This window comes from Methylobacterium sp. D48H, assembly GCF_053345715.1.
Window position 1 is genome coordinate 1 of record NZ_JBKFAP010000025.1, and the last position, 54,929, is coordinate 54,929.

General features: G+C 73.2%; 48 protein-coding genes, 1 tRNA gene, 2 rRNA genes and 2 riboswitches (1 of these 53 running past the window's edge). Of the genes, 28 read left to right on the forward strand and 23 right to left on the reverse strand.

Features of this window, described 5'->3' with window-relative positions:
- The 6 genes from ACLBX8_RS26110 to ACLBX8_RS26135 form a co-directional block, all read left to right on the forward strand.
- A 23S ribosomal RNA gene (locus tag ACLBX8_RS26110) occupies positions 1–174 on the forward strand; the annotation flags it as partial.
- 165 nt (positions 175–339) lie between these two features.
- A 5S ribosomal RNA gene (rrf, locus tag ACLBX8_RS26115) occupies positions 340–455 on the forward strand.
- A 112-nt stretch (positions 456–567) separates the two neighbouring features.
- A tRNA-Met gene (locus ACLBX8_RS26120) sits at positions 568–644 on the forward strand.
- Between the two features lie 552 nt (positions 645–1,196).
- Positions 1,197–1,676, forward strand: a complete 480-nt coding sequence (locus ACLBX8_RS26125; RefSeq protein ID WP_020095549.1) for a MucR family transcriptional regulator — start codon at positions 1,197–1,199, stop codon at positions 1,674–1,676.
- Between the two features lie 131 nt (positions 1,677–1,807).
- Positions 1,808–3,265, forward strand: a complete 1,458-nt coding sequence (locus tag ACLBX8_RS26130) for a Do family serine endopeptidase (protein WP_042674063.1) — start codon at positions 1,808–1,810, stop codon at positions 3,263–3,265.
- A gap of 87 nt (positions 3,266–3,352) precedes the next feature.
- A complete protein-coding gene (locus ACLBX8_RS26135) occupies positions 3,353–4,696 on the forward strand; it encodes a replication-associated recombination protein A (RefSeq protein ID WP_447716018.1) in 1,344 nt (447 codons plus the stop codon).
- A 155-nt stretch (positions 4,697–4,851) separates the two neighbouring features.
- Here the strand turns inward: ACLBX8_RS26135 and ACLBX8_RS26140 are convergent, their stop codons facing one another.
- Complete coding sequence (locus ACLBX8_RS26140) at positions 4,852–5,316, reverse strand: Lrp/AsnC family transcriptional regulator (protein ID WP_020095546.1); 465 nt, start codon at positions 5,314–5,316, stop codon at positions 4,852–4,854.
- A gap of 250 nt (positions 5,317–5,566) precedes the next feature.
- Here ACLBX8_RS26140 and ACLBX8_RS26145 point away from each other — a divergent pair, with 250 nt between their 5' ends.
- Positions 5,567–6,577, forward strand: coding sequence for a 1-aminocyclopropane-1-carboxylate deaminase (locus ACLBX8_RS26145; RefSeq protein ID WP_020095545.1), 1,011 nt, complete (start codon positions 5,567–5,569; stop codon positions 6,575–6,577).
- Between the two features lie 389 nt (positions 6,578–6,966).
- Positions 6,967–8,736: a gamma-glutamyltransferase gene (gene ggt, locus ACLBX8_RS26150; RefSeq protein ID WP_447716019.1), complete on the forward strand. Its 1,770-nt coding sequence runs from the start codon at positions 6,967–6,969 to the stop codon at positions 8,734–8,736.
- A gap of 107 nt (positions 8,737–8,843) precedes the next feature.
- Here the strand turns inward: ggt and purD are convergent, their stop codons facing one another.
- The 3 genes from purD to ACLBX8_RS26165 all read right to left on the reverse strand — a co-directional run bounded on the left by purD (position 8,844) and on the right by ACLBX8_RS26165 (position 11,866).
- On the reverse strand, positions 8,844–10,118 hold the full coding sequence (gene purD / locus ACLBX8_RS26155) for a phosphoribosylamine--glycine ligase (protein WP_103985063.1): 1,275 nt from the start codon (positions 10,116–10,118) through the stop codon (positions 8,844–8,846).
- Positions 10,119–10,227: 109 nt separating this feature from the next.
- Positions 10,228–10,554: a hypothetical protein gene (locus ACLBX8_RS26160; RefSeq protein WP_447683462.1), complete on the reverse strand. Its 327-nt coding sequence runs from the start codon at positions 10,552–10,554 to the stop codon at positions 10,228–10,230.
- Between the two features lie 85 nt (positions 10,555–10,639).
- Positions 10,640–11,866: an oxalate decarboxylase family bicupin gene (locus ACLBX8_RS26165; RefSeq protein ID WP_447716020.1), complete on the reverse strand. Its 1,227-nt coding sequence runs from the start codon at positions 11,864–11,866 to the stop codon at positions 10,640–10,642.
- A gap of 205 nt (positions 11,867–12,071) precedes the next feature.
- On the opposite strand from ACLBX8_RS26165, the gene ACLBX8_RS26170 reads away from it, so the two are divergent.
- Positions 12,072–13,340 carry an efflux RND transporter periplasmic adaptor subunit gene (locus ACLBX8_RS26170; protein ID WP_447700765.1) on the forward strand — a complete coding sequence of 423 codons (1,269 nt, stop codon included), beginning with the start codon at positions 12,072–12,074 and terminating at the stop codon, positions 13,338–13,340.
- Positions 13,341–13,477: 137 nt separating this feature from the next.
- A complete protein-coding gene (locus ACLBX8_RS26175) occupies positions 13,478–15,907 on the forward strand; it encodes a membrane-bound PQQ-dependent dehydrogenase, glucose/quinate/shikimate family (RefSeq protein ID WP_447700764.1) in 2,430 nt (809 codons plus the stop codon).
- A 76-nt stretch (positions 15,908–15,983) separates the two neighbouring features.
- On the opposite strand, the gene ACLBX8_RS26180 is transcribed toward ACLBX8_RS26175, so the two are convergent.
- The 6 genes from ACLBX8_RS26180 to ACLBX8_RS26205 form a co-directional block, all read right to left on the reverse strand.
- Positions 15,984–16,919: a dihydrodipicolinate synthase family protein gene (locus tag ACLBX8_RS26180; protein ID WP_100253330.1), complete on the reverse strand. Its 936-nt coding sequence runs from the start codon at positions 16,917–16,919 to the stop codon at positions 15,984–15,986.
- Positions 16,920–17,034: 115 nt separating this feature from the next.
- Complete coding sequence (locus ACLBX8_RS26185; protein ID WP_447700763.1) at positions 17,035–19,299, reverse strand: xanthine dehydrogenase family protein molybdopterin-binding subunit; 2,265 nt, start codon at positions 19,297–19,299, stop codon at positions 17,035–17,037.
- A gap of 172 nt (positions 19,300–19,471) precedes the next feature.
- A complete protein-coding gene (locus ACLBX8_RS26190) occupies positions 19,472–20,515 on the reverse strand; it encodes an FAD binding domain-containing protein (RefSeq protein WP_091677259.1) in 1,044 nt (347 codons plus the stop codon).
- The gene (locus ACLBX8_RS26195; RefSeq protein ID WP_447700762.1) at positions 20,512–21,006 is read right to left on the reverse strand and encodes a (2Fe-2S)-binding protein; all 495 of its coding nucleotides are present in this window, start codon (positions 21,004–21,006) and stop codon (positions 20,512–20,514) included. Before ACLBX8_RS26195 ends, ACLBX8_RS26190 begins: the two co-directional genes overlap by 4 nt.
- Positions 21,007–21,122: 116 nt before the next feature.
- Positions 21,123–21,353 carry a hypervirulence associated TUDOR domain-containing protein gene (locus ACLBX8_RS26200; RefSeq protein WP_042673358.1) on the reverse strand — a complete coding sequence of 77 codons (231 nt, stop codon included), beginning with the start codon at positions 21,351–21,353 and terminating at the stop codon, positions 21,123–21,125.
- Between the two features lie 103 nt (positions 21,354–21,456).
- The gene (locus ACLBX8_RS26205) at positions 21,457–21,720 is read right to left on the reverse strand and encodes a hypothetical protein (RefSeq protein WP_020095533.1); all 264 of its coding nucleotides are present in this window, start codon (positions 21,718–21,720) and stop codon (positions 21,457–21,459) included.
- A gap of 219 nt (positions 21,721–21,939) precedes the next feature.
- Between ACLBX8_RS26205 and ACLBX8_RS26210 the strand changes: the two genes are divergently transcribed.
- The 3 genes from ACLBX8_RS26210 to ACLBX8_RS26220 all read left to right on the forward strand — a co-directional run bounded on the left by ACLBX8_RS26210 (position 21,940) and on the right by ACLBX8_RS26220 (position 25,461).
- Positions 21,940–23,196, forward strand: coding sequence for a sensor histidine kinase (locus ACLBX8_RS26210; protein ID WP_447700761.1), 1,257 nt, complete (start codon positions 21,940–21,942; stop codon positions 23,194–23,196).
- 97 nt (positions 23,197–23,293) lie between these two features.
- Positions 23,294–24,427 carry a hypothetical protein gene (locus tag ACLBX8_RS26215; RefSeq protein ID WP_447700760.1) on the forward strand — a complete coding sequence of 378 codons (1,134 nt, stop codon included), beginning with the start codon at positions 23,294–23,296 and terminating at the stop codon, positions 24,425–24,427.
- An 89-nt stretch (positions 24,428–24,516) separates the two neighbouring features.
- Positions 24,517–25,461: an alpha/beta hydrolase gene (locus ACLBX8_RS26220; RefSeq protein ID WP_447683469.1), complete on the forward strand. Its 945-nt coding sequence runs from the start codon at positions 24,517–24,519 to the stop codon at positions 25,459–25,461.
- A gap of 802 nt (positions 25,462–26,263) precedes the next feature.
- Here the strand turns inward: ACLBX8_RS26220 and ACLBX8_RS26225 are convergent.
- The 6 genes from ACLBX8_RS26225 to ACLBX8_RS26250 all read right to left on the reverse strand — a co-directional run bounded on the left by ACLBX8_RS26225 (position 26,264) and on the right by ACLBX8_RS26250 (position 33,620).
- Positions 26,264–27,988 carry a DEAD/DEAH box helicase gene (locus tag ACLBX8_RS26225; RefSeq protein WP_447700759.1) on the reverse strand — a complete coding sequence of 575 codons (1,725 nt, stop codon included), beginning with the start codon at positions 27,986–27,988 and terminating at the stop codon, positions 26,264–26,266.
- A gap of 9 nt (positions 27,989–27,997) precedes the next feature.
- Positions 27,998–28,786 (reverse strand): precorrin-6A synthase (deacetylating), encoded by a 789-nt coding sequence (gene cobF, locus ACLBX8_RS26230; protein ID WP_447700758.1) that lies wholly within the window; start codon positions 28,784–28,786, stop codon positions 27,998–28,000.
- Between the two features lie 43 nt (positions 28,787–28,829).
- Positions 28,830–29,768 carry an ornithine cyclodeaminase family protein gene (locus ACLBX8_RS26235; RefSeq protein ID WP_447700757.1) on the reverse strand — a complete coding sequence of 313 codons (939 nt, stop codon included), beginning with the start codon at positions 29,766–29,768 and terminating at the stop codon, positions 28,830–28,832.
- 125 nt (positions 29,769–29,893) lie between these two features.
- Positions 29,894–31,015, reverse strand: coding sequence for a DSD1 family PLP-dependent enzyme (locus ACLBX8_RS26240; protein WP_447700756.1), 1,122 nt, complete (start codon positions 31,013–31,015; stop codon positions 29,894–29,896).
- Between the two features lie 48 nt (positions 31,016–31,063).
- Positions 31,064–32,203 carry a pyridoxal-phosphate dependent enzyme gene (locus ACLBX8_RS26245; protein ID WP_447700755.1) on the reverse strand — a complete coding sequence of 380 codons (1,140 nt, stop codon included), beginning with the start codon at positions 32,201–32,203 and terminating at the stop codon, positions 31,064–31,066.
- A gap of 154 nt (positions 32,204–32,357) precedes the next feature.
- Positions 32,358–33,620, reverse strand: a complete 1,263-nt coding sequence (locus ACLBX8_RS26250) for a D-amino acid dehydrogenase (RefSeq protein WP_447700754.1) — start codon at positions 33,618–33,620, stop codon at positions 32,358–32,360.
- 65 nt (positions 33,621–33,685) lie between these two features.
- A riboswitch (glycine riboswitch) is annotated at positions 33,686–33,795 on the reverse strand.
- Between the two features lie 3 nt (positions 33,796–33,798).
- A riboswitch (glycine riboswitch) is annotated at positions 33,799–33,901 on the reverse strand.
- A gap of 273 nt (positions 33,902–34,174) precedes the next feature.
- Between ACLBX8_RS26250 and ACLBX8_RS26255 the strand changes: the two genes are divergently transcribed.
- From ACLBX8_RS26255 to ACLBX8_RS26265, 3 genes are all read left to right on the forward strand, one after another.
- Positions 34,175–34,510: a hypothetical protein gene (locus ACLBX8_RS26255; RefSeq protein WP_447700753.1), complete on the forward strand. Its 336-nt coding sequence runs from the start codon at positions 34,175–34,177 to the stop codon at positions 34,508–34,510.
- Between the two features lie 188 nt (positions 34,511–34,698).
- A complete protein-coding gene (locus tag ACLBX8_RS26260; protein ID WP_026605306.1) occupies positions 34,699–34,956 on the forward strand; it encodes a hypothetical protein in 258 nt (85 codons plus the stop codon).
- A gap of 97 nt (positions 34,957–35,053) precedes the next feature.
- A complete protein-coding gene (locus tag ACLBX8_RS26265; protein ID WP_447700752.1) occupies positions 35,054–35,659 on the forward strand; it encodes a glutathione S-transferase in 606 nt (201 codons plus the stop codon).
- 37 nt (positions 35,660–35,696) lie between these two features.
- Here the strand turns inward: ACLBX8_RS26265 and ACLBX8_RS26270 are convergent, their stop codons facing one another.
- Positions 35,697–36,170: a DoxX family membrane protein gene (locus ACLBX8_RS26270; protein WP_447683475.1), complete on the reverse strand. Its 474-nt coding sequence runs from the start codon at positions 36,168–36,170 to the stop codon at positions 35,697–35,699.
- Positions 36,171–36,641: 471 nt separating this feature from the next.
- Between ACLBX8_RS26270 and ACLBX8_RS26275 the strand changes: the two genes are divergently transcribed.
- Positions 36,642–37,439, forward strand: coding sequence for a glycosyltransferase family 2 protein (locus ACLBX8_RS26275; RefSeq protein WP_132367795.1), 798 nt, complete (start codon positions 36,642–36,644; stop codon positions 37,437–37,439).
- 91 nt (positions 37,440–37,530) lie between these two features.
- Here ACLBX8_RS26275 and argE read toward each other — a convergent pair whose 3' ends face one another.
- Positions 37,531–38,763, reverse strand: coding sequence for an acetylornithine deacetylase (gene argE / locus ACLBX8_RS26280; protein ID WP_103985050.1), 1,233 nt, complete (start codon positions 38,761–38,763; stop codon positions 37,531–37,533).
- A 250-nt stretch (positions 38,764–39,013) separates the two neighbouring features.
- Between argE and ACLBX8_RS26285 the strand changes: the two genes are divergently transcribed.
- The 7 genes from ACLBX8_RS26285 (at position 39,014) to ACLBX8_RS26315 (ending at position 46,302) form a co-directional block, all read left to right on the forward strand.
- Positions 39,014–39,349: a hypothetical protein gene (locus ACLBX8_RS26285; RefSeq protein ID WP_447700751.1), complete on the forward strand. Its 336-nt coding sequence runs from the start codon at positions 39,014–39,016 to the stop codon at positions 39,347–39,349.
- Positions 39,350–39,416: 67 nt separating this feature from the next.
- On the forward strand, positions 39,417–40,283 hold the full coding sequence (locus ACLBX8_RS26290) for an alpha/beta hydrolase (protein ID WP_082558081.1): 867 nt from the start codon (positions 39,417–39,419) through the stop codon (positions 40,281–40,283).
- A gap of 190 nt (positions 40,284–40,473) precedes the next feature.
- Positions 40,474–42,399, forward strand: coding sequence for a sensor histidine kinase (locus ACLBX8_RS26295; protein ID WP_447700750.1), 1,926 nt, complete (start codon positions 40,474–40,476; stop codon positions 42,397–42,399).
- 335 nt (positions 42,400–42,734) lie between these two features.
- Entirely contained in the window at positions 42,735–43,088 is a 354-nt protein-coding gene (locus ACLBX8_RS26300) for a hypothetical protein (protein ID WP_244435330.1), read from the forward strand.
- 212 nt (positions 43,089–43,300) lie between these two features.
- Entirely contained in the window at positions 43,301–43,978 is a 678-nt protein-coding gene (locus ACLBX8_RS26305; RefSeq protein WP_020095513.1) for a carbonic anhydrase, read from the forward strand.
- A 2-nt stretch (positions 43,979–43,980) separates the two neighbouring features.
- Positions 43,981–45,561: a SulP family inorganic anion transporter gene (locus ACLBX8_RS26310; protein WP_244540042.1), complete on the forward strand. Its 1,581-nt coding sequence runs from the start codon at positions 43,981–43,983 to the stop codon at positions 45,559–45,561.
- Positions 45,562–45,927: 366 nt separating this feature from the next.
- Positions 45,928–46,302: a hypothetical protein gene (locus ACLBX8_RS26315; RefSeq protein ID WP_091926290.1), complete on the forward strand. Its 375-nt coding sequence runs from the start codon at positions 45,928–45,930 to the stop codon at positions 46,300–46,302.
- Between the two features lie 41 nt (positions 46,303–46,343).
- Here the strand turns inward: ACLBX8_RS26315 and ACLBX8_RS26320 are convergent, their stop codons facing one another.
- The 3 genes from ACLBX8_RS26320 to ACLBX8_RS26330 form a co-directional block, all read right to left on the reverse strand.
- Positions 46,344–46,559 (reverse strand): hypothetical protein, encoded by a 216-nt coding sequence (locus ACLBX8_RS26320; protein ID WP_103985046.1) that lies wholly within the window; start codon positions 46,557–46,559, stop codon positions 46,344–46,346.
- A gap of 165 nt (positions 46,560–46,724) precedes the next feature.
- A complete protein-coding gene (locus tag ACLBX8_RS26325) occupies positions 46,725–47,384 on the reverse strand; it encodes a hypothetical protein (RefSeq protein WP_447716021.1) in 660 nt (219 codons plus the stop codon).
- 122 nt (positions 47,385–47,506) lie between these two features.
- The gene (locus ACLBX8_RS26330; protein WP_091677303.1) at positions 47,507–48,601 is read right to left on the reverse strand and encodes a replication protein RepA; all 1,095 of its coding nucleotides are present in this window, start codon (positions 48,599–48,601) and stop codon (positions 47,507–47,509) included.
- An 890-nt stretch (positions 48,602–49,491) separates the two neighbouring features.
- Here ACLBX8_RS26330 and ACLBX8_RS26335 point away from each other — a divergent pair.
- Together ACLBX8_RS26335 and ACLBX8_RS26340 are read left to right on the forward strand one after the other, a co-directional pair.
- Entirely contained in the window at positions 49,492–50,337 is an 846-nt protein-coding gene (locus ACLBX8_RS26335) for a TrmH family RNA methyltransferase (RefSeq protein WP_447716022.1), read from the forward strand.
- A 209-nt stretch (positions 50,338–50,546) separates the two neighbouring features.
- Complete coding sequence (locus ACLBX8_RS26340) at positions 50,547–50,801, forward strand: hypothetical protein (protein ID WP_056531298.1); 255 nt, start codon at positions 50,547–50,549, stop codon at positions 50,799–50,801.
- A 275-nt stretch (positions 50,802–51,076) separates the two neighbouring features.
- Here the strand turns inward: ACLBX8_RS26340 and ACLBX8_RS26345 are convergent, their stop codons facing one another.
- Together ACLBX8_RS26345 and ACLBX8_RS26350 are read right to left on the reverse strand one after the other, a co-directional pair.
- Positions 51,077–53,125, reverse strand: a complete 2,049-nt coding sequence (locus ACLBX8_RS26345) for a methyl-accepting chemotaxis protein (RefSeq protein WP_447716023.1) — start codon at positions 53,123–53,125, stop codon at positions 51,077–51,079.
- Between the two features lie 102 nt (positions 53,126–53,227).
- The gene (locus tag ACLBX8_RS26350) at positions 53,228–53,587 is read right to left on the reverse strand and encodes a winged helix-turn-helix transcriptional regulator (protein WP_020095505.1); all 360 of its coding nucleotides are present in this window, start codon (positions 53,585–53,587) and stop codon (positions 53,228–53,230) included.
- A gap of 109 nt (positions 53,588–53,696) precedes the next feature.
- Here ACLBX8_RS26350 and ACLBX8_RS26355 point away from each other — a divergent pair, with 109 nt between their 5' ends.
- Complete coding sequence (locus ACLBX8_RS26355) at positions 53,697–54,716, forward strand: zinc-binding alcohol dehydrogenase family protein (protein ID WP_447716024.1); 1,020 nt, start codon at positions 53,697–53,699, stop codon at positions 54,714–54,716.
- A 10-nt stretch (positions 54,717–54,726) separates the two neighbouring features.
- Positions 54,727–54,929: the start of a cupin domain-containing protein gene (locus ACLBX8_RS26360; protein ID WP_447716025.1), read on the forward strand. It continues 223 nt past the right edge of the window; only the first 203 of its 426 coding nucleotides appear in the window; it begins with the start codon at positions 54,727–54,729; its stop codon lies beyond the right edge, outside the window.

Genomic DNA, 54,929 nt, shown 5'->3' on the forward strand with positions numbered 1-54,929 from the left:
GCAGCATAGCTATGTACGGACGGGATAACCGCTGAAGGCATCTAAGCGGGAAACCCCCCTTAAAACGAGACCTCCCTTGAGGGCCGTGGAAGACGACCACGTCGATAGGCCGGGGGTGCAAGCGCGGCGACGCGTTGAGCCGACCGGTACTAATCGCCCGATTGGCTTGATCGCTCTCGTGATCCGTGTCCGGACTGGTTCGGCAGCCGAAAAGGCTGGCGAAGCCAGAGACACACGAAACAAGAAGACCCGCAGCGACACCGCTGCCTGCTTGCCGAACCGGACACACGCGCCTCGCAACCCGCGACGGCCAGTCCGAAAAGAATTGCGATGCGCCGGTCTGGTGGCCTGAGCGGCGTGCCCAGAACCCGATCCCATCTCGAACTCGGCCGTTAAACACGCCAGCGCCTATGGTACTGTGTCTCAAGACACGGGAGAGTCGGTCGCCGCCAGACCTGCCCATCGCAAGACACACACCTTCCCTCGACACGAACACCGATCCGGCCCCCGGACACGGCGCACGCTCGCCAGAGCCGCGACGCACCCGGACCAGCCGCACAGACTTGGCGCGGGGTGGAGCAGCCCGGTAGCTCGTCAGGCTCATAACCTGAAGGTCACAGGTTCAAATCCTGTCCCCGCAACCAAATCCGATACACAGAACCCGCCGCGCTCAACAGCACGGCGGGTTCTGCGTTTGTCCGGCCACGGACGGAGCCCGAACGCCCCGAGCGAGTTCGCGATCAGGTTGCGCCACTGGCGCACCGTCGGTCCGCTTCCAGACCCTCCGTCGCTCACCGCCGAGGTGCGGCCGCCACAAAGCGTCGCTGAGGTTGTCTTATCGGCTTTGAGGTATCGGCCAGCGACGCTCTGCGAATGCACAATCGATGGGCAGAAACGGCCTCGTAAGCTCTATAGCCGCCACCGCATCGCACCTTCGGCTGTAGAGTGCAGGCCGCGCCAGGTCGCAGGGATAAATCGGCAATATCGATTGCGCACAAGCGAGACCCTGACAGGCATTACTCCTTGAGGTTGAGCGATCAAGATCGCTCTTATTACGCTATTTGGGACCGTATACCCCAGTTCCGAATTTAAGACTTGACGCTTCTTGCGAATGCGATTGTATCAGGCGTCCGAATCGCGACGCAGTGCTTGCGTTCTGGCGAGTTTCGTCATCACGAGAAGGCAACGCACGAGACATGGCTCAGTCGAACGGCGGCTCTCTCCGCCTCGTCACGCTCGCCTCCGAGATCGTCTCGGCCTATGTGAGCCACAATCACGTGCAGAGCGCGGATCTGCCCGGCCTCCTCAACGAGGTGCATGCGGCGATTCGGGGGGTCTGCGACGCCGGCCAGAGCCCGCCGATCGCCAAGGCGACCGCGCAGGAGATCCGGCGCTCGATCAATCCGGACTTCCTGATCTCGTTCGAGGACGGGAAGCCCTACAAGACGCTGCGCCGGCACCTCACCCTGCGCGGCCTGACGCCGGAGGCCTACCGCGCCAAGTGGGGCCTCGCCTCGGACTACCCGATGACGGCCCAGAGCTATTCCGAGCAGCGCTCGCAGCTCGCCCGCTCCCTGGGTCTCGGGCAGCCGCGCGCCGCGGCGCCGGAACCCGAAGCCGAGCCCGCGCCGCAGCCCGCCGGGAAGCGGCGGGCGCGCAGCAAGGAAGCCGTCTGACGGCGACACGCCCCGCCTGCGGCGAAGGTGTCGTCGACCTGCCGCAATCGACCTCGATAGCGTGGGGCCGCACGGTGCGCCTGCCTTGTCTCGGCCTGGACGGCGCGCCCGCCCAGACGCCGGAGCCCTGCATGCTGACCCGCCTCACCCTGCCCGCCCTCGTCGCAGCCCTGCTGGCCGCCAGCCCGGCCGCGGCGCAGATGGCGCGGACGGAGACCCGGGAGCCCGCGAAGGACGGCACCGCGAAGGTCGTGCCGCTCAGCAAGGCCGACGTGCAGCTCTCCTTCGCCCCCGTGGTGAAGCGGGCCGCGCCCTCGGTGGTGAACGTCTACGCCTCCCACGTGGATAAGCGCTCCAGCGCGCGCACCAGCGCCATGGAGGAGTTCATGCGCCGCTTCTTCGGCGAGCCGGAGGGCGGCCGCGGCCCCCGGGGCGACCGGGCGCAGCGCTCCCTGGGCTCGGGCGTGCTGGTCGATGCCGACGGGCTCGTGATCACCAACAACCACGTCATCGACAACATGAATGAGGTGCGGATCGCCCTGGCGGATCGCCGCGAGTTCGAGGCCACGATCGTGATGCGCGACACCCGCACCGACCTCGCGGTGCTCAAGATCAAGGAACCGCCGAAGGGCCTCGTGCCGATGCCGTTCGGCGATGCCGACGCCCTGGAGGTCGGCGACTTCGTGATGGCGATCGGCAACCCGTTCGGCGTCGGCCAGACGGTGACGCAGGGCATCGTCTCGGCGCTGGCGCGCACGCAGGTCGGCTCCGCGGACTACCAGTACTTCATCCAGACCGACGCGGCGATCAACCCGGGCAATTCCGGCGGCGCGCTGGTCGATCTGCGCGGCCAACTCGTCGGCATCAACACCGCGATCTACTCGCAGTCGGGCGGGAGCCACGGCATCGGCTTCGCGATCCCGGTGGGCATGGTCAAGGCGGTGGTCGACGCCGCCCGGGACGGGGCGAACGTCGTGCGCCGGCCCTGGCTCGGGGCGCGCATCCAGAGCGTGACGCCCGACATCGCCGACAGCATGGGCCTCGACCACCCGACCGGCGTGCTGGTGGCGAGCCTCCAGCCCAAGAGCCCGGCCGAGGAGGCGGGCCTGAAGCGCGGCGACCTGATCCTCACGGTCGACGGCCAGGAGGTCGCCGATCCGGAGGCCTTCGGCTACCGCTTCGCCCTGAAGGGCGTGCAGGGCCACGCCCGGTTCGGGATCCTGCGCGGCACGACCCGACAGACGGTCCCGGTCAAGCTCGCCCCGGCTCCCGAGACGCGTCCCCGGGACGCGCTCAAGGTGAAGACCCGCTCGCCCTTCCTCGGCGCGACCCTCGTCAACACCTCGCCGGCGGTGGCCGAGGAGATGCAGGTGGACTTCCCGGCCGAGGGCGTGGCCGTGCAGGCGGTGGACGAGAACTCCATCGCGGCCCGGGTCGGGTTGCAGAAGGGCGACGTGATCGTGGCGGTCAACGGCGTGCCGATGGCGACCACCAAGGACCTCGACCGGGTCACCCGCAACAGCCTCAATTCCTGGGAGGTCGCGATCAACCGCAACGGCGAGATCCTGACCTCGGTGTTCGGCGGCTGATCCCGTCGCGGGGCGCCGAGCCCGTGGCCGTGGGCAAGCCCCGGCTCCCGGCTTGCGCCCCCGGCCGCGCCCGGTGTTGATGCGCGGATGTCCGACCTGTTCGCCTCCGCGGAGACACCCGCCGCGCCGGATCCCGGCCGCGCCCCCGGCGCCGAGGCCGCCCGCCCGCTGGCGGACCGGCTGCGCCCGCAGACCCTGGCCGAGGTCGTCGGCCAGGAACACCTGACCGGGGAGGGCGGGGCGCTCACGCGCCTGCTGCGGGGACGGACGCTCGGCTCGCTGATCTTCTGGGGGCCGCCCGGCACCGGCAAGACCACGGTGGCGCGGCTGCTCGCGCAGGGCACCGACCTGCATTTCGAGCAGATCTCGGCGATCTTCTCCGGCGTGCCCGACCTGCGGAAGGTGTTCGAGGCGGCGCGCAAGCGGCGGGCGACCGGGCAGGGGACCCTGCTGTTCGTCGACGAGATCCACCGGTTCAACCGGGCCCAGCTCGACGCCTTCCTGCCGGTGATGGAGGACGGGACCGTCACGCTGGTGGGCGCGACGACGGAGAACCCGTCCTTCGAGCTGAACGCCGCGCTCCTGTCCCGCGCCCGGGTGCTGCTGTTCCGGGCCCTCGATCCGGGCGCCGTCGCGCGGCTGCTGGTCCGGGCCGAGGCGCTGACGGGCCAGGCCCTGCCGCTCACCGAGGAGGCGCGCGGCGTTCTGGTCCGCATGGCCGACGGTGACGGCCGCGCGGCCCTGACCCTGGCGGAAGAGGTCTGGCGCTCGGCCCGCCCCGGCGAGACCCTCGACGCCGAGGCGCTGCAAGCGATCGTACAGCGGCGCGCGCCCATCTACGACAAGGCGCAGGAGGGCCACTACAACCTGATCTCGGCGCTCCACAAGACCGTGCGCGGCTCGGATCCGGACGCGGCGCTCTACTATCTCTGCCGGATGCTCGATGCCGGGGAGGACCGGCTGTTCATCGCCCGCCGGCTCGTGCGCATGGCGGTGGAGGATATCGGGCTCGCCGACCCGCAGGCGCTGGTGGTGGCCAACGCCGCCAAGGACGCGTTCGACTTCCTCGGCAGCCCCGAGGGCGAGCTGGCCCTCGCCCAGGCGGCGATCTACCTCGCCTGCGCGCCGAAATCGAACGCCGTCTACGAGGCCTACAAGGCCGCGACGCGGCTGGCCAAGGAGGCGGGCTCCCTGCCGCCGCCGCGGACCATCCTCAACGCGCCGACCAAGCTGATGAAGCGGATCGGCTACGGCGAGGGCTACCGCTACGACCACGACGAGCCCGACGCCTTCTCGGGCCAGGATTACTGGCCCGACGCGCTCGGGCGCCAGCACCTCTACAAGCCGACCGAGCGGGGCTACGAGACCCGGCTCGCCGAGCGGCTCGAGCGCTGGGAGGCCTTGCGGAAGGCGCGGCGCGGGGAGGGGTAGGCGGGCTTATCCCGTTTCCGGCTGATGGCTGCGGCCGCCGTCCTTGCGAGCGGAGCGAAGCAATCCAGCAGCGCCACGCTTCCGGACGTAGCGCGGCCCTGGGTCACTTCGCTGCGCTCGCGATGACGGCGTGGGCTGCATCGCGCGAAGCCCGATCACAGATCCAGCGGCGCGTTGTCGATCACCTCCTTCATCACGAAGAAGGTCCGGGTCTGGCGCACCCCCGGCAGGCCGATCAGCGTGGCGCTGTGGAGGCGGTTGAAGTCGGCCATGTCGGAGACCCGGATCTTCAGCATGTAGTCGAAGTCTCCGGCCACGAGGTGGCAGTCGAGGAGCGCGGGGATCGCGCGCACGGCGGCCTCGAACTCCGAGAAACTCTCGGGCGTCGAGCGGTCGAGCACGACGCCGACGAAGACCAGGGTGCCGCGCCCGACCCGCATCGGATCGATCAGCGCCCGGACCGCCCGCACGAACCCGTCCGCGAACAGGCGCTGGATCCGGCGATGGCAGGTGGCCGCACTGGTGCCGACCCGCTCGGCGATCTCGGCATTCGCCATGCGCCCGTCCGTCTGGAGGAGGCGGAGGATCTTCTGGTCGATCCGGTCGAGCCCTGCGGACATGGATGATTCTTCCGGATGCGACGCGAAATCCGGAATACTCCGTAGCCAGCCTAGTCAGCAGCGCAAGTCAAGATCTGTTCGCGCTCGAAGATCGAGAGCACCTTTCATTCCGGATCGGGTAGTTTCTCCCCGCGCCTCGAAGACGGAGCCGGGCCTCGCGCCGGGCCGTCGCCGAGGCCTCGCTTCGACGCGCCCGGGCGGACCGAGACCGCTGCTGCCCCGGGGGCGCCCCGAGACCCGGAGAGACCTCATGCTGGACAAGTTCGAGCGCTATCCCCTGACCTTCGGCCCGACGCCGATCGAGCCGCTCAAGCGCCTGACCGCCCATCTCGGCGGCGAGGTCGAGTTGTACGCCAAGCGCGAGGATTGCAATTCCGGGCTCGCCTACGGCGGCAACAAGCTGCGCAAGCTCGAGTACATCGTGCCGGACGCGATCAAGAGCGGCGCCGACACGCTTGTGTCGATCGGCGGCGTGCAGTCGAACCACACCCGCATGGTCGCGGCGGTGGCCGCCAAGATCGGGATGAAGTGCCGGCTGATCCAGGAGGCCTGGGTGCCCCACGAGGACGCCGTCTACGACCGGGTCGGCAACATCCTCCTGTCGCGGATCATGGGCGCGCAGACGCAGCTCGTGGATGACGGGTTCGACATCGGCATCCGCGATTCGTGGAAGCGCGCGCTCGCCGAGGTCGAGGCCGAGGGCGGCAAGCCCTACGCGATCCCGGCCGGTGCCTCGGTGCACAAGTACGGCGGGCTCGGCTACGTCGGCTTCGCCGAGGAGGTGCGCAAGCAGGAGGCCGAGATGGGCCTGCGCTTCGACTACGTGGTGGTCTGCACGGTGACGGGCTCGACCCATGCCGGCATGCTGGTGGGCTTCTCGGCCGACGGGCGCGCCCGCAACGTCATCGGCATCGACGCCTCCTGCACCCCGGCCCAGACCAAGGCCCAGGTCCTCGACATCGCCCAGAACACCGCCGCCCTGGTCGGCGCGGGCGACATCGTGGCCGACGACGTGGTTCTCAACGAGGATTACGCCTACCCGGTCTACGGCGTGCCCTCCAAGGAGACCGTGGAGGCGATCCGCCTCTCGGCCCGGCTCGAGGGGATGATCACCGACCCGGTCTACGAGGGGAAGTCGATGCAGGGCATGATCGACCTCGTGAAGAAGGGCTTCTTCCCGAAGGGCTCGAAGGTGCTCTACGCCCATCTCGGCGGCGCGCCGGCGCTGAACGGCTACAGCTACACGTTCCGCAACGGCTGAGGCCTTCGGCGGCGCCGTCCTTGCGAGCGGAGCGAAGCAATCCAGCAGCGCCACGCTTCATGATGTGGCGCAACCCTGGGTCACTTCGCTGCGCTCGTGATGACGGAGAGGGGCACCTCAACCGAAGCGTTCAAGCGAAACCGAGTGAGGCAGATCGGTCAGATCCCTCACCTCCCTTCGCTCCCCCTCATCCGAGGTGCGGCGAAGCCGCCTCGAAGGCGCCTTCCAGGGGTCGCGAGTCGTCCGGAACCCTCCTTCGAGGCCTGCGTGCGCTCCGGCGCCTCAGGATGAGGTCGCGCGTGGGAATGGCGGCGGGCGCCCGCGTCGTTCCGCCCTATATGGCGGCCTGCGCCAGCATCGGCGCGGGACCGCCACCGGAGAGGGCAGGGATGATCGCACCGGCACACGCGCTGCTCCTCACGGCCCTGCTCGCCCTGGGCGCGCCCGCTGCGCGCTCCGCCTCCGGGCCGGCCGTCGAGGCCGAGAACGGGATGGTGGTCTCGTCCCAGCGCCTCGCCTCGCAGGTGGGCGCCGACATCCTGAGGGCCGGCGGCAACGCCGTCGACGCCGCGGTGGCGGTCGCCTACGCCGAGGCGGTGGTGAACCCGTGCTGCGGCAACATCGGCGGCGGCGGCTTCCTGGTGCTCCACAGCGCCGACGGGCGCAGCCGCTTCATCAATTTCCGCGAGACCGCCCCGGCGGCCGCCACTCGGGACATGTATCTCGACGCTGCCGGCAACGTCGTGAAGGGTGCGAGCCTGCGCGGCTGGAAGGCCGCCGGCGTGCCCGGGACGGTGCTCGGCCTCAACACCGCCCTCGCCGCGTACGGGACCCTGCCGCTGGCGCGGGTGATGGCGCCGGCGATCGCGCTCGCCCGGGACGGGTTCGTGCTGACCCGGGGCGACACCGACATCCTCGAATCCGGCACGAAGCTGTTCGCGGGCCAAGCGAACGTCGCCCGGATCTTCCTGCGCCCGGACGGCAGCCCCTGGCGGCCCGGGGACCGGCTGGTCCAGGCCGACCTCGCCCGCACCCTCCAGGCCATCGCGGAGCGCGGTGCGGACGCGTTCTACAAGGGCGCGATCCCGGCAGCCGTGGAGGCGGCCTCCCGGGCGGGCGGCGGCCTGCTGACGGCCTCCGACTTCGCCGCCTACACGGTGACGCAGTCCGAGCCGCTCACCTGCCGCTACCGGGGCGCCACGATCCTGTCGGCGCCCCCGCCCTCGTCGGGCGGGACCACGCTCTGCGAGATCCTCAGCATCCTCGACGGCTACGACCTGCGGGCGGCGGGGTTCAACTCGGCCCGGACCGTGCACCTGATGGTGGAGGCGATGCGGCGCGCCTACGCGGACCGCAACCTGCTGCTCGGCGACCCGGCCTTCGTGGAGAACCCGGTCGACCGGCTGCTGTCGCCGGCCTACGCGGAGACGCTCCGAGCCTCGATCCGCCCGGACCGAGCGACCCCGTCGGCGGAGATCCGCCCGGATCCCGGCCCGGAGCCGCGGGAACGGCCCGAGACCACACACATCTCGGTGATGGACAAGGCCGGCAACGCGGTCGCGCTGACCTACACGATCAACGGCTATTTCGGCGCCGGGGTGATCGCCGGCGACACGGGGTTCTTCCTCAACGACGAGATGGACGATTTCACGGTCAAGACCGGGGTGCCGAACCTGTTCGGCCTCGTGCAGGGGACCAGGAACGCGATCCAGCCGGGCAAGCGCCCGCTCTCGTCCATGGCGCCCACGATCGTGCTGCGCGACGGCAAGGTCGCGCTGGTGGCGGGCTCGCCGGGGGGCTCGCGGATCATCACGATCAACGCGCAGACGCTGATCAACGTGCTCGATTTCGGCATGGAGCCGCAGGAGGCGGTGGACGCCCCGCGCATCCATCACCAGTGGCTGCCCGACACGGTCTACGCCGAGCCCTTCGCGCTCTCGGCGGACACCCAGGCCATCCTCAGGGGCATGGGCCACACGATCGTCGAGCAGAGGCCCTGGGGGGCGCAGGAGCTCATCGCGGTCCGGGCCGCGGCGCCCGCCCTGCCGGAGGCCGCGTCGTCGGGCAACGACGCCTCGCGCACGGAGCGGATGCGGCCGGGTCTGCTCTATGGTGCCAACGACAACCGCCGGCCGGCCGGCGCGGCGGTGGGGGAGTAGGGGGCGGGCGGCTTGACGCGGACAACCCCGTCATTCCGGGCACGCCGGCCTCGTCCGGGAGGGCAGGGTGGGGCCCGGAGGCACCCGCCACGAGCGAGACCGGGGGTTCAGCCCTCTTCCGCCTCCCGCGCCACCGCGCGGAACCCGATGTCGCGCCGGCAAAAACCCTCCGGCCAGTCGATCCGGGCCACCGCCGCGTAGGCGCGGGCCTTGGCGTCCGTGACGCTGTCGCCGAGGGCCGTCACCGCCAGGACCCGGCCGCCATCGGCGAGCAGCTGCCCGCCCTCGGCGCGGGTGCCGGCCTGGAACACGTGAACCCCGTCGCCCTCGGCGGCGTCGACGCCCCGGATCACCGAGCCCCGGACCACGGCGCCCGGATAGCCGGCCGCCGCCATCACCACGGTGAGGGCCGCCCGGTGCGGATCGAATTCCAGGCTCACGCCGGAGAGGTCGCCCTCGCAGGCCGAGAGCAGGGCCGGCACGAGGTCGGAGGCGAGGCGCGGCATCAGCACCTGCGCCTCGGGGTCGCCGAAGCGGGTGTTGTACTCGATCAGCTTGGGGCCGTCGGCGGTGAGCATCAGGCCGGCGTACAGGATGCCGGTGAACGGGCAGCCGCGGGCCCGCATGCCGGCAAGCGTCGGCGCGATGATCTCGGCCATGACCCGGGCCTCGATCTCCGGGGTGACCACCCGGGCCGGGGAATAGGCGCCCATGCCGCCGGTATTGGGCCCCCGGTCCCCGTCGAAGACCCGCTTATGGTCCTGGGCGGTGCCGAGGGAGATCGCCCGGGTGCCGTCGCACAGGGCGAAGAAACTCGCCTCCTCGCCGAACAGGCACTCCTCGACCACGACCTCGGCGCCGGGCTCGGCGAAGAGGCCGGTCAGCGCGTCCTCGGCCTGGTCGACGGTCTCGGCCACGGTGACGCCCTTGCCGGCGGCGAGGCCGTCGGCCTTCACGACGATCGGGGCGCCCTGCTGGCGGACATAGGCCAGCGCCGGCTCCAGATCGGAGAAGCGCGCGAAGGCGGCGGTCGGGATGTTGCAGGCGGCGCAGAGATCCTTGGTGAAGCCCTTCGAGCCCTCGAGCCGGGCGGCGTCGCGGGTCGGCCCGAAGGCGCGGATCCCGGCGGCCTTCAGGTCGTCCACCAGGCCGGCGACGAGGGGCGCCTCGGGCCCGACCACCACGAGGCCGATCGCCTCCGCCGCGCAGAAGGCGGCGACGGCCGCGTGGTCCGTGACCTTGAGGTCCGGCCGGTTGGTCCCGTGGCGGGCCGTGCCGGGATTGCCCGGCGCCGTGAACAGGCGGGTGCAGAGCGGGCTCTGGGCCAGTCGCCAGGCCAGGGCGTGCTCGCGGCCGCCGGAGCCGATCAGCAGGATATTCATGCGCACGCCACCATGGGCCCAGCTTCTGGGGGAAGCGTGCCCGCGGGAAAAGGTTTTTTTCGGGCTTTCCCCGCTCTGCGCGGATATCCCGGCGGCGCGGAGGCCGATGTCAGCAGCCGGTGCAGACGCTCGTGTTGAGGCCGCCGCCCCGCCGCACGATCCCGTTCCGACCGATATGGCGGCCCCGGTACACATCCCCGCGGACGCCCCGATAGGGCAGGTAGGGCCCGAAGGAATCGGCCTGGACGTTGCGCTGGAACGTCTGGTTCAGCGTGTTGAAGTCCGAGACCCGCTGCTGGTTGAGCGACCGGATCTGGCCCTGCAGGGCGAATGAGGCGTTGGCGGCATTCGGGTCGTTCTGCTGCACCTGCGCCCAGGCGGAGCCCGCGGGGAGGGCGAGCGCCAGGGCGAGGAGCGCGCGGGACGCGGCACGCATAGGTCCCTCCGTGCGAGAGTCGAGCGGGTTTCGGAAACGCTTGTGCGAGTCGACGCGCCAGGATCGGTCCGGGTTCCCGGGCGCGTCAACCCGGCACAACGGGGGACTTCGTCTCCGGCAGGGCCTCAAGGCGCTCGGGATCCAGCCCGGTATGGGCCTGGACCAGGGGGTGCGGGGTCAGGGCCAGCCACTGCGTCAGGGAGATGTCGGCGTAACGCGGGCTCTTGAACATCTCCAGGAATGTCAGGGTCGTGTCGCCGGTATTCTCGATGTAGTGCCCCATGGCGAAGGGCACGTAGCCGACGTCGCCGGCCCGGTAGTCGAAGGTGCGGGCCTTCGATTCCGAGCCGAACACCGTCATCCGGCCCTGGCCGGAGAGGTAGTACTGCCACTCGTCGCTGTTCGGGTGCCAGTGCAGCTCGCGCAGCCCCCCGGGCTCGACCTCGACCAGGGCCGCCGCGATCGTCACGGAAGCCGGGAACACCGTGGAATCGGTGATGCGCACGCTGCCACCCCGGGTGCGGACCGGCTCCTGCGCCAGCATGCGGTGGCTGAAGGTCTTCGGCACCGGCCCGGAGCCGCCCATCCTGTCGGCCGCGAGCGGGCCGGGTTTCGGGCCGGGGAAGATGTAGAGCTCCTTCTCGGGGATCCTGGCGAAGGCGCTCTCGGGCAGGCCGAAATTCTTGGCGAGCACGTCCCGGGGCGTGTGGGCCAGCCAGTCGGTGAGCAGGAAGGTGGAATCCTCCGAGAAACCGCCGTCGTCGAAGACGAGCAGGAACTCGCACCCGTCGATCCCGTCGGCGGCGAGTCCCTGGATGGAGTGCGGGATGCCGCCCGGGAAGTACCAGAGGTCGCCCGCGCCGACATCGTCCGCGAAGGTGCGCCCGTCCTGGTCGACCGCGGTGATCCGGGCCTTGCCCCTGATCATGTAGGCCCACTCGGATTCCTTGTGCCAGTGCATCTCGCGGACCGCGCCGGCCTTGAGCCGCATGTTGACCCCGGCCATGGCCTTGGAGACCGGCAGCTCGCGGATCGTGGTCTGGCGCGCCCAGCCGCCCTCCTCCAGCCGCATGTGGCTGTCCGCGAAGGACCATTTCAGGTTCGGCATGGTGCCGTGGTCGGTGGCGGGCGGCGCCAGGGTGAACGGCTCCTCGGCGGCGCGGGGCCGGTTCCGCGGGCCCAGGATGTCGGCGCCCTTGCCGCCGCGCTCGGGGCGGGGCGCGGCCGGCCCGGCGGATTGCGCCGCGGCGGAGGACGCGGCCATCGCGCCGCCGGCGGCTGCGATGACGGCGCGCCTGGAGATCTCGGTCATCGTGGATGGGTCCCTGAGTCCGTGGCAGGGAAACCGGTCGCGTGCTCGGAGGATCCGCGGGCGGGCCGCGCTGTGCGCTGCGGCATCTCGCCCGGAGCCCGCGCGCGGTCTATGCATTGAATACGGCGCATTGAATACGGCGGCGCACGCGTCCCGGCCGGGCGCCGAGGCGGCGGTGCAGGCGCGGCGCGACCCGAGGGCGAGGATGGCGGACCGGGACAGTTCAGCCACGGACGGAACCGTCCCGCCCGCCCGCGGCGGCCGCCGGTGGCTCGCCCTGCTGGCGCTGGCGGGCCTCGGCGTCCTCGGATACCGCCTGTGGCCGGACGCGTCGCGCGCGGCGAGTCCGCCCGCCGCCGAGGCGAAGCCGCCGACCGTGCGGGTCGCCGCCGCGGCCCGGGCCTCCGACACCCTGAGCCTGACCCAGACGGGCACCACCCAGGCGTTCGACATCGCGAACCTCTACCCGCGGGCGACCGGCTACATCGTCGAGCGCAAGGTCGATATCGGCTCGCACGTGAAGGCGGGTGAGCTGCTGTTCCGGATCAGCGCGCCCGACCTCGATCAGCAGCTGGTCCAGGCCCAGTCGCAGGTGCTGCAGCTCCAGGCGGCGCTGATCCAGGCGCGGGCGATGGTGGATCAGGCCGAGGCCAACCGCCACCTCGCCGACGTGACCAACCGGCGGACCTCGACGCTCGCCGGCACCGGGGTCGAGACCCGGCAGAACGCCGACACCTCCCAGGCCGGGGTGCTGGCGCAGACCGCCAACGTCGACGCCGCCAGGGCCGCCGTGAAGGTCGCGGAAGCCAACATCGCCGCCCAGGAGGCGCAGGTCGCCCGGCTCAAGGTCCTGACCGGCTTCGAGGAGATCCGCGCGCCCTTCGACGGGGTGGTGACGGCCCGCAACAACGACGTCGGCGACGCGGTCACGGCGGACACGAATACGGGGGCGCCGCTCCTCACGCTGAACCGGGACGACGTGCTGCGCATGGCGGTGAACGTGCCGCTCTACGCCGCCGACGGGGTCCGCGACGGGCTGGCCGCCTCGGTCGAGGTGGCGCAGATCCCGGGCCGGATCTTCCCCGGTACGGTCTCGCGCTCGTCGACGACGCTGCTCTCGGCCGCGCGCACGCTGGTCACGCAGGTCGACATCCCCAACCCCGACGGGGCGCTGCGGCCGGGACTCTACATCACGATCACGCTGGAGATCCCGCGGGTCTCGCCCGCCGTGACGGTGCCGAACGACGCGCTGATCTTCGACCAGCACGGGACCCGCGTGGCCGTGGTCGAGGCGGCTGGGGACGGGGGGGGCGTGGTGCGGATGCGCCCCGTCACGATCTTCCGCCAGACCCGCACGCTCCTGGAGCTGCGCGACGGTCTGAACGGCGGCGAGCGCGTCGTCGTGGGCCCGGCGGCCTCGCTGCGCGACGGCGACAGGGTCAGCCTGCGTCCGGAGGACCGGGCCGGGGCGTGAGCGGCGGCGCCCGGCAGCCTTGTCCAGCCTTGGGACAGCTACGGCGGCGATAAGCCGTCGGGTATGCGGCGGCGCCGTGGGGGCTCAGCTTCCGGCGCCGCCGTGACCGGCCGGCTCAGGAAGCGGATACCACCGCCGTGGCACTCGGAACGATAGCGCTGTCGATCGCGCTGCTTGGCCTCGCTCTCGCGAGCTTCGGTCTGACACTGGCCCTCGCGGGCGGGTCCTGGTTCTACGTGGCCCTGGGCTTGGGCGTGCTGGTCTCCGGCGTCGAACTGGTCCGGCGACGCCAGAACGGCCTCCGGATCTACGCCCTGGTGCTGGCGGCGGCCTTCGTGTGGACGCTCGGCGAGGTCGGGCTCGACAAGTGGCAATGGATCCCGCGCGGGGCCCTGCTCCTCCTCGTCGGCCTCGTGCTCTGCCTGCCCTCCGTGGTGCGGCGCCTGCGCGACGCGCCCGAACGGCCCTGGAAGCCCGGTCTCGGGAACGGTCCGCTCGCCCTCCGGGTCGTCGTCCTGCTGATCGCGGCCTCGGGCGCCGCGTCCTGGTTCGTCGACCCGGTCGAGACGCGAGGCAGCCTGCCGAAGGTCGCGGGGGCGGGGCCGGCCGCCGTCGATCCGAGCGGCGTTCCCTTTCCGGCCGACGACTGGGTCGCCTATGGCGGCACCAATCTCGGCCAGCGCTACTCGGCGCTGGCGGATATCGGCACCGCCAATGTCCGGGGCCTCGCCGTGGCCTGGGAGCACCATACCGGCGACCTGCGCGGCGACAGCCGGGCGGATCCGAAGGAATTCACCTTCGAGGCCACGCCGATCAAGGTGAACGGGCTGCTCTACCTCTGCACGCCGCACAACATCGTCCAGGCCCTGGAGCCCGAGACCGGCCGGCTGGTCTGGGCCTTCGACCCGAAGATGGCGCGGGACGGCCAGTACCAGCACCAGACCTGCCGCGGCGTATCCTACAACGACTCGGCCGGCTACGCGCCGCCCGCCGAGACCGACGCCGACCGGGCCGCCGCCGTCGCGGCCGCGGTCGCCGAGTGCCCGCGCCGGATCATCGCGGCCTCGGTCGACGCCCGCCTCTACGCGCTGAACGCCGAGACCGGCGCCCCGTGCAGGACCTTCGGGGCGGACGGGTTCGTCGATCTGACGGCGCAGATGCCGAACCTCCGGCGCGCCGCCTATCAGCAGACTTCGGCACCGCTGGTGACCCGGAACCTCATCGTCCTCGGCAGCGCCATCGCCGACAACTACTACGCGGACAACCCCTCGGGCGTGATCCGCGCCTTCGACGTGCGCACCGGCGCGATCGTCTGGAAGTTCGACGCCGGCAAGCCCGACGCGACCGCGCCGCTGCGGCCCGACGAACGCTACGAACCCAACTCGGCGGTGGCCTGGACGCAGTTCTCGGCCGACGAGGCCCTGGGGCTCGTCTACGTGCCGTTCGGCAACCGGGCGCCCGATCAGGTGGGCGTGGCCCGGTCGCGAGAGGACGAGGCCCTCATCGACGCCCTGGCGGCGCTGGATCTGGAGACGGGCACGCTGCGCTGGGCGTTCCGGACCGCGTATCACGACCTGTGGGACCGCGATAACCCGTCCCAGCCGGTCCTCCTGAGCCTGCCGCGGGGCGAGGAGACGGTGCCGGCGATCCTGATCCCCACCAAGGTCGGCAACGTCTGGGTCCTCGACCGCCGCACCGGCGCCCCGGTCCGGCCGGTCTCCGAGGTTCCGGTCTCGACCCGGACCGACATCCCGGGGGAGACGCCGTCCCCGATCCAGCCGATGTCGTCCCTCCGCTTCACGCCGGCGCCGCTGACGGAGGCCGGCATGTGGGGCGTCACGCCCTTCGACCAGATCCAGTGCCGCCTCGCCTTCCGGTCGAACCGCTACGACGGCAACCCGTTCACGCCGCCCCAGGCGTCGGAGGGCGCGATCGTCTGGCCCGGCAATATCGGGGTGTTCAACTGGGGGTCGGTGGCGGTCGATCCGGTCCATCACTGGATGATCGCGACGCCGCAATACCTGCCCTACATCTACCGCCTGCTCCCGCGCCCCCCGGGCGAGCCGGAGAGGCGCCTCCTCGGTGCCGATCCCGAGGCGAGCCCGGTCAACGAGAATCTCGGCGGCCCCTACGCGATCTCGATCGCGCACATGCGCTCCGCCCTCGGCATCCCCTGCAGCGCGCCGCCCTGGGGCGTGCGGGTCGGCGTGAATCTCGCCGACGGCACCGTTGCCTGGAAGCGCCGCAATGGCACGGTCGCGGGGCAGAAGGTCGGCGGCCTGGCGGTCCCGCTCCCCCTGGAGATGGGCATGCTGGCCCACGGCGGCACCCTGACCACGGCGGGCGGCGTCGCGTTCACGGCCGCCACGCTCGACGACCGCATCCGCGGCTACGACATGCAGACCGGCGAGGTCCTGTGGACCACGACGTTGCCGGCCGGCGGCCAGGCCACCCCGATGACCTATCGCGGCCGGGACGGCCGGCAGTATGTGGTGATCGCGGCGGGCGGGCACGGCGCCCTCGGCACCACGCCGGGCGATTCGGTCATCGCCTACAGGCTCGAGTGAGCCGTGGCGCCCCGCCCGCCGGAGCGGGCGAGGCGGCTTCGGCGAGGCCCCGGCCTTCCGGCCGGGGCAGGGCGGTCTAGGCCGCGAGACGGGCCCGCGCGTCGGTGCGGGCGAGGCGGGCCAGCAGGTACTCGACCTCGGCCTTCGCCTGCGCGGTCAGCGCCTGCGACGGCTTGCGCTGCGCGTCGGACGCGAAGATCCCCCGGCGCATGAACACGTATTTGCGGACCGCGAGCCCCAGCGGGCCCTGCTGCTGCTCGTAGCGGAGATAGGGGAGGTGGGCGTCGAACAGGTCGTGGGCGGCGTCGCGCTCGCCGGCCCGGCCGAGGCGGACCACGTCGACCAGCATCTCCGGGAAGGCGTAGCCGGTATTGGCCCCGTCGGCGCCGCGCTCGGTCTCGAAATCGAGGAACAGACCGCCGTTGCCGACCAGGATCGAGATGTGGCGCATCGAGCCGTCCGCCTCGAAGCCGCGCAGCGTCGAGATCTTCTCCAGTCCCGGCCAGTCCTCGTGCTTGAGCATCACGCAGGAGGGGTTCTCCGACACGATCCGGCGGATCACGCCGGGGGTCATCTGGACCGAGAAGGTGAGGGGATAGTCCTGAAGCACGAAGGGCACGTCCGGGCCCACGGCCTCGGCGGCATTCCGATAATAGCCGACCACCTGGTCGTCGGTGCGGAGCGTGTTGGGCGGCGCGATCATCACGCCGGCCGCGCCCAGCTCCATCACCTCCCGGGCGAGCGACCGCATGGCCGCGAAGCCCGGCGCCGTGACACCGACGATCACCGGCAGCCGGGTGCGCCCGAGAACGCGCCGCGCCACGGCGATGCCCTCCGCGTGGTCGAGCTTGCCGGCCTCGCCGAGCTGGCCGAGGATCGTCAGGCCGTCGACGCCGGCCGCCCCGAAGAAGTCGGTCATCCGGTCGAGGGAGACCTCGTCGATCCGGCCGTCCGGATGGAACGGGGTCGGCGCGATCGGGACGACGCCGCCGATGTCGCTGGTGAGGGGCATGCCGGTCTCCGCGCTGCTGCGGCGGCCGCCGGCCGCCGGGTGGCATGCCCCATACTAAAAAAACCCGGGCGGCGCGACGCGCCCGGGACCGGTTCCACGCGACCGACGCGCTGGATCAGCCCAGCAGCTTGTCGAGGGTGATCGGCATCTCGCGGACCCGCACGCCGGTGGCGTGCCAGACCGCGTTGGCGATGGCGCCCACCGTGCCGGTGATGCCGATCTCGCCGACCCCCTTCACGCCCAGGTTGTTCACCACCGCGTCGTCCTCGTGGACCAGGATCGCCTCCAGGGCGGGCACGTCGGCGTTCACCGGCACGTGGTACTCGGCCAGATTGTCGTTGAGGAAGCGGCCGGTGCGCGGGTCCATCTCGGCCCGCTCGTGCAGGGCGAAGGACAGGCCCCAGATCATCCCGCCGTAATACTGGCTCTGGACGAGGCGCGGGTTGATCACCCGGCCCGCCGCGAAGGCGCCGACGAGGCGGCTCACGCGGATCTGGCCGAGATCGGGATCGACCTTCACCTCGGCGAAGACCGCGCCGTGGGCGTGCATGGCGTAGGAGGCCTGCGCGGCCGGGTCGGCGCCGGCCTTGCCCTGGCCCTCGATGCGCGACCGGCCGGCCCGCCGGAGGATGTCGGTGAAGGACTCGCTCCGGCCCGGGTCGTCGCGCCGGGTCAGACGCCCGCCCGCGGCGGTCACGCCGGCATTGCCGGCGCCGTAGAGCGGGGAGGCGGGGTCGTTGGTGGCGAGCTCCGCGAGCTGCCGGATCACGTCGCCGGCCGCCGCGTGGACCGCGCCGCCCGCCGTGGCGGTGTGGCCCGAGCCGCCCGCGATGCCGGCATTCGGCAGGTCTGACGAGCCCATCCGGAAGGTGAGGGCGTCCATCCCGATCCCGAGCCCGTCGGCGGCGATCTGGGCGAGCGCCGTCCACGAGCCCTGGCCCATGTCGATCGCCCCGAGCTCCACCGTGCCGGTGCCGTCGGCGCGGATCTCGGCCCGGGCCATCCCCTCGAAGATCAGCGCCGGGAAGGTGGCGGTGCCCATGCCGGTGCCGACCAGGAACCCGTCCCGGTCGCGGGTCTGGCGGGGCTGCAGCGGGCGACCGGCCCAGCCGAAGGCCTCGGCGCCGCGCCGGTAGCAGTCCCGCAGGGCCTTCGAGGAGAACGGCTTGCCGGTGATCGGCTCGACCTCGGCGTAGTTGGCGAGCCGGAACTCCAGCGGGTCCATGCCGAGCTCGTGGGCCATCTCGTCCAGCGCGCTCTCCAGGGCGACGCTGCCGGTCGCCTCGCCGGGCGCGCGCATGAACAGCGGCGTGCCGGTGTCGAGGCGCACGGCCTCGTGCCGGATGGCGATGGCCGGGCTCGCGTACAGGGTGCTGGTCGCCCGGCCCGCCGGCTCGAAGAAGTCGTCGAAGCTCGACGAGGCGGTGCGGATGTGGTGGTCGAGGGCCGTCAGCTTGCCGGAGGCGTCGGCGCCGAGCCGGAGGGTCTGCCGGGTCGGTCCGCGATGGCCCATCGGGCCGTACATCTGGGTCCGGGTCGGGACGAGCTTCACCGGCCGGCCGACGAGCTTCGCCGCCATGCAGGCGAGCACCTGCGGCCCGGCGGGGACGCCCTTCGAGCCGAAGCCGCCGCCGAGATAGGGGCTCTCGATGTGGATGTCGTCGGGGCCGATGCCGAACAGCCCGGCGAGCCTTGCCTGCGACATGGCGAGCGCCTGGGTCGGCATGAACAGCGTCAGCCGGTCCCCGTCCCAGCTCGCCACCGCCGCGTGGGGCTCCATGGCGTTGTGATACTGGGCCGGCGTCTCGTAGGTGGCGGCGATCGCCTTGGACGCGGCCGCGAGTCCGGCCTCGACATCGCCGTCCGTCTCGACGGGCGGCGCGCCGACGCCGACCGAATCCGGCGTGAAGGCCTCGCCGGAATCGAGCCCGATCCGCGGCGTCTCGGCCGCGTAGGTCGGGGCGAGCAGCCGGGCGCCCTCGGTGGCCGCCTCCAGGGTCTCGGCGATCACCACGGCGATGGGCTGGTTGGCGTAGCGGACGCGGTCGTTCTGCAGGAGGTCGAGGCGGAACGTGAACGGCCCGTCCTTGGCGTCCGGGTCCTTGGCCAGCGTCGGGGCGTGCCCCGGCCGCATCACCGCGACGACGCCGGGATGCGCCTCCGCGGCGGCCACGTCGAGGCCGGTGACGCGTCCGCGGGCGATCCGGGCGACGCAGAGCGCCGCGTGGAGGGTTCCGGGCGGCAGGTTGTCGGCGGAGAAGCGGGCCTGGCCCGTCACCTTGAGCGGGCCGTCGCGCCGGGTCAGCGGCTGGCCGATGCTGGAGCCGTGCCGGATCGCGCCGGCGGGGAGATTCGGGGCGGGCGTGGAGGTCGCGGTCATGCGGGTCTCCTCAAAGGGTTCCGGTTGAAGCCTTCGGTTGCGGTGACCCGCTCCGTCATCACGAGCGCAGCGAAGTGACCCAGGGCAGCGCGACACCGGGCATCGTGGCGCCGCCTGGGTTGCTTCGCTCCGCTCGCAAAGACGGCCCTGGAGCCGCCGACCGGGGGCAGGGTCAGACGATGCCGAACGGGGAAGCGGGGAGGGCCGGGATCCGTGCGGGCGTGCCCGCGGCGGCCTGGGTCAGCGCGCGGATCGCCACCCGGCGGGCGAGCTCGACCTTGAAGGCGTTGGCCTCACCGGTGGGCTTGGCGCCGGCGAGCGCGGCCTCGGCGGCCTTCGCGAAGGCCTCGGGGGAGGGTGCCTGCCCGGCGAGCGCGGCTTCAGCCTCCGCCACCCGCCAGGGCTTGAGCGCCAGCCCGCCCAGGGCGAGCCGGGCCTGGCCGATCCGGCCGCCGGCCTCCAGGGTGAGGGCGGCCGCCGCCGAGACGACCGCGAAGGCGTAGGAGGTGCGGTCGCGGACCTTGAGGTAGCGGGCATTGCCCCGGAACGCGGCCGCCTCGGGGGGCAGGCGCAGGGCGGTGATCAGCTCGCCGGGCCGCAGCTCGGTCTCCCGCTCCGGGTGGTCGCCGGGGAGGTGGTGGAACGCGGTGAGCGGCACCTCCCGGGCACCGTCCGGCCCGGCGATCTCGACCACCGCGTCGAGGGCGGCGAGCGGCACGCAGAAATCGGACGGGTGGGTGGCGATGCAGTGCTCGCTCCAACCCTGGACCGCGTGGATGCGGGTGGCGTGCCCCAGGGCCGCGCAGCCGGAGCCGGGCGCGCGCTTGTTGCAGGGCGAGACCGCGTCGGTGAAGTACTGGCAGCGGGTGCGCTGCATCAGGTTGCCGCCGACCGTGGCGGCGTTGCGCAGCTGCGCCGAGGCGCCGGCCAGCAGGGCCTCGGCCACCATCGGGTAGGCCTTGGCGAAGGCCGGGTCGTGGGCGAGGTCGCTGTTGCGGACCAGGGCCCCGACCCGGGCGGTGCCGTCCGGCAGCCGCTCGATGGCCGAGAGGCCGGGGAGGCGGGTGATGTCGACGACCCGCTCCGGGGTGGCGACACCGCCCTTCATCAGGTCGACGAGATTGGTGCCGGCGGCGAGGAAGGCGGTGCCCGGCTGCTGGCCGGCCGCCACGGCCTCGGGCACGCTCGCGGGGCGGATGTAGTCGAAGGTCCTCACGCCGCGTCCTCCCGCTGCTCCGAGGTCCGGGCGGCCGCGTCCCGCACGGCGTCCAGGATCCCCGCGTAGGCGCCGCAGCGGCAGAGATTGCCGCTCATGCCCTCGCGGATGCGCTCCGGATCGGTACCGGCGTGGCCCTCGCGGATCAGGCCGACCGCGCTCATGATCTGGCCGGGGGTGCAGAAGCCGCACTGGAAGCCGTCATGGGCGATAAAGGCCGCCTGGACCGGGTGCAGCCGGTCACCCTCGGCGAGCCCCTCGATGGTGAGGATCTCGGCACCGTCGAGGCTCGCGGCGAGGGTCAGGCAGCTGTTGATCCGGCGCCCGTCCACCAGGACCGTGCAGGCGCCGCACTGGCCGCGGTCGCAGCCCTTCTTGGCGCCCGTCAGACCGAGGCGCTCGCGCAGGAGATCGAGGAGGGTGACGCGCGGATCGTCGAGGGCGATCTCGCGCGGCTGCCCGTTCAGGGTGAGCCTGAGGGGAATGGTCATGCGGGGGTCCCGGCTTCCAAGGCTGGAACCGTTACAGATAGCCGCCGCCCCGCTTCCGGCGAGACCTTAAGCAGAAAGCGATGTGCGCAAGATCACGGCACGCGAAGGTTGCGCGCTTACGCCGACTTGACCCGGACCTCAGAGGCCGATTTCAGCACGGTCTTGCCCTTGGCGGTCTTGATCTCGAGGGCGGGCTCGGCCTTCGAGGCTTCGCGCTTCACCGTGTTGCCCTTGATGGTCTTCTCCACGTCCCGCGTGTGGACCTTGGTCACCTCACCCGAGACGGTGCCCTTGCCCCATTTGTAGGTGACGTCGTCCCCGGTCTTCACCTTCGCCTTGGCGGTCATGCGCGTCTCCATCGTGGATATGAGCGTGAATGAGGGCGTGGATGCGGGGAAAGGCGCCCGGCGGCGGGCGCGTTCCCGGGTTTCCACGGCCGGGATGCCGCACTCAGCGGCCGACCTCCCGGCGCAGGGCGGTGACCATCGTCTCGACCGCCGCCTGCGCGGTCTCGCCGAGGTCGATGGCGCTCTCGCCGGCGGTGACGAGGCCGCGCCCCTCCAGCTCCTTCACGCCCTCCGGGTCGGCCTCGTGGCCGGCGCCGTCACGGCGGATCACCGAGGTGACCGTCTCGCCGCTGACGAGCCGGTGATAGGCCGCGAAGGCGAGGATCGAGAGGGCCTTGTCGGAGAGTCCGTTCAGGTCGTCGGCCATGCGTGCGTTCCTCCGCGCGTTTCTCCACGCATTCGTCGAAGCGTGCTCGACGGACGAACGCCGTACGGGGCCGGGGGGTCCGGGCGGCCGCCGGGGTGCGACGACACGTGCGACGACACGTACGACGACACTCGCGGCGACGGGTGCGAGGACGCGTGCGCTCCTCCGGGCGACGACGCTTCGCGCCGGGGCCACCTTCCTGCTACCCTGCCGCCCTCCATGACTCCGCAGACCGACCAGACCGAAGTGGAACCGAGCCCCGAGCCGCGCCGCGCGCCCGCGCCGCCCGATCTCGACTATCGCCTGCGCCAGCAGGCGATCCTGTCGGAGTTCGGTGTCGAGGCCCTGCGCGGCACCGATGTCGACCACCTGCTGCAGCGGGCCGCGGAACTGTGCGCGCAGGGCATGGGCGCCGAGTTCTGCAAGGCCCTGGAATATCGGCGCGGCGCCGATACCCTGCTGGTCCGGGCCGGTGTCGGCTGGGGGCCCGACGTGATCGGCAAGGCCCGGATCGGGGCCGATCTCGCCTCCCCGGCCGGATTCGCCCTCAAGACCGGCCGGCCTGTGATCTCCAACCACCTCGCGGACGAGACCCGGTTCCGCACGCCGCAGCTCATGGCCGAGCACGGCATCCGCCGGGCGATCAACGTGCTGATCGAGAACCGGGACGGTGCCTTCGGGGTGCTGGAGGTGGACGACACCCGCGAGGGCATGTTCGCGGAGGCCGACATCGCCTTCATGCAGGGCTTCGCCAACCTGCTCGGCGGCGCCATCGAGCGCCAGCGCACCGAGAGCCTGCTGCGGGCCGCCCTCGCCCGGCAGGACCTGCTCGCCCGCGAGATGAGCCACCGGGTCAAGAACAGCCTCGCCATCGTGGCGAGCCTCCTCGCCCTGCAGGCCCGGGCCGCCGAGGAACCCGCCGTTCAGGCGGCCCTGGCGGACGCGCGCAGCCGCGTCGAGGCGATCGCGGGCGTGCACGACCAGCTCTGGCGGCAGGGTGACAAGGTAGAGGGTGAAGGGGAGGGGGTGCCGGGCGAGCTCGACCTCGCGCCCTTCCTGGAGAAGCTGGTGGCCAACCTCGCCAGCGGCGTGCCGGGCCAGCGGCTTACCTGCACGGCCTGCCCGCAGCGGATCTCGGCCGACCGGGCGATTCCCATCGGCCTCCTGGTCAACGAACTCGTCACCAACGCGCTGAAATACGCCTACCCGACCGAGACGCACCCGGCGGGCGGCGAGATCCGGGTCCGCGCCGAGCGGCGGCCGGAGGGGCTCGTGGTCGAGGTTGCCGACGACGGGATCGGCCTTCCGGCGGGGTTCGAGATCGGGCGCAGCTCGAAGAGCCTGGGCATGCGGGTGGTCGGCAGCCTCACGCGCCAGCTCGGCGGCAGCCTGACGATCCCGGCCCGAGAGAAGGGCGCCTGCTTCCGCCTGGAAGTGCCCCTGGAGGTAACCCCGGAGGCGCCCCCGGCCGGCTGAGCGTGGGGCGCGCCCCGACGACGGGGCGGGGACTGGACAATGGCCCTACCCCGCCGCGATCGAGGTGCGACGGGCGCGGCGAGACAGAGCGGATGCAGTGACCGAGAACAGGACGACGGCGGTGCTCCTCGCCGAACGGCTCCACGCCTTTCGGAGCCTCGGCGACAATTGCGAGTTCGGGTTCGTGCAGCGCTACGGCGGGGTCGAGCCTTCCGGCCTGCTGCGCTTCTCCTACACGCCGATGGAGGACCTGATCCGCGGCCTGCGCTGCGGCTTCGCGGATTTCGGCGTGCCGGGCGACCTGCGGCTCTCCGTGAGTTCCGGCGGCACCTATTACTGCCACAGCGTCGCCTACAACATCTGGGCGAATACCGGGCACCCGGCCGGCTCGATCGAGCCGGAGGTGCTGCTGGAGCGGGAGTACGGCCGGCTGGCCCATCTCAAGCGCAAGCTGCTGGACGAGCTCGCCGACGGGTCGAAGATCCTGGTGCGCAAGGCCGGCCGCGACGAGCCCGAGGCCGATTTCGCCCGCCTGGCCGAGGCGGTCCGTGCGCACGGGCCCGCGACGCTGCTCCGCGTGACCGAGGCCGGGCCGGACTGGGTTCCCGAGCCCGCCCGGCGCGTCGCCGACCGGCTGATCGCGGGACGGGTCCGCCGGTTCGCGCCGGTGGAGCAGGCCTGGGAGGTCGATCTCGAACCCTGGATGCACCTCGTGGACAGCGCCTACGCGCTGGAGCGCGGCGCGGCACCGACCCGCCTCGACGCCGCCGCCTTCCCGGAGGCGCTGGCGCTCCCGGGGCGCCTGCGCCGGCATGTCGGCCGGCACCGGGCGAAGGCTCTGAGCGCCTACACGCGGGCGGTGAACCCGGCCGGCTTCCGCGCCGACACGGTCCACGTGTTCTCGAGCTGGGTGTGGATTCCGGAGGACTTCGCCGGGGACCGGGTCTTCGCGGCGGCCGGCTACGCGCGGCTGGGCTGGCGGGACGCCGACCTGTCGCGGCGCCGGTGCTGGCAGCGCGTCTGGGCGGCGGGACGGCTGCGCCCCGACGCGGCGCGGGAACCCGTCGGGCTCGGCATGATCGGCACGCGGCGGGACGGGTTCTGGTCCGCCGGGGCCCGCTTCGCCGAGGGGCCGATCCCCGGCGATGAGCCGGCGCCGGCGCTGCGGATGCCTCCGGTCCGGTTCCCGGGCCGGGATCTCCTCGGCCGGCTGCTGCCGCGGGTCCTGTAGACCCGGACCGGCGCCCGACCGGGAACCGATCCGGCACGGCGGTCTTGCCTACCGGGCCGCACGGGACCGCGCCCGTCGCGAGGGGGCCCATGACCGGTTTCGTGCCCGACCGCCGCTCTCTGCTCCTCACCCTGGCCGCGGGTTCGGCCGTCCTGTCCGCGCGGGGGGCCGACGCCGTCGGGGCACCGGAGCGGATCCCGCTCTGGCCGGGCGAGCCGCCGGGCGGCGGCGGTCCGCGGGGTCCGCCGGTCCGCGACGACAGCGGCGCCGTGAAGAACGTCGCCGTGCCGGTCCTGGAGGTGTACGCCCCGGAGACGCCGACCGGCGTGGCGGTCCTCGTCGCCGGCGGCGGCGGCTACGCCCGGATCGGGATGGTCAAGGAGGCGCTCCCCGCCGCGCTCTGGCTCGCCGCGCAGGGCATCACGGCCTTCGTGCTCACCTACCGCCTGCCGGGCGAGGGCTGGGCGGCGGGCCCCCTGGCGCCGCTCCAGGACGGGCAGCGGGCCCTGCGCCTGATCCGCGCCGCGGCCGCGCGCTTCCGGATCGACCCGGCCCGCGTCGGCGTGCTCGGCTTCTCCGCCGGCGGGCACCTCGGCGGCCTCATCGCCGCGCGCTCCACGTTCCGGGCCTACGACCCCGTCGACGCGGCCGACGACCTGTCGGCGCGGCCCGACTTCGCGACGCTGATCTACCCCGTGGTGAGCCTGGAGCCGCCCTACGACCGCACGACCACCCGGCGGTCCCTCGTCGGCGAGACCCCGAGCCCGGCGGCGAGCCGGGACTGGTCGCTCCAGACCCATATCCGGTCCGGTTGCCCGACACTGTTCCTCGTGCAGGCGGACGACGACGCGGTCATCAGCCCGGAGCACAGCCGCATCCTGGACGCGGCCTGCCGCGAAGCGGGCGTACCGGTCGAGTACCACCGCTTCGCGGTCGGCGGCCACGGTTTCGGGATCGGCCGGTCGGAGGCGCCGGTCGCCCTCTGGCCGCGGCTCTGCCGGCTCTGGCTGACCAGCGTGTCGGTGATGCGCTGACGCGGTGCGCGCACCGCCGGCCTGGATGGCCCCGCCGGGTTGGCCATCCGGCTCGGGAGCCGTCAGACCGGCAGGTCAGACAGGCAGGGCAGGGGACCGGTGAGCCCGGCCGGACGCGCAGGTGCCCTCGCCCGCGCGGACAGGACCGCGCCGGGCGCGTCGGAGATCGCCGCCGGGTTCGCGGGCGGCCACGCCCGAAGAGCCGGGCAGCCACCGCGCGCGACGCTGAGCTAGCCGGAGCGCCGCGGCAGCGCTCGGCCGTGCGTCGTTCCAGTCCGTCCGCCGCGGGGAGGGGCCTCCGGCCCCTGACCCGACCGCCCTGCCCGGGAGCGTCGGACTTCGGCGCCCGTCGGCCCCTTCGTCCCCGCGCCCGCCGCGGCGATCACGCCGCGTCGCGCGCGACGACGGGCGCGTCGCGGCCCGGGTCGGAGCCGAACATGCCCGGCGTCGGCGCGCGCACCCTTTCATCCCCGGCCTCGACCTGACGTCCGATCAACAGCCCTGATCCAACCGCGCGGCCTCCAGGGCGAGGCGCCCAGCACCCGACAATCCGGCCCCCACACGCGTCCACGATGTTCGCATAAGATATATTATGGAATGCAACGAGCAAATCGGGCTGGGTGAGGGGTGATCCGCCGGCTGAGCCGCTGTGAGTGGCCGGCTGCGAGCCCGGATGGGATCTCGTCTCCGGCCGCCTCCGGATCCGGGCGGTGCGGCCCGGCGTCGAGGCCCGCTCGGCTCGGCGGCATCCGGATCGGGCGAGGGCGGTCCGAGCCCCCTCCCCGCCGCGACTCGCGCCGCCTCACGCGGCGCGCCCGCCCAGGCGGCGCACGTCGCCGAGGATCCGGCCATCCCGGGTCCGACAGTCGATATGCTCCGACAGCCGGCCCGGCCGGATCCGGATCGAGGCCGGCCGGGCCAGGAGCGCGGCGCGCTCCAGGAATTCCGCGGCGCTCATCGGCGCGTCCCGGCCGCCGCCGAGGCCGCGCCACCAGGACACCGCCTTCTCCCGCTCGTAGCCGCTGCGTTCGGGCCGCAGGCGGACGCGCCACGCCGCCTCGGCGGGGCCGTCCCGCCAGCCGAGGACGAGGTCGAGCCCGTCGGGTGCGGCCTCGAGCTTCAGGGCCGTGACCGGATGCCAGGCGGCCTCCTGCCGAGCAGCCTCCTGCCCGCCGGCCTCCGCCACCGGGGCAGGGCCCGCCGGCTCGGGACCGGGCAGCCCGGGATCCGCCGAGAGGATCGCCAGCTCGTCGTCGGCGGCGGCCTCGTGCGGGGCCTCGGCGTCCGGGTCCGCCTCCGGCTCGGTCCAGCACGCCTCGCAGGTGGAGGCGTTCAGCGCGATCAGGGCGCCGCAGCCGGGGCAGGGCTTGGCGCGCGGGGCCCCTGCCCCGCCCAGTCCCTGGGTGGCGCTCCGGACCGTCACGGCGTCCACGGGCCCGTGCATCCGCACCAGACCGGCGTAATCGAGGATCAGCGCGTCGGCCTTGCCGGGCGCGCAGCGCAGCGCCCGGCCGACCTGCTGCACGTAGAGGCCGGTGCTGCGGGTCGGGCGCAGCAGCGCCACGAGATCGACCTCGGGCACGTTGAAACCGGTCCCGAGCACGCCCACCGAGGTCAGGCAGCGGATTTTTCCCGCCCGGAACGCCGCCACGATCCGGTCGCGCTCCCGGCGGGGTGTCTCGCCCGAGACGCTCTCGCAGGAATGCCCCTCCGCCCGCACCGCGTCGCGCACGGCGTCCGCGTGGGCGAGGCCGGCGCAGAAGGCGAGCCAGGCCCGGCGGGCACGCCCGTACTCCGCGAGCTCCGCGACCGCCGCCCGGGTGATCCAGTCGCGGTTGACCGCCGCCTCCAGCTCGCCCGGGATGTAGTCGCCCCCGCGCCGGCCGACCCCCGAGACGTCGAGCTGGGTGAGGGTCGCCTTGGAGACGAGGGGCGCGAGGTAGCCGCGCCGGATCAGCGTGAACGTGTCGGCCTCGTAGGCGATGCCGGAGAACAGCCGGTGCTCGCCTTCGTCGAGCCGGCCCGAATCGAGCCGGTAGGGCGTGGCCGTGAAGCCCGCCACCCGCAGCCCGGGGGTCCGCGCGCGCAGGCCAGCCAGGAAGCGGCCGTAGCGGGTGTCGGCGGCGCGGGGGATCAGGTGGGCCTCGTCGACGATCACGAGGTCGCGCGGGCCCACCGTGTCGAGCCGGTCGGCCACCGACTGGATGCCGCAGACCAGCACCTGCGCCTCGGCCTCCCGCCGCCGGAGCCCGGCCGAGAAGATCCCGGCCGGCGCCCCCGGCCAGGACCGGGTCAGCTCGGAGAAATTCTGGGCGACCAGCTCGCGGCTGTGGGTGACGATCGCCACCCGGGCGAGGGGGTTCTCCTCAAGGGTTTCCCGGGCCAGCGCCGCGATCACGAGCGCCTTGCCCGCCCCGGTGGGCAGCACGATCAGGTGGCCGGGCGCCGCGTCGTCCGCCCCTCCCCGCGCCCAGGCGGCCGAGAGCGCGTCGAGGCTGGCGCGCTGGTAGTCCCGCAGGCGCAGCATGGCGGCGGTCTAGCCGGCCGCGCCGGCCCTGTCCGTGGCGGCGCGGTCACGGCGCAGCAGGTAGATGTCCATGATCCAGCCGTGCCGGGCCCGGGCCTCGGCGCGGACCCGGCGGATCTCCTCGCCCGCGTCGCCGAGCCGGCCCGAGACCAGGATCTCGTCCGGGCTGCCGAGATAGGCGCCCCAGTGGATCGTCAGGTCCGGGTCGAGATGCGCGAAGGCCGGGTCGCCGTCGAGCATCACCACGACGCTCTCCGCCTCCGCCGGCCACCCCGCGGCGAGGCGCCGGCCGGTGGTGATCAGCACCGACCCGCCGATGCCGTTCAGCGGGACGCCGTGGCGGGCGGCGAGGACCTGCACGCTGGACAGCCCGGGCACGACGAGCCGCCGGAACGGCACGCGCCCGCGGGCGAGGATGTGGTCGAGGATGCGCAGGACGCTGTCGTAGAGGGCCGGGTCCCCCCAGGCCAGGATCGCCCCCACCTCCCCGGCCCCGAGATGGGCCGCGAAGGCCGTCTCCAGCCGCTCGGCCCGGGCCGCGTGCCAGGCCTCGACGGTGCGCCCGTAATCGGCCGGGCGGCGCTCCCGGGGCGGGTCCTCGACGGTGACGAACCGGTGTGGCTTGGCGATATGGGCCGCGCAGATCCGGCGGCGGATCTCGACGAGGTCGGCGGTCTCGGCGCGCTTGTCGAGGACGAACACCGCGTCGACGTCGGCGAGCGCCCGCACCGCCTGGAGGGTCAGGTGCTCGGGATCGCCCGTGCCGATGCCGATGACCCGGATCTGCCTGTCCTGCATGCCGTCCTCCGCCGGGGCGGGGAGGGCCGGCGCCGGCCTCCCCCTACAGGCGCGCGTCGGCTTTGGCGAGGATCGCCCGGGCGATGGTCAGGTCCTGCAGGGCGATGCCGGAGGAATCGAACACGGTGATCGCCTCCGGACCCGTCCGACCCCCCTCCCCACTCCGGAGCACGTCGCCGAGCGCCCGCATTCCGGCCTGGGCGTCCGCGGAGGCGTGCTGGAACTCGCCGATGGTGCGCGACTGCTCCGGCAGGTCGCAGAACAGGGCCGCCCGCTCCAGCAGGGCCGGGGGCAGCTCCTGCTTGCCCTTCGCGTCCGCGCCCATGGCGGCGACGTGCGTGCCGGGACGGACCCAATCGGCCTCGAACAGCGGCGCGCGGGCCGGCGTCGCCGTGACGATCACGTCGGCCGCCGCGCAGGCCTCCCGGGGCGCGGCCGCCCGCACGTCGATCCCCGAGGCCCCCTGCCCCGCCAGGCGCTCGGCAAAGCCCGCGACCTTGGCGGCGTCCCGGGCGACGACCAGCACCGTCCGGATCGGCAGGACCCGGGCGAGCGCCGCGCACTCGAACTCGGCCTGGTTGCCGGCCCCGAACACCGCCAGCACCGCCGAGTCCGGCCGCGCCAGGACGCTCGCCGCCACCGCGTCGGCGGCGGCGGTCCGGTAGGCGTTCACCCGCCCGGCCTCGATCACCGTGTCGACCCGGCCGACGGCCTGGTCGAACAGCAGGATCACCGAATTGTGCCGGGGCAGGCCCCGATCGGGATTGCCGGGCCAGAACGAGCCGACCTTCAGGCCGGCATAGTCCGCCGTGGAGCCCGACTTGATCGAGAACCGGTTGGTCGGCTCCGAGCCGTGGCCGAGCACCGCCGGGAACAGGGTGGTCCCCGGCGCCACCGCGGCGATCAGCGCCGCGCGGGCCGCGTCGAACGCCAGGGCGTGATCGACCAGGGCGGCGGAGTCCTCCTCGGAGATGAAGCGCATGGATTCAGGGATCTCCCGAGTCATGGTTTCGAAAGGTCGAGACCTTTCGCGGGTATCGGGCGGAGCCCGATGTCGGGGCGCCGCCCCGACGCCCCGCCGAAGGGCCTCGGCCCTTCGGAATCCCGTTACAATGTCATGCCGCGGGCGGTGACCGGCCAGATCGCCTCGACGCGGCCGTTCCGCACGCCCACGTACCAGTCGTAGACGTTGACCGTCGGATCGCAATGGCCGGGGATCAGCTTCAGGCGCTCGTTGAGCTTCAGCACGTTGCCGGGATCGCTGATCACCCCGTGCTCGTCCGAGCACTTGACGTACTCGACGTCGTCCCGGCCGAAGACCACCGGCAGGCCGCTGTCGATGCTCTGCGCCTTCAGGCCGGCATCGCAGATCGCGACGTCCGCCTTCGCCTTGCTCATGATCGCCGTGTAGATGAACAGGCTGTTCTCGAACTCCGCGATCGGTCGCCCGTCCGCGTCCTTCACCCGCTGGTAGTCGGCGTCCATGAAGACGTAGGAACCGCATTGCAGCTCGTTGTAGACGCCGCTGCCGCCCTCCATGGCGAAGCTGCCGGTGCCGGCCCCCGCCACGATGGCGCAGTCGAGCCCTTCGGCCTTGAGCAGGTCGACGGTGCGCTTCGTCTCGTCGATCGCCGTCTGGATCAGGGCCTTCCGCTCGCCGAAATCGCGCACGTGCTGGGCCTTGCCCTGGTAGGCCTGCAGGCCCGCGAAGCGCAGGCCCGGCGCCGCCGCGATCTTCTTCGCGATCGCCAGAGCGGGCTCGCCCGGCGCGACGCCGCAGCGGCCGGCGCCGACGTCGATCTCCACGAGGCACTCGAGGGTGACGCCGTACCGGACCGCCGCCGCCGAGAGGTCGTCGACATTGCCGAGGTCGTCGACGCAGACCAGCACCCGCGCGCGGGTGGCGAGCGCCGCGAGGCGCTCGATCTTCTTCGGCGCCACCACCTGATTGGAGACCAGTACGTCGCGGATGCCGGCGCTCACCAGCGCCTCGGCCTCGCTGACCTTCTGGCAGCAGACGCCGCAGGCGCCGCCCCGCTCCATCTGCAGGACCGTGATGTCGGACGACTTGTGGGTCTTGGCGTGCGCCCGGTGGCGCAGGCCGTGCGCCTTCATGAAGCGTCCGAGCGTGTCGACGTTGCGCTCGAGGGCGTCGAGGTCGACCAGCAGGCAGGGGGTGTCCACCTCCTCGACCGGCATCCCGACGGTGGCGGGGATGTTGTTGCGCATGGTGTGTCCTCCTGAACGGGTGCGGATCTCGTGGCGGGGGGAGCCGGGTTACGGGGCGAGGCCCAGAAGCTCGGCGATGCGCGGCGTCGCCTTGATGCCGGTGCCGGTGAGCACCACCACGGTGGTCTCCTCGGGCCGGATCGCGCCGCGCGCGGTGAGGTCGGTGAGCGCCGCCGCCGCCATGGCGCAGGTCGGCTCGACGTAGAGGCCCGACCGGGCGAGCTCCATCAGGGCCGCCTCGATGGCGTCCTCGGAGACCGCCACGGTGCCGCCACCGGAGCGGCGGAGCGCCGCCAGCACCTCCCGGCCGCGGACCGGCTGGGCGATCGAGGCGCCCTCGGCCAGCGTCGGGCGCGGGGTGATCGGCACGAAATCCGCGGCGCCGGCCTCGAAACCCGCGTGCAGGGGGGCGCAATGGGCCGGCTGGACCGCGTAGAGCCGCGGCAGGCGGGCGATCGCCCCCCGGCGCAGCAGCTCCGAGAAGCCGATATCGCAGCCGAGGATGTTGCTGCCGGCCCCGCACGGGATGATCACGGCGTCGGGCGCGGTGAAGCCCAGATCCTCCCACAGCTCGTAGGCCAGCGTCTTGGTGCCCTGGAGGAAATGGGCCTGCCAGTTGTGGCTGGCGTAGAAGATCGACTCCGCTTGGGCGACGGCCGCGTCGGCGGTGTCCTGGCGGGTGCCGGGCACCAGCTCGACCTCGGCGCCGGCGGCCCGCATCTGGACGGTCTTGGCCGGCGAGGTCGAGGCCGGGACCAGGATCTTGGCCCGCATCCCGGCGGCCGCCGCGTAGGTCGCCACCGCGGCGCCGCCGTTCCCGGAGGAATCCTCCAGCACCGCGTCGATCCCCTGCTGGCGCAGGATCGACAGCATCACGGCGGCGCCCCGGTCCTTGAAGCTGCCGGAGGGCGCGAACCACTCGAGCTTGAAATGGGCGTGGCCGCCCCGCCAGGGCCGGCGCACCAGCGGGGTGCAGCCCTCGCCCAGCGTGACCGGGTCGGCCACCGCCACCGGCAGGGCGGCGGCGTAGCGCCAGAGGGAGCGCCGGCCTGTGTCGATCTCCGCCCGCCCGATTCCCGGCAGGTCGGTGATCATCAGCGGACCGCCCGTCTCGGAGCGCCAGCGCGGCGTCTCGATCGGGTAGGTCGCCCCGGTCGCGGGGTCGAGATAGGCGGGAGACGAGGGCATCGCGGCTCGGGTTCCGGGGTGGTTCGGAAAGAGAATACAAAATAATCTTCGACGGCGCGCCCCCTGTTCGAGGATGGGACGGCGCGCCGCGCTGCGCGTCAGGGCTCCGCCCTGACAACCTGCTGAAGGGCCTCGGGCCCTTCGGAGACCCGGGTCAGGCCGCGAGCGGCAGGATCGTCGGCTCCGGGGCGTGCTCGGCGGCGACCGCCCCGGCGACGAGCTCGGCGGTGGCGCCCGAGAGGGTCCATCCGAGATGGCCGTGCCCGGTGTTGTAGAAGATTCCGGGCAGTCGGCCGCGGCCGACCTTGGGCAGCATGGTCGGCAGCATCGGTCGCAGCCCGCTCCAGGCCACCACCCGGTCGGTGTCGACGCGCGGGAACTGCTCGCGGGTCCAGTCGACCAGCGGCTCGATCCGGTCGTGGCGGATGTCGCGGTTGAAGCCGTTGAACTCGGCGGTGCCGGCGACCCGCAGGCGCTCGTCGCCGAGGCGGCTGGTGACGATCTTGGCCGCCTCGTCGAGGATGCTCACCTCCGGGGCCGCCGCCTGCGCCTCCGGGGTCAGCAGGTTCACGGTGATCGAGTAGCCCTTCACCGGGTAGACGTTGACCCGGTCGCCGAGCATCGCCGCGAAGTGCCGGCTGGCGCAGCCCGCGCAGATCACCACCGCGTCGGCCCGCAGGACCCGCGCGTCGCCGGCCGGCCGGCCCGCTTCGCGCCAGCCGACGGCGTAGCCCCCCTCCCCGGGCGCGATCGTCTCGACGCTGGCGTCCTGGACGAAGCGGACGCCCTTGCGCGCGCAGGCGGCCGCGAGGCCGCGGGTGAATTTGTGGATGTCGCCGGTGGCGTCCGAGGGCGTGAAGAAGCCGCCGTGGTAGCGCCCGGCCAGCGTCGGCTCGATCGCCCGGATCTCCTCGGGGGTCACGGCGTAGCGCTCCAGGCCGCCCTCCCGCAGCAGGGCGTTGACGGCGGTCGCCTTCTCGAAGCTCGCCCGGTCCCGGTAGAAATGCAGGATGCCGCGGGTCTTCAGGTCGAAGTCGATCCCCTCGGCCTCGGCCATGGCGAACAGGGCCTCCCGGGCCTTCAGGGCCAGCCGCACCGTCTCCACGGTGTTCTCCCGGTAATGGGCGATCTCGCGGACGAACTCGGCCATCCACGACAGCTTGTGCCAGGAGGGCCTGGGATTCATCAGCAGCGGCGCGTCCCGGCGCAGCATCCAGCGCAGGCCCTGCACCACCGTGGAGAGCTTGTTCCAGACCTCGGCGTTGCAGGCCGAGAGCTGGCCGCCATTGGCGAAGGAGGTCTCCATGGCGGCGTAGCGCTGCCGGTCGAGGACGGTGACGCGGTAGCCGCGCTGGGCGAGCGCGTAGGCGGTCGTCACGCCGGTGATGCCGGCGCCGATCACGGCGATGTGGGTCATGAGCTTGGACTCCGGGACTGGACGCGTGGAGGCCGCCCTCGAGTGGTCGGCCGGTTGCGCGCCCCATCTGTCCCGGTGCCTGAGAGCTTGATCCGACCCGCCCTGGCGAGGCGAGGCACGGACGTCCCCTTCGGCGGGTGCCCACGGTTTCAGCCCGCTGCACCACTCTCCAGATCGCCCTGACGACACGGTTCCGGTGCCTGAGAGTTTCCGGGGCGGTTGCTCCGTCGGCGCCGGGTCCCCTCTGCTGGGAAGATCCCGGTCTCTCCCGCATCGTCACGATGGGCTGTCCCTGGATACGCCGACCGGCCGCGGGGGAGAAGCCCGTCCGTCCCGCCGGCGGCCGATTCCGCCGACAGCCGGTGCGCGTTGTCACCGCCGGAGCGCTGCCGGAGCGCTGCCGGAGCGCTGCCGGAGCGCTGCCGGAGCGCTGCCGGAGCGCTGCCGGAGCGCTGCCGGAGCGCTGCCGGAGCGCTGCCGGATCATCGCGGGGAGCGATCCCCGCCGCCGGCGGTTGACCCGGGGGTTTGACGGGGACTTCCGGGGGACGGCCGATGCTGACCAGGACCGCGATCTACGAGGGCACGGTGCGCGACGGGCGGGAGGAGGAGTTCTTCCGCCGGGTCCGGGACGAGCTGGAGCCGTTCTGGCGGCGGTTCCCGGGCGTCACCGCCGTGCGGGTCCAGCGCCTCGTCTCCAAGGACGACGACGCGCGGCCGATCGCCATGATCCTGGAGATGGACTTCCCCGACCAGGCGGCCCTGGACGCCTGCCTCGCCTCGTCGATCCGCCCGCAATCGCACGCCGCCACCGAGGCGGTGATGCAGATGTTCGACGGCCGATTCTACCATCTGGTCAGCGCCGGACGGACCTTGTCGCTGGTGGATTGAGATCAGGTCCCGGGACGCCGCTGACCGACCATATTCACCGCCGTATTTACCGTACATAAACCGAGACCGACAGATTCATATCTTCTAGAGACAAAACTATTCGCCTACACACCAGTCGAACCAACCCTCTTAAGGGTCTCGGTGCAGCTTGTGCCCGAGCGACACCCTTGGTTCAGGCGGACGGCGCGATGGCGAAGTGGATACCTGGCGCGGCCGTCTTCGGTCTCCTGTGCCTGATGATCATCCCGGCCCCCGGGATCTGGGGCGTCCTGATCGGGGCCGCCTGCGTGCTCGCCATCGTCGGCAGCCTGTGCATGCTCGTCCTCGATCGGGTGGCGAGCGCCATCCTCGTCTGGCGCCAGCGGGTGCGGGTGCGACGCCCGAGCTCGGGCCGGAGCCGCAGCCGGGTGGTCCATGCCGGCTCCAGGGTGACCCGGAAGGTCTGAGCCTCCGGCGGGGCGCCGGGGACTGGATTCCCCGCGGTATCGGTGCAAGGTCCCGGCGCCGCGATCACGGCGCCTGAGACCAAACCGGGACGGTCCGATGAAGCTCCTCTACTCCCCCGCCTCTCCCTACGCCCGCAAGGTGCTGGTCCTCGCCCACGAGACGGGCCTGATCGACCGGATCGCCGTCACCGTCGCGGGGGCCTCGCCGACCGGCCCCTCCGCGGAGGTCGCCGCCCACAATCCGCTGGGCAAGATCCCCGCCCTGGTGCTGGAGGACGGCACAGCCCTCTACGACAGCCGGGTGATCTGCGAGTATCTCGACGGCCTCTCCGCCGGCCCGCACCTGTTCCCCGAGGGCGCCGCCCGCTGGGACGCGCTGACCCGGCAGGCGCTCGCCGACGGCCTGCTCGATGCGGCGCTGCTCACCCGCTACGAGCGGGTGCTGCGTCCCGAGCCCCACCGCTGGGACGCCTGGGAGGCCGGTCAGGTCGGCAAGATCCGCGCGGCGCTGGACCGGTTCGAGAGCCTGGTCGGCGGGATGCCGGCGCTGGATATCGGCACGGTCGCGCTGGGCTGCGCGCTCGGCTACCTGGACCTGCGCTTCCCCGATCTCGCGTGGCGGGAGGGCCGCCCGGCGGTCGCCGCCTGGTACGCGGAGTTCGAGCGCCGCCCGTCCATGGAAGCCACCGTGCCGAAGGGCTGAGGGCCCCGCCGCGCCGAGCCGCGCAGACCGCGCCCCGCTACGGCCGGGCCCGGTCGGCGATCGCGTAGGGATGGGTCGATCCGAGCGGATCGGCGAGGAAGTCCTGGACCGTCCCGGCGCCGGTGCCGAAGGTGATGAGCAGGAAGCCGCCCGCCAGCGCGAAGTTCTTCAGGAAGTCCCAGAACAGCTCGCGGCCCCTGCCCCCGGCCCAGAAATCCCCCGGCACCCAGAACTGCTTCCACAGCAGCGCCGTCACCCCGCAATAGCCGGCGAGCACGAAGGCGGCGGCCCGGTCGGCGGTCCCGGTCAGGATGCACAGCGACATCCCGATCTCGACGCAGAGCCCGATCAGGATCAGCGCCACCGCGGGCGCGGTGGCGTGCACGGCCTGCCGCGCCTGCCCGACCGCGCCCCTGAAGTTCAGGATCTTGTCGAGGGCGCTGAACGGCAGGAACAGCAGCACGAGGAGCAGGCGGACGCCGAACGCGATCGCGACGCTGAGGCTGGCCATGCTCTGAAGGGTCTCCCTCAACCCGGCCCGGTGCGGACCGCTGATCCAAGGCGGTGATCCAAGGCGCTGATCCAAGCCGCGAGCGGCGCGAAGGTTTCCTCCGCGACGGGCCGGTGCCGGCCGGGAGGGGCTCCGCCGCCCGGCATGCCGCGCTTCTTCCAGCGAAGGGTGGCATCGCGGCAACAATGATTCAAGCCGTTTCGCGAAAATAATGGAACACCGGAAATTTTCAGAATTTCGGATCGATTCTCGGTCGATTGATCGATCGCGATGTATACAGTAGCTCGAAATCTTTTCGACCATTATTGAACTCAACCCGAACCGACCGGCCGAGACTTGACAGGCACGGTCCCGTCTCGGCTCCAGTTCTGCAAGTCTCTCTCGGTCGACGCGCGGTGATCACGCGTGACGGCGCGCAGATCGGGGGAACCGGACCGCAAACCGTATCTGCAGAACCGGCGAGCCTTGACCATGCGAATCGCGATCATCACGCCGTCGCGGCTCAAACCCTCGACCCTGGCCGGAGAGGCCGGCCCGTACTTCCTGGAACACGCGATCGCGAGCGCCAACGCCCAGGAGCTCGACCGGCCGGCGACGATCCACTTCTTCGTCGGGACCGATCCCGGGACCGAGATCCCGGCACGGCTCGCCGCGCACCCGCAGGTCACCTTCGCGCGCGGCGCGCGCAAGGGCCAGATCCCCGCGCTGAACGCCGCCATCGCCGCCGTCGACGACAGCTGGGACCTCGTCGGCTTCCTCGAGGACGACGATCGCTGGCTGCCGCCCTATCTGGGCGTCGCCGTCCGCGCCCTGGACCGCTTCGATTTCGTCTCCTCGACCCAGCTCGAGACCGACGAGGCCGGCGAGGTGGTGCGGATCAACGACTTCGCGACGCCGTCGGGCTGGCTGATGCGGCGGACCACCTTCGCGCAGGTCGGCGCGATCAGCCCGGCCGCGAAGTGGCACTACGACAACGAGTGGCTCGGCCGCCTCGCCGAGACCGGCCTGCGCCGCGCCCACCTCGTCGAGGCGACGGCGCCCGTCACGCTGCAGCACGCGGCCCTGGTCCGCCCGTGGCTCGCCAACGTCCTCCAGCTCGGCGGCCCCAACGTGCAGCTCGCGCGCCACGGCTTCGTCCTGCCGCTGGTGTGCCGCCTCGTGCATCCGGGCTCCGGAAGCTCGGATGTCGGCCAGGGCGGGACGTCGAGGGCCGAGAGCGAGGCCGAGTACCGGCGGCTGGTCGACCGCTTCGGCCGCATCCCCTGGTGAGATCGCCCTCGTGAGATCGCCCTGGTGAGATCGCGCCGCGCGGCGGAGGCTCCGCGGACCGGCGGCGCGCCCGACCGGCGCGGAGGCCGGTTCAGCCCGGGAGCGCACCCTGGGACGCCGCCGCGGAGCCGGTCACGCAGGCGCCGATCAGCCGCCGCACGAAGCCCGCGCAGGCCGCGAGTTCGTCCCGGGTGACGTACTCGTCCGCCCGGTGGGCGCGCGCGATCGAGCCCGGCCCGATCACCACGGCCGGCACGCCGCCGAGCCGCTCGAACAGCCCGCCCTCCGTGCCGTACGAGACCTTGGCGTGGCCGTTGCGGCCCGCGAGGCGCTTGGCCAGGGTCACGATCGCCGCCTCCGGATCGGTGTCGAGGCCCGGATAATCGATCAGCGGCTCGACCGCGACGCCGCAGGCCGGATCGCCGGCCCGCATCAGCGGCGCCAGCGTCCCGGTGGCGTAGGCGATCGCGGACGCCGCCAGCGCGGCGGCATCGTCCGCGCCGATCGCCCGGTACTCGAACTCGACGCTGCAGCTGTCGGGCACGATGTTGAGCGCCGATCCGCCCCGGACCACGCTCGACAGGCCGGTGGTGTGGGGCACGTCGTAGAGCGCGTCGCGGGCGCCGTCCCGGGCGATGGCCTCCGCCGACAGGCGGACATGCTCGATGAAGCGGGCGGCGTACTCGACCGCGTTGACCCCCTGGGGCGCCAGGGCCGAGTGGCTGGCCTTGCCGCGGAAGGTGAGGCGGGCGGCCGATTTGCCCTTGTGGCCGACCACCACGTCCATTCCGGTCGGCTCGCCCACGAAGCAGCCGAGCGGCCGCGGCACGCGCTCGAGCATCCGGGCGATCAGCGGGCGCACGCCGAGGCACCCGATCTCCTCGTCGTACGAGATCGCGATGTGGATCGGGGTGGCGAGCTCCGCCGCGACCATCTCGGGCAGGAGCGCGAGGCAGACCGCGAGGAACCCCTTCATGTCGGAGGTGCCGCGCCCGTAGAGCCGCCCGCCCTCCTCCCGCAGGACGAACGGGTCCGACGACCAGGGCTGGCCGTCGGTCGGCACCACGTCGCTGTGGCCGGAGAGCACGTAGCCGGGGCGCGTCTCGAACGGCCCGACGCTGACCAGCAGCGCCGCCTTCCGGCCCGTCGGATCCGGCACCCGCTCGACCGCGGCGCCGAGGTCGCGGCAATAGGCCTCCGCCCAGTCGATCAGAGGCAGGTTCGAGCGGGCGCTCACCGTGTCGAAGGCGACGAGCGCGGCGAGCAGCGCCGCCGGATCGGGCGTGCCGGGGCGCGGCGTGGCGGTCTGTGCGGACTCTGTCATGGATCCCATGTCGTGGGGAGGCCGTAGGGAGGTCTTGGCTGGGTCTTGGCTGGGTCTCGGCCAGGCCGCGGCCGGCACACCGCCCCTCCCGAATCGGTTTCGGAGGGACGCGGCGTCCGCCGGAGTTCTCGGCCTTCCGGGGATCCAGGGCAATGCCCGGCCCGGCCGGCGCCGCTCCGGAACCGGGACGACGTTCGGGCGTAGCCGCCGGGTAGGGCCCCTTCGGCCCGCTCGTCCCGGAGCCCCGACCATGCGTCCCGGTCCCGCCCCGATCCTCGCCGTCCTCCTGTCGACGCTCCTCTTGCCGACGCTCCTCCTGCCGACGGCTCCGCTGCTGGCCGCCCCGGCCGAGGCCCGCCGGCAGGCCGCGCCCCCTGCCGGGCGACCGCATCACCGCGCGGCCTCCGACATGGACCTGACCCTCGCCCGCATGGCGGCGCGCGACCGGCCGCTCTGGCGGGTCTGGCAGCGGCCCCGGCCCCTCGCCCGCACGGTCGCCCCGGCGACGCGCGAGCGGGTCGCGGCGCCGCCGCTCACGGGCTGGGGCTACGACGGCACCGTCCCGGGTGCCGCGCCCGGCTTCTGAACCGCCTCGACCCGGGCCCGGCCGCCTGCCATGGTGCGGGCGACCGCAGCGGCCCGAGACGGACACGATGGTGCTGGAGTTCCGCCTGGACGATCCGACCCCCGCGGATCCGCGCCGCCGCTGGGACACCCTCGCGCAGGAGGCGCGGGACGCCTGCTACGACAACACCCGCGCGGTGGCCGACAGCGCCGCCCAGGTGGCCGCCCGGGACGCGGCCTCGGCCGCCTATCGGGCGGCGCATCCGGCCGGCCTCGACGTGCCCTACGGCCCCGGCGCCCGCAACGCCCTCGACCTCTACCCGGCGCGGGACGCGGCGGCGCCCTGCCTGGTCTTCATCCACGGGGGCTACTGGCAGCGGGGCGCCCGGGAGCTGTTCGCCTGCTTCGCGGAGGGCCCGAACGCCGCCGGCTGGTCGGTGGCGATGGTCGGCTACACCCTGGCGCCGGAGGCGGGCCTTTCCCGGATCGTGGCGGAGATCGGCGCGGCCCTCGACTGGCTGGCCGCCCACGGGGCCGCGCGCGGGATCCGCGGTCCCCTGATCCTGTCGGGCTGGTCGGCGGGCGGGCTGCTCACCGCGATGCAGCTCGGCCATCCGGCGGTGGCGGCGGGCCTGGCGATCTCCGGCGTCTACGACCTCGCGCCGATCCGCCAGACCTCCCTGGACGCCAAGCTGAGCCTCACCGACGGCGAGATCGAGACCCTGTCGCCCCTGCGGCTCCCGGTGATCGCGAAGCCGCTCTGCATCGCCTACGGCTCCCGCGAACTGCCGGCGCTGATCCACGACGCCCGCAACCTGCACGCCCTGCGGGCGGCGGCCCACGCCCCCGGCTCCCTGCTGCCGGTCCCCGGGGCCGAGCACTTCTCGGTGCTCGACGCCCTGCGCCGGCCGGGCGGGCTCCTGGTCCGGGCGGCCCACGCCCTTCTCGAGGACTGAGGCCCCGGCCGGCAGCCCGGACTGCACCCAGACGCCGGGGGGACGACGGCGTGCAGATTTGCAACTCCCGATAGAAATTCTGCATCGCCGAGGCCCGTTTCCGCCTTGCTGAGGCCTGCCCCGCGTGCTGAGACGGGATCGCGGGCACGATCTCCCTCCACCGGGAGCCGGCCGATCCCAGGGAGATCGGATGCAAGCGGTCGCGCGATCGGAATCCCTTGCGGCGCCCTGCGCCGGCCCCGCGGACCGGGCCGGCCGCCGCGGCGGATGGCGTGACCGGTGGCGCGCGCCGCGGCTGCGCGTCGTGCTGGCCCTGGGTTTCGGCACGCTCGGCTTCCTGACGACCCTGACGCTCGCCGCCCTGGTGAGCCGCGAGGCGACCCGACGGCTCGAGGCGGAGGTCGGCGGCCAGCTCGCCGAGATCGCCGGTCAGATGGCCCGGGGCCTCGATATCGGGATGTTCGAGCGCTGGCGCGACATCCAGATCGCCGCCGCCTCGGACAGTCTGCGCGATCCCGGGACCGGAACGGCCGCCAAGCGCGCCGTGATGGAGCGGCTCCAGGCGACCTACCCGGCCTACTCGATCATCGGGCTGATCGACGCCGACGGGCGCTTCTCCGTCACCAGCACCGGCGCCCTGGAGGGCGCCGACGTCTCCGGCCGCGACTATTTCCGCGGCGGCCGCGCGGGCCCCTACGTGGGCGACGTGCACCCGGCCAAGCTCCTCGAGGCGCTGATGCCCCCGGACGAGGCCGCCGCGCGCGCGGCGTCGCGCGAGCCCCTGCGGCTCCTCGACGTCGCGGCGCCGGTGCGGGCGCCGGACGGCCGCGTCCTCGGGGTGCTGGCCGCCCATCTCGACTGGACCTGGGCGCGCGACATGGCCCGCATCCTCGAGGCTGGCCTCCGGGGCCACCGCCAGGGCGCCGAGATCCTGATCCTGTCCCGCGACGGCACCGTGCTCCTCGGGCCGCCCGCCCTGCAGGGCGCCCCCCTGCCCCGCTCGGTCCTGGCGGGCGGCCGGCCCCTCGATCCGGAGGGCACGAGCCGGGTCGGCCCCTGGCCGGACGACGCCGCGTATCTCAGCGCCCGCGCGTCCACGGCCGGCCACCGCGACTATCCGGGCCTCGGCTGGCAGGTGGTGGTGCGGCAGACGGCCGACCGGGCCCTGACCTCGGTGGCGGCCCTGCGCGGGGGCATCCTGGCGGCGGGCAGCGCGGTGGCCCTCGCGGCGGCGCTGCTCGCGTGGCTGCTCGCGGGCCTGATCGCCCGCCCCCTGCTGGATCTGGCGGTCGCCGCCGAGACCCTGGGCCGCGACCAGCCCCTGCCGACGCTGCCCCGCTCCCTCGTGCGCGAGGGCGCGACGATCGCCGACGCCCTCGCGGCGGCGGCGGACGAGCGGGCCCGGCGCGCCGAGACCCACCGGCTGCTGATCGACGAACTCAATCACCGGGTGAAGAACACCCTCGCCACCGTGCAGGCGATGGCGGCGCAGAGCCTGAAGAATCTGGGCGCCGGCGCGGCGGCCGGGCGCGACGCCTTCGAGGCGCGGCTCCTCGCCCTGTCGCGCGCCCACGACATCCTGACCCGCGAGAGCTGGGCGAGCGCGGATCTGCGCGGCATCGCCGCCCAGGCGGTGCGGCCCTTCCTGGGTCCGGACCCCGCGGGCGGCGATCCGTCGAACCGGGATTCCTCCGGTCGGGAGACTTCGGATCGTGACCCTGCGGACCGGGACGCTCCGGGTGCGAACACCCCGCGCATCACCCTGGACGGCCCCGACCTGCGGCTGCCGCCCGAGGGCGCCCTCGCGCTCACGATGATCCTGCACGAATTGTGCACCAACGCGGTCAAGCACGGCGCCCTGTCGGTTCCGGGCGGGCGGGCCGCGCTGGCCTGGACGGTGGAGGCGGGTCCGGACACCGAGACCCTGCGGCTGACCTGGCGCGAGTGCGGCGGCCCGCCGGTCGTCTCGCCGTCGCGGAGGGGGTTCGGCACCCGCCTGCTCGAGCGGGGCCTCGCCGGAGGCAGGACCGCCAGCCTCACCTACGAGGCCGGCGGCCTCGTCTACGTGGCGGCCAATCCCCTGCCCGCGACGCGTCTCCACACCGGACGGGCCTGACCCCGCTCCGGCCCGGGCGACCGTCGTCCCGACCGCACCCGACAGCGCGCGCGTCCGCGGTGCGAGGGCGGCCGCGCGGCCCTGCGCGCCGCGGACTCGCGCCGGAAGGACACGCTCCGCGCCGTCGGCGCCAGACCTGTCCTTAATCCCGGCCCCTCTCTCAAGATGGACAAAGACGTGCGCGGACGCACACGATAGTACTTACGCCACGGATTAAAGCTTTCGTAGATACAATGTGCCGATGCGCACACGCTATTCCGAAAATGTAGACTAGGGTCGACTTATCGGCAGGGATGCGGTGTCCCTCGCCACAAGTCGAACAGCGAGGAAACGTCATGATCCAGTCCCGCACCCAGTCCCGACATCTCCCGGTTCGCGGCCACGCGGCCGGTCCCGCCTTCGGCCTCGCCCTCGGCCTCGTGGTCGGAATCCTCGGAGCGCCCCTGGCGGCGCAGGCGGGCGAAGGCGGCGGCGGGAGCCGGCAGGCCGCCGGCGGCGGCCACATGAGTTCCTACATCAACGACCCGCACCACGACCCGCGCTCGCTGCACTCGCAGCGCTCCGGGTCCGGGCAGCTCCTCGGGGCGCCGATGATTCACGACAGGGCCGGGGCCACCGTGGCGCGCGGCCAGGTTGTCGACCCGCACTGGGCCTCCGGAACCGCGGAGCGCCGCCGGGTCCGTCGCTGAGACGTCGGAGGCCGGGCCTCCGACGCGACACCCGACGCGACACCCGACACATCACCCGACACCGAGACCCGCCGCCCGGCCCCTCCGGCCGGGCGGAGCCGACGGGAGACCGCTCCGCGCTCCCGTCCCGCGCCGCCGTCCGGCAGGCGCACTCCGGCGCATCGCCCTTCCCCGTTCTCGCCTTCCGGTTCTCCCAGCCTCAGGGACCCTTCATGAACAACCTCATCCAGGGCATCGCCAGCTTCCAGGGCAGCGTCTTCCCCGGCCAGCGGCAGATGTACCAGCAGCTGGTGCGCGACGGTCAGCACCCGAGCGCGCTGATCATCGCCTGCGCGGATTCCAGGGTCTCGCCCGAGCACATCACCCAGGCGGGACCCGGAGACCTGTTCGTCTGCCGCAACGCCGGCAACATCGTGCCCCCGGCCTCCGACGTGGTCGGCGGCGTCTCCTCGGCGATCGAGTACGCCGTGGTGGCCCTCGGCGTGCGCGACATCGTGGTCTGCGGCCACTCGGATTGCGGCGCCATGAAGGGGCTGATGAACCGGGACCTGCTCAAGCGGATGCCCAGCGTCGCCGCCTGGCTGCGCCACGCCGAGGCCGCCGAGCGGATCGTCTGCGAGGCTTATCCGGAGGGGATGGACGCGCAGGCCCGCCACCACGCCCTGGCCCTGGAGAACGTGGTGGTCCAGCTCGCCAACCTGCGCACCCATCCGAGCGTCGCCGCCGCCCTGGCCAAGGGATCCCTGCGGCTGCACGGCTGGTTCTTCGAGATCGAGACCGGTGCCCTCCTGGCCTACGACGGCGCGAGCGGGCAATTCCGGCCGATCGCCGGGGCCGACATGCCCGTGGCGCAGGATTCCTCCGCCAGCAGCCGCCTGCAGGCGGCCTGACCATGCGCGCCCCCGGCCGCCTGACCACGAGCCTGCAGAGCGCCCTCGCCCCGGACGGCGCCGTCCGGGCGAGCCTCGCCCGGGACCTGCCCGCCTCCGTGGTGGTCTTCCTGGTGGCGCTGCCCCTGTGCATGGGCATCGCCATCGCGTCCGGCGTGCCGCCGGAGCGCGGCCTCATCACCGGCATCGTCGGCGGCATCGTGGTCGGCCTCCTCGCCGGCTCGCCGCTCCAGGTCAGCGGGCCCGCCGCCGGGCTCGCCGTGATCGTCTACGGGTTCGTGCAGGCGCACGGTCTCGACGCCCTGGGTCCCGTCCTGGTGGTGGCGGGCCTCGTCCAGCTCGTCGCCGGCGCCCTGCGGGTCGGCGGCTGGTTCCGGGCGATCTCGCCGGCCGTGGTGCACGGCATGCTGGCCGGCATCGGGATCCTGATCGTGCTGGCCCAGATCCACGTCCTGACCGACGCCCTCCCCCGGGCGAGCGGCCTCGACAACCTCGTGGCGATCCCGGCCGCGTTCTTCAACTTCGTCAGCGGCACGGGCGACCGCACCGGGGCCGTGATCGTCGGCGGGATCACCATCGCGGCGATGATCGCCTGGGAGCGGCTGCGCCCGGCGCGGCTCCGGCTCCTGCCCGGGGCGCTCGTCGGCGTGCTGGCGGGCAGCCTCGTGGCGGGATTCGGGGATCTCGCCGTCAAGCGCGTGGCGGTGCCGGAGGCCCTGTTCTCCGGCCTCGCCCTGCCGGCGGCCGAATCCTGGGCGCGCCTCGCCGAGGCCGAGATCCTGATCATGGCCCTGGTCATCGCGGTGATCGCCAGCGCCGAGAGCCTGCTCTCGGCGGCCGCCGTCGACCGGATGCACGACGGCCCCCGCACCCAGTTCAACCGCGAACTCGGCGCGCAGGGCATCGGCAACCTGATCTGCGGGCTCGCCGGCGCGCTGCCGATGACCGGGGTGATCGTGCGCTCCTCGGCCAACGTGCAGGCGGGCGCCGTCAGCCGCGCCGCCACGGTGATGCACGGGACCTGGATCCTGGCGTTCCTGCTGGTGCTGCCCTGGCTGCTGGCCCTGGTGCCGACCGCGAGCCTCGCCGGCATCCTGGTGGTCACCGGCTGGCGGCTGGCGAGCCCGGCCCACGCCCTGCACCTGCAGGCCCGCTACGGCTGGCTGACCGCGGCGATTTGGCTCGCCACGATGGCCACCGTGGTGGCGGTGGACCTGCTCACCGGGGTGCTCACCGGCCTCGCCCTGAGCCTGATCCAGGCCCTGCCAAGCCTGCGCAAGGGACGGCTCCGGATCGAGCACGCGGCGGCCCCCGAAGTGCCCGGCGTGCCGGAGCTGCGCCTGTCGGGGGCGGCGACCTTCCTGCAGCTGCCGAGCCTCACGGCGGCCCTGGAGCGGACCCCCGCGGGCGGCGAGGTCCGCCTCGCCACCGACAACCTCGCGGCCATCGACCACACCTGCCTGGAGATGATCGGCGACTGGGCGAGCCGGCGCAGCGCCGGCGGCAGCCGGATCGCGGTGGTGGGCGGGTCGGGTGTCCCGCACGACCGGCTCGCCGCCGCGGTGGCGGCCCCGGCGCACTGAGGACCCTGGCGCCCTCCGCCGGCGGCGAGACCCGTCGGGCGGAGGGCGCGCCGCCCACCCGGGGCGGTTCGCGGCGACACGGCCCGAACCGACGGCCCGAAACGACGGCACGGAGCCGTTCCCGGCGCGATCGGGAGCGGCTCCGCGCCGCGTCCGCACCCGGTCGCCGGGCCTCCATTCCCGGACGACGGCGGCCCGCCGCGCGGGCCGTCAAGGCTGTCCGCCTCCGGGGAGACGGCGATCTTCAAAACCGGTTAATCCTGAATCTTCGCGCCCCTTTAACGAGCGGGAGGCCAGACTCAGCCTCACGGCAGGTCCGGCCCGCGGGACCGGCCGGCGGAATGGTTCTCGTCAGGAGCTTCGTCGATGATCAGGTTCCTTGCGGCCTCGGCCGCCTGCCTGGTCCTGTGCGGCGCCGCGGCGGCGCAGGACATGCCCGGCCTCGCGACCCTGAGCCCGCCCGACCCGGTGCAACCGGTGGCGGCGAGCCCCGCGCTCCCGGCACCGGACGGCGCGGTCGCGCCGGGATCGCGAGCGGAGGCCGGCCCCGATCCGGTCGCGCTCCGGCCCGCGCCCGGCCGGGTGCCCGTCGGCAGCCTCACCCTCCGCGGCACCGCCGCCGACCCCGCGCAGACGACCGCCAGCCTGAAGGTTCCGGCGACCGGCCCCGGCGCGTCCAAGCCCTGGTGCGCGCAGGAGCGCCGGATCGGCACCGGTCAGGGCTTCTGCCTGGTCAACTGAGCGGCCCCTGATGGGCCAAGCGGCCGGATCGGGCGGCCGGATCAGGAGGCCGCGTAGACGGTGACCTCGTCGAAGGTTCCGCCTTCCGGCGCGTAGTCGAGGGAAGCGACGAGAAGCACCAGCACGGCCGCGCCGACCGCCGTGACGGCGAGGAGCCGCGTGATCAGATCGGCGTGGCCGCGGGCGACGTGGATCAGCGCGCAGCCGAGCATGAAGGCGCAGACCTGCGTGGCCGGCGCGGCGAGCGCCGCGGTCATCGCGCCCGCCCGATCATCCGATCACGGCCGATCCTGTCCATGCACGTCCTCCCCGGCCGGGACGCCGTCTGCCGGCGCGCAGCCAAGCAGATCGCCCGTCGCGGCGCCCCCCCAATATGGGGGAGCCGGCGGGGTCCGGCCTCACGTCTTCGTGACCGGCGCCCCTCAGGCGGGCTCCGGCCCCGGCCATGCCGGGGCGGATCCCGGGATGGATGCCAGGGCGTAGGTGGCCTCGGCGACCCGGTTCAGGGGGCCGCCCGGCCCGGACCGCTTCCACAGGCGCGTGTTGAGGGCCGCCACCGGATCCCGGCCGGGAAGGGTGAAGCCCTGCCCGGCGAGCACCTCCAGGATCTCGGCCGCGTGCAGCGGCCGGCCCGCCCGCGCGATCGCCGCGCAGGCCGCCTGCACCAAGGCCCGGCCGTAGCGGCGGGCGCCGGCGGCGTCCTCCGTGAAGGCGATCGCCGGCGGGATCGGTCCGGCGGCGCCGACGGGACCGGGCGCCCCCGCGGACCGCGCCGCCGGACCGGCCCGCGCGCCCCAGTGCCCGGGGTCCGCGCCCGCCGCGTCGGCAAGCGATCCGGACCGGGCCTCTAGGACGTCCCGTACGTCCCGCCCCCGCGGCGGCTCGTCGGCCGGGTCTCGGCGTGGCCCTGCCGGCGGTTCGGGCTTCGGGGCCGGGTCCGGCCGCGCGTCCGCTCCGCCGGCCGCGAGCCGGCGGCCGAGCTCCTGGTAGAGGACGAGATCGGCGATCTCCCGATCGAGCGCCTCGCGCTGGCGTCGCAGCGCGGCGAGCCGCGCCGCGATCTCGGAATCCGACAGGGCCACGTGATGTTCCTTCCAGGCGGACGGAACACATATCTCATTCCGCGCCATTCAGGGAATAGCCACCGTCACATATTCCGTCAGGCAGCCATTCCCTGAGGGAATGAGAGGCAGCGATCCCTGTTCTATTCCTTGAGGCGCTTCCGTATTCCCTTAGCCGCAGGGCGAGGCGGCACGAGCAGCGTGCTGGGATCGGCCGGGTGCAGGGTCAGCCCGCCGTCGTCGAGCACCAGCGGCAGCCGCGGAAACACCTCGCGCAGATGCGCGAGATCGGCCTTGAACGCCTGGCGGAAGCTGCGGATCGAGGCGTTCTCGGCCCCGAACTGCGCGTGGAGGTTGGCCCAGGTCAGGCGGAGCGGCCGCTGCAGGGACCGCAGGCGGTAGCCGGTCCAGAACAGCAGGTCGAGCTTGCGCGCCGAGCCCGAGAAGGCCCGGGCCGCCCGCAGGTCCACCGGCAGGGCGTGCCGGATCAGGGTCTCGTAGAATTCGGGATCGAAGCGCACCGTGCGGCCGGCCTCGTCGTCCCCCTCCCCGGCGCGGGGGCGCCACAGTTCCAGGCTGCGGAACGGCGGGACGTTGAGGGTGGTCGCGCTGTCGCGCCCGTCCCAGAGGCCGATCTGCATGGAGCAGGCGGCCAGCCGGTTCAGCTGCTCCTTGAACTGGCGGATGGTGCCCCGCTCGCCCCCCGTGACCGCGAAGCCCATCTCCCGCATGAAGCCCGACAGGGTCTCGGCCACCTTCACGGTGGGGCTGCGCTGGCGCACGGCCTCGGTGCAGAGGTGCAGCAGCACCAGCCGGGCCTTCGGGCCGTAGGGCAGCCCCTGGGGCTCGAAGGCGCCGGTCTCTGGGTCCTTGATCCGGCCGGCGATCAGGTTGAGCGAGTTGCGGCCGTAGCTGCGGGAGAATTCCCGCACCGGCCCGGGGTCCCGGTAGGGCAGGCCGCACAGCGCCAGGACCGAGTGGATGTGCTGGAGGCTCGACGGGACGGCCGGCTCGTTCTCGATCACGAGGCGCACCGCGTCGCGGCGGCGCTGGTCGCGGGACAGCCCGGCCCGGCGGCTCTCCTCCTCCCCCAGGAGGGCGGCCTGGGCATCGCGCTCGCGCTGACGGTGCAGGACGTGCTCGACGATCTGCGCGAACAGGAAGCCGCCGCGCGCCGCCTCGATCTCGGCCCGCAGGTCCGGGTCGTGGATCCCGGCGATCTTCTCCTCGATGCTCATCGCCCCTCGGCCCGCGGTACACGGGCCGTCGATCCGCCAGGCGGACGGACGGCCCGATCCTGCCATGCCACGATTCGCCCGCCGCGGCCCCCGTCCGATCGGCCTTGTCCCGGCAATCCACGCTTCCCCGGTCGCGGGGACGCGCCGGAAAGCGGGCCGACACTGCTCCCTTCACGGCCGGCTCCCGGGCCGGCACGCGCAGAGTTCGATACGGGCCCCGCTCCCCCGGCGATCCCACGCAGAGTCCGATACGCGGGACCGCTCGGTGTCCGTCCCCGTTATTCACCGCTCCGGGCCCGGATTCGCGCCGAATCGGATACGCCGCCGCGCAGATTCCGATACGCCGACCGGCCGCCCGGGCGCAGAATCGGATACGCCGCGACGCAGAGTCCGATGCGGGCCGGCGCAGAGTCGAATGCGCGAACGCAGGCCAAGGCCCTGGCACAGATGCGGAATTCGCCACCCCATATAACTTGCTGAACTGACTCTCTGAGAGATTCGTCCAGATAATCTTCCTACTGCGGACCAGCCCGTTCGTTCTGACGAACGACCGTGTCGCGCCCGCACATGCACAGGTCACAAAGGGAATATGAGTTCGTTTTCCACATTCCTACGCGGGAGGACCGTCCCGACTTGACGGGTCGGCGACGGAATCCGGTGCCGTGCCGGCGCGCTCCGTCGGTCGTCCTGGCCCTGGATCCCCGAGGGCTGCCGGCAGTTCCCGGTGTGATGCCGGCTTGACGCGCGCGATGCCGCCCGGTTTCTCGGCTCCTTCCGACAGGGCCCTCAGAGAAGAGCGCGCCGATGCCCCCCTTGCCCGAATTCGTCTGGCCCAGCCTCGCCCGACCCAGCCTCGCCCGACCCAGGGCCCCTTCGCCGATCGCGGCCCGATGACGGATCGCCGCGACGACGCCCGGCCGCCCGGCGGACGCCCCGCCCGGCCCCGCCCGCACGGGCCCCGGCGCCCCGCCCCCCGGTCCGGAGGTCGCCCGGGCGGGGCGTCCCGCCCGTGGGAGGAGGGCGGCGACGGGCCGACCGTGCTCTACGGGTGGCATCCCGTGGTGCAGGCCCTGGGCAACGCCCAGCGCGGCCTGCACCGGCTGCTCGCCACCGAGAACGCGGCCGCGCGGCTGGAGGCCGAGTTCGGCGGCGCCGTGCGGATCGCCCCGGAGCTGGTGCGGCCGAGCGACATCGGCCGCCTGCTCGGCCCGGACGCCGTCCACCAGGGCCTGTACCTGGAGGCCGAGCCCCTGCCCGCGCCCGGCCTCGACGACCTGCCCGCCGACGCGCTGCTGCTGGCGCTCGACCAGATCACGGACCCGCACAATGTCGGGGCGATCGTGCGCACCGCCGCGGCCTTCGGGGTCGCCGGGATCGTCACCACGGCGCGCCACGCGCCGGGCGCCACCGGGGTCCTGGCGAAATCCGCCTCCGGCGGCCTGGAGCACGTGCCCTTCGTGACCGTCCGGAACCTCGCCGAGGCCCTGATCGCCCTGGGCGAGCGCGGCTTCACCCGGGTCGGCCTCGATTCGGACGCGCCCGAGAGCCTCGACGCGCTGACGATCGCGCGGCCGCTGGTGATCGTGCTGGGCGCCGAGGGCAAGGGCCTGCGCGAGCGGACCCGGGGCTGCTGCGACGTCCTGGCCCGGATCCCCTTCTCGGGCGCGATCCGCAGCCTCAACGTCTCGAACGCCGCCGCCATCACCCTCTACGCCCTCGGCCGCGAGAGAGACTGACAAGAGACTGACAGGGGAGCGACAGGAACCCGACGGGGCCGTGACGGACGCGCGACGGGGACGCGGCCGGACCGGCACCCGATCGGTCCCGGCGAGACACGTTCGGAAACACGGAACCGCCACCGGAAGCCCTTCTTCCGCCTAGGCAATCTTCGCAACTTCCCGTAGAATAAGTCGCGAGGGGGGCGTCGTCTCGAGGGCTGCGCCGGATGTTGGACGATGCGTTTACCTACGGCGGCTGGGTCCTCGGCCTGATCGCCGTCGGCGTGTGGATCTGGCTCGCGCGGCGCGCCTTCCCGAGTTTCGAATCCTTCGTGAAGGGCTTCGACGACGAGCTCCAGCTCGGCGCCAGCCCGGAGGAGCGCGCGCGCAGCGCGCGCTGGCGTCAGGTCCGTCAGGCCGCCATGGCCCTGACGGCCGTCGCGGCCCTGTGTCTGTCGATCGGCTTCGCGATTCCCGACTGATTCCCGACCGAGCCGGAAGCCCGGAGGCGATCCGGCCCGGATCCCGCGCTGAAGCCCCGGGGTTCCGGGCGTGCACCGTCCCCGTGCCCTCTCGCGGCCGGCGCGGGGCCTTCGTGGCGGTCGGCGCGTTCGGCCTCGAAGTCCTGGATCGCCGTGCCGCCCAGGGAGCGCGGCGTGTCGTGGCGGCCGCAAGCCCGTCATCGGTTCCCCGGGCCGCCTCGCGCCGAGACGGTTCCCGACTCCGCCAGGGGTCTCGACCCGCCGGAAGCCTCTCTTCAGGCCGCGCGGACCCGGGCCAGGAAGCCTTCGACGGCGCCGCGCAGGTCGCCCGCCTGCCGGGACAGGTCGGCCGCCGCCCGCAGCACCTGGGCGGAGCCCTGGCTCGCCGTGCCGGCCGCCGCGCCGACACCCGCCATGTGGCCCGAGACGCCGCGTGTGTCCTGCGAGGTCTGCGCGGTGGTCCGGGCGATCTCCGCGGTGGCCGCCCCCTGCTGCTCGACCATGGCGGCGATCTCGGCGCCGATCCGCGCGAGGTCGCGGATCACCGCCGTGATGCCGCCGATCGACCGGACCGAGGCCTCGGTCGATCCGGTGATCTCCGCGACCTTGCCGGCGATCTCCTCGGTGGCCCTGGCGGTCTGCTCCGCGAGCGTCTTGACCTCGGCGGCCACCACCGCGAAGCCGCGGCCGGCCTCCCCGGCGCGGGCCGCCTCGATGGTGGCGTTGAGCGCCAGCAGGTTGGTCTGGCCGGCGATCTGCGAGATGATCGCGACGATCTCCCCGATGCTGCCGGCCGCCTGGGCGAGGCGGTGGACTTCCCCGGCCATGCCGTCGGCGCTCCGCGTGGCGTTCGCCGCGAGGTCCGCCGAGGACCCGACCTGCACGCCGATCTCCCGGACCGAGGCGGTGAGCTCCTCGGTGGCCGCCGCCACCGTGTCGGCCGAGCGGGCGGCCGAATCGGCCGACACCGCCACCGCCCGACTCAGATCGGTCGTGTCCTGGGCGGCCCGCGCCATCCCGTGCGCGGAGGCCTCCAGCTGGGCCGCCGCCGCCGAGACGGCCTCGACGATCCCGCCGACCTGGCGCTCGAAGCTGTCGGCGAGGCCGAGGGCGGCCGCGCGCTGGGCCGCCGCGGTCTCGGCGGCGAGCCGCTCCTGCGCGGCCCGGGCCGCCTGGCGCTCGGCGACGCTGTCGCGGAACGCCAGGGCGGCCGCGGCGATCGCCCGGACCTCGCGCGGCCCGCCGGTCGGGATGGTCAGGTCGGCCGTGCCCGCGTCCCGGCCGATCGCGGTCAGCACCCCGGCCATCCGGGAGAGCGGCCGGGCGATGGCCGTGCCGAGCCAGACCGCGAGGCCGGCCGAGAGGGCGAACAGGGCGAGCCCGCCGGCGGCCCAGAGGGCCAGCATCCGCTCGGCGCGGGCGTGCGCCGCCCCCGCGGCCGCCACCAGGTCGGCGGTGAGCCGATCCTCCACGCCCTTGAGGGCGTCGATCCGCTGCGTGGCGAGGCGGAACCACCCCGGCGCGTCGCGGAAGGCCGGGGGCGTCCCCGGCATCGTCTCCTGCACGCCCGCGCGCAGGCGGGCGACCGCGCGGGACGGCTCGGTCGCCTCCGCGGCGTCGAGCAGGCTCGCCTGCCCCGCTTCGGCGCCGGCCCGGAACAGGCCGGCATAGGTCGCCTGGTCGGCCGCGAGGGTCGCGAGGCGGCGGGCGGCCGCGAGGTCGAGGGTGCCGGAGGCGAAGACCGCCGAGGCGGCGGCCCGCTCCTGGCCGGCGGCCTCCTTCAGCGCCAGGAAGGCCGCGTAGGCGTTCGCCCGGGCGGCGAGGCCGGCCTCGTCGATCGCGCCGCCCATGGCCCGCACGAGGCCGAGCCCCTCCCCGATCAGGCCCGTGTAGTAGGCCAGGGCCTGCGGCGGGGCCGCCGTCAGGGTGTCGACCGCCCGGCGCTGCGCGGCCAGCCCGGTCAGCGCCCGCGCGAAGCCCTCACCGCGCGCCTGGAAGACCGGCCCGAAGCCCGTCGCGGCCTTCATGGCCTCGGGAAGCCCGGCGAGGGCCGCGTCGGTGCGCACGCGCTGGGCCGCCAGTTCCGGGCCGAACTGCGCGCCCTTCGCGCCCAGGAACAGGCTCGAGGCGCCGCGCTCCCGCTGGGCCTCGTGCACGAAGGCGCTGATCCGGGAGGCGAGGCCGACCAGGCCCTCCACCCGGCCCATCTCGGCGCGGCGCGCCCACTGGTCCGACACGGCGAGGCCCGCCGCCCCCGCGAAGGCGAGGCACGGGGCGAGCGCCACCGCCAGGATGCGGGCGCGGAGCGAGGCGAGGATCGGCATCGGAAGTTCTGGAACCGTCCGGCGGGAGATGCGCCACCTTCCGGCCAAGTCATAAAGATCCGGTTATGTGGTCGCGCCCATATTCGGCACCGGTTTGCCCAATCAGGCGGCGTTTTGAGTCGTATCTGCCAATTCCGCGTGCAGATCACCCCAGGTCTTCAGCGCGCGGATGACCGGATCGAGGGACCGCCCCCGCTCGGTCAGGCTGTATTCTACCTTCGGAGGAACCTCGGCGTAGACCGTCCGGGTGATCAGGCCGTCGGCTTCCATTTCGCGCAGCTGGTTGGTGAGCATGCGCTGGGTCACGCTGGCGAGGCGCCGCCGGATCTCGTTGAAGCGCAGGGTCCCCTCCAGCAGGTGGTAGAGGATCACGCCCTTCCACTTGCCGTCGATGAGCCGGAGCGTCGCCTCGACGGCGCAGCCGGGGCTGCAGGCGCCCGTGTGGCGGCGGGTGCGGGGCATGGGCTGTCTCCGACGGTATCATTTCCGGCACTAGTGGCGTTTTATGTGCGTACTTGCGGCCCGTGAAGGCGGGCGGCATCTCCTGCGGCGACACTCCGAGGAGATCACCATGCGCGCCGTCGGCTACCGCAAGTCCCTGCCGATCACCGATCCCGAGGCCCTGGTCGACCTCGACCTGCCCCAGCCCGAGCCCGGCCCGCGCGACCTGCTGGTGAAGGTCGAGGCGGTCTCGGTGAACCCGGTCGACACCAAGGTCCGGCGGCGGGCCGAGCCGGAGGAAGGCGGCACCAAGGTGCTCGGCTGGGACGCGGCCGGCACCGTCGTCACCGCCGGCGCGGAGGTCCAGGGTTTCGCCGCGGGCGACGCGGTGTTCTACGCGGGCGACCTCACCCGGCCGGGGACGAACGCCGAATACCATTGCGTCGATGCCCGCATCGTCGGGCACAAGCCGAAGAGCCTCGACTGGGCGCAGGCCGCCGCCCTGCCGCTCACCGCGATCACCGCCTGGGAGACCCTGTTCGACCGGCTCGACGGGGACAAGCCGGTGCCGGGCGCGGCCCCGGCGATCCTGATCGTCGGCGGCGCGGGGGGCGTCGGCTCGGTGGCGATCCAGCTCGCCCGGGAACTCACCGACCTCACCGTGATCGCCACCGCGTCGCGGCCTGAGACGGCGGCCTGGTGCCGGGACCTCGGCGCCCACCACGTGGTCGACCATTCCAGATCCCTGGCGGCGGAGGTGGCGGCCCTGGGGATCGGCGCGCCGGGCCTCGTCTTCTCCACGACCAGCACCGACGCCCACCTCGCCGCGATCGTGGAACTGATCGCCCCGCAGGGCCGCCTCGCCCTGATCGACGATCCGGAGCGCCTCGACGTCGGGCTCCTCAAGCGCAAGAGCCTGTCGCTGCACTGGGAGTTCATGTTCACCCGCTCGATGTTCGCCACCGCCGACATCGCCGCCCAGGGTGCGCTCCTCGACGAGATATCCCGCCTCGTTGATTCCGGGCGCCTGCGCACCACCCTGGGGGAGCATTACGGGCGGATCGACGCCGCGAACCTGCGGCGCGCCCACGCGCTGGTCGAGAGCGGGCGCGCCAGGGGGAAGATCGTGCTCGAAGGTTTTTCCGATTGAGGAGGACGTGATGGCGGACGCGGCGGGGACCGGCCTCTTCGACGTGACGGTGCTGGCGGCGGGTCTGCCCGACAGCGCCGAGACCCTCCTGGTCGATACCTACCTGACCGACCGGGAGGCGGCGAGCGCCCGGGTGTTCCGGGTCTACCGGCCGACCCCGCCGCACTATCACGCCACCTGCGACGAGTACCTCTACTGCCTCTCGGGCCGGGG

Excerpts from the sequence above, each read along its gene's own strand:
- ACLBX8_RS26125 (WP_020095549.1), top strand. The coding sequence starts at position 1,197 with ATGGCTCAGTCGAACGGCGGCTCTCTCCGCCTCGTCACGCTCGCCTCC.
- ACLBX8_RS26130 (WP_042674063.1), top strand. The coding sequence starts at position 1,808 with ATGCTGACCCGCCTCACCCTGCCCGCCCTCGTCGCAGCCCTGCTGGCC.
- ACLBX8_RS26135 (WP_447716018.1), top strand. The coding sequence starts at position 3,353 with ATGTCCGACCTGTTCGCCTCCGCGGAGACACCCGCCGCGCCGGATCCC.
- ACLBX8_RS26140 (WP_020095546.1), bottom strand. The coding sequence starts at position 5,316 with ATGTCCGCAGGGCTCGACCGGATCGACCAGAAGATCCTCCGCCTCCTC.
- ACLBX8_RS26145 (WP_020095545.1), top strand. The coding sequence starts at position 5,567 with ATGCTGGACAAGTTCGAGCGCTATCCCCTGACCTTCGGCCCGACGCCG.
- ggt (WP_447716019.1), top strand. The coding sequence starts at position 6,967 with ATGATCGCACCGGCACACGCGCTGCTCCTCACGGCCCTGCTCGCCCTG.
- purD (WP_103985063.1), bottom strand. The coding sequence starts at position 10,118 with ATGAATATCCTGCTGATCGGCTCCGGCGGCCGCGAGCACGCCCTGGCC.
- ACLBX8_RS26160 (WP_447683462.1), bottom strand. The coding sequence starts at position 10,554 with ATGCGTGCCGCGTCCCGCGCGCTCCTCGCCCTGGCGCTCGCCCTCCCC.
- ACLBX8_RS26165 (WP_447716020.1), bottom strand. The coding sequence starts at position 11,866 with ATGACCGAGATCTCCAGGCGCGCCGTCATCGCAGCCGCCGGCGGCGCG.
- ACLBX8_RS26170 (WP_447700765.1), top strand. The coding sequence starts at position 12,072 with ATGGCGGACCGGGACAGTTCAGCCACGGACGGAACCGTCCCGCCCGCC.
- ACLBX8_RS26180 (WP_100253330.1), bottom strand. The coding sequence starts at position 16,919 with ATGCCCCTCACCAGCGACATCGGCGGCGTCGTCCCGATCGCGCCGACC.
- ACLBX8_RS26185 (WP_447700763.1), bottom strand. The coding sequence starts at position 19,299 with ATGACCGCGACCTCCACGCCCGCCCCGAATCTCCCCGCCGGCGCGATC.
- ACLBX8_RS26195 (WP_447700762.1), bottom strand. The coding sequence starts at position 21,006 with ATGACCATTCCCCTCAGGCTCACCCTGAACGGGCAGCCGCGCGAGATC.
- ACLBX8_RS26200 (WP_042673358.1), bottom strand. The coding sequence starts at position 21,353 with ATGACCGCCAAGGCGAAGGTGAAGACCGGGGACGACGTCACCTACAAA.
- ACLBX8_RS26205 (WP_020095533.1), bottom strand. The coding sequence starts at position 21,720 with ATGGCCGACGACCTGAACGGACTCTCCGACAAGGCCCTCTCGATCCTC.
- ACLBX8_RS26210 (WP_447700761.1), top strand. The coding sequence starts at position 21,940 with ATGACTCCGCAGACCGACCAGACCGAAGTGGAACCGAGCCCCGAGCCG.
- ACLBX8_RS26220 (WP_447683469.1), top strand. The coding sequence starts at position 24,517 with ATGACCGGTTTCGTGCCCGACCGCCGCTCTCTGCTCCTCACCCTGGCC.
- ACLBX8_RS26225 (WP_447700759.1), bottom strand. The coding sequence starts at position 27,988 with ATGCTGCGCCTGCGGGACTACCAGCGCGCCAGCCTCGACGCGCTCTCG.
- cobF (WP_447700758.1), bottom strand. The coding sequence starts at position 28,786 with ATGCAGGACAGGCAGATCCGGGTCATCGGCATCGGCACGGGCGATCCC.
- ACLBX8_RS26235 (WP_447700757.1), bottom strand. The coding sequence starts at position 29,768 with ATGCGCTTCATCTCCGAGGAGGACTCCGCCGCCCTGGTCGATCACGCC.
- ACLBX8_RS26240 (WP_447700756.1), bottom strand. The coding sequence starts at position 31,015 with ATGCGCAACAACATCCCCGCCACCGTCGGGATGCCGGTCGAGGAGGTG.
- ACLBX8_RS26245 (WP_447700755.1), bottom strand. The coding sequence starts at position 32,203 with ATGCCCTCGTCTCCCGCCTATCTCGACCCCGCGACCGGGGCGACCTAC.
- ACLBX8_RS26250 (WP_447700754.1), bottom strand. The coding sequence starts at position 33,620 with ATGACCCACATCGCCGTGATCGGCGCCGGCATCACCGGCGTGACGACC.
- ACLBX8_RS26255 (WP_447700753.1), top strand. The coding sequence starts at position 34,175 with ATGCTGACCAGGACCGCGATCTACGAGGGCACGGTGCGCGACGGGCGG.
- ACLBX8_RS26260 (WP_026605306.1), top strand. The coding sequence starts at position 34,699 with ATGGCGAAGTGGATACCTGGCGCGGCCGTCTTCGGTCTCCTGTGCCTG.
- ACLBX8_RS26265 (WP_447700752.1), top strand. The coding sequence starts at position 35,054 with ATGAAGCTCCTCTACTCCCCCGCCTCTCCCTACGCCCGCAAGGTGCTG.
- ACLBX8_RS26270 (WP_447683475.1), bottom strand. The coding sequence starts at position 36,170 with ATGGCCAGCCTCAGCGTCGCGATCGCGTTCGGCGTCCGCCTGCTCCTC.
- ACLBX8_RS26275 (WP_132367795.1), top strand. The coding sequence starts at position 36,642 with ATGCGAATCGCGATCATCACGCCGTCGCGGCTCAAACCCTCGACCCTG.
- argE (WP_103985050.1), bottom strand. The coding sequence starts at position 38,763 with ATGACAGAGTCCGCACAGACCGCCACGCCGCGCCCCGGCACGCCCGAT.
- ACLBX8_RS26285 (WP_447700751.1), top strand. The coding sequence starts at position 39,014 with ATGCGTCCCGGTCCCGCCCCGATCCTCGCCGTCCTCCTGTCGACGCTC.
- ACLBX8_RS26290 (WP_082558081.1), top strand. The coding sequence starts at position 39,417 with ATGGTGCTGGAGTTCCGCCTGGACGATCCGACCCCCGCGGATCCGCGC.
- ACLBX8_RS26295 (WP_447700750.1), top strand. The coding sequence starts at position 40,474 with ATGCAAGCGGTCGCGCGATCGGAATCCCTTGCGGCGCCCTGCGCCGGC.
- ACLBX8_RS26300 (WP_244435330.1), top strand. The coding sequence starts at position 42,735 with ATGATCCAGTCCCGCACCCAGTCCCGACATCTCCCGGTTCGCGGCCAC.
- ACLBX8_RS26305 (WP_020095513.1), top strand. The coding sequence starts at position 43,301 with ATGAACAACCTCATCCAGGGCATCGCCAGCTTCCAGGGCAGCGTCTTC.
- ACLBX8_RS26310 (WP_244540042.1), top strand. The coding sequence starts at position 43,981 with ATGCGCGCCCCCGGCCGCCTGACCACGAGCCTGCAGAGCGCCCTCGCC.
- ACLBX8_RS26315 (WP_091926290.1), top strand. The coding sequence starts at position 45,928 with ATGATCAGGTTCCTTGCGGCCTCGGCCGCCTGCCTGGTCCTGTGCGGC.
- ACLBX8_RS26320 (WP_103985046.1), bottom strand. The coding sequence starts at position 46,559 with ATGACCGCGGCGCTCGCCGCGCCGGCCACGCAGGTCTGCGCCTTCATG.
- ACLBX8_RS26330 (WP_091677303.1), bottom strand. The coding sequence starts at position 48,601 with ATGAGCATCGAGGAGAAGATCGCCGGGATCCACGACCCGGACCTGCGG.
- ACLBX8_RS26335 (WP_447716022.1), top strand. The coding sequence starts at position 49,492 with ATGACGGATCGCCGCGACGACGCCCGGCCGCCCGGCGGACGCCCCGCC.
- ACLBX8_RS26340 (WP_056531298.1), top strand. The coding sequence starts at position 50,547 with ATGTTGGACGATGCGTTTACCTACGGCGGCTGGGTCCTCGGCCTGATC.
- ACLBX8_RS26345 (WP_447716023.1), bottom strand. The coding sequence starts at position 53,125 with ATGCCGATCCTCGCCTCGCTCCGCGCCCGCATCCTGGCGGTGGCGCTC.
- ACLBX8_RS26350 (WP_020095505.1), bottom strand. The coding sequence starts at position 53,587 with ATGCCCCGCACCCGCCGCCACACGGGCGCCTGCAGCCCCGGCTGCGCC.
- ACLBX8_RS26355 (WP_447716024.1), top strand. The coding sequence starts at position 53,697 with ATGCGCGCCGTCGGCTACCGCAAGTCCCTGCCGATCACCGATCCCGAG.